Annotated in this window: 55 protein-coding genes and 2 pseudogenes; 1 reads left to right on the top strand and 56 read right to left on the bottom strand. The window is 28.6% G+C overall.

What is annotated here, in order from left to right; translation table 11 throughout:
• The first annotated feature begins 609 nt into the window (after positions 1-609).
• On the top strand, positions 610-792 hold the full coding sequence (locus PHEL85_RS17865; protein ID WP_156109276.1) for a hypothetical protein: 183 nt from the start codon (positions 610-612) through the stop codon (positions 790-792).
• Between the two features lie 105 nt (positions 793-897).
• On the opposite strand, the gene PHEL85_RS17185 is transcribed toward PHEL85_RS17865, so the two are convergent.
• The 56 genes and pseudogenes from PHEL85_RS17185 to PHEL85_RS16915 form a co-directional block, all read right to left on the bottom strand.
• Positions 898-2,250, bottom strand: coding sequence for a hypothetical protein (locus tag PHEL85_RS17185; RefSeq protein WP_036827691.1), 1,353 nt, complete (start codon positions 2,248-2,250; stop codon positions 898-900).
• 230 nt (positions 2,251-2,480) lie between these two features.
• Entirely contained in the window at positions 2,481-3,239 is a 759-nt protein-coding gene (locus PHEL85_RS17180) for an MBL fold metallo-hydrolase (protein WP_036828014.1), read from the bottom strand.
• Between the two features lie 7 nt (positions 3,240-3,246).
• Positions 3,247-3,864, bottom strand: a complete 618-nt coding sequence (locus tag PHEL85_RS17175) for a hypothetical protein (protein WP_036828013.1) — start codon at positions 3,862-3,864, stop codon at positions 3,247-3,249.
• Between the two features lie 2 nt (positions 3,865-3,866).
• Positions 3,867-4,259: a hypothetical protein gene (locus PHEL85_RS17170; protein WP_052108627.1), complete on the bottom strand. Its 393-nt coding sequence runs from the start codon at positions 4,257-4,259 to the stop codon at positions 3,867-3,869.
• Positions 4,260-4,431: 172 nt separating this feature from the next.
• On the bottom strand, positions 4,432-5,001 hold the full coding sequence (locus PHEL85_RS17165) for a Crp/Fnr family transcriptional regulator (RefSeq protein ID WP_036827688.1): 570 nt from the start codon (positions 4,999-5,001) through the stop codon (positions 4,432-4,434).
• Between the two features lie 136 nt (positions 5,002-5,137).
• Positions 5,138-5,755 (bottom strand): helix-turn-helix domain-containing protein, encoded by a 618-nt coding sequence (locus PHEL85_RS17535; protein WP_052108626.1) that lies wholly within the window; start codon positions 5,753-5,755, stop codon positions 5,138-5,140.
• Between the two features lie 251 nt (positions 5,756-6,006).
• Positions 6,007-6,621, bottom strand: a complete 615-nt coding sequence (locus PHEL85_RS17155; protein WP_036827685.1) for a hypothetical protein — start codon at positions 6,619-6,621, stop codon at positions 6,007-6,009.
• A gap of 161 nt (positions 6,622-6,782) precedes the next feature.
• Positions 6,783-7,247: a hypothetical protein gene (locus PHEL85_RS17150; RefSeq protein ID WP_036828165.1), complete on the bottom strand. Its 465-nt coding sequence runs from the start codon at positions 7,245-7,247 to the stop codon at positions 6,783-6,785.
• A gap of 310 nt (positions 7,248-7,557) precedes the next feature.
• Positions 7,558-8,214, bottom strand: a complete 657-nt coding sequence (locus PHEL85_RS17145; protein WP_036828162.1) for a tetratricopeptide repeat protein — start codon at positions 8,212-8,214, stop codon at positions 7,558-7,560.
• 211 nt (positions 8,215-8,425) lie between these two features.
• On the bottom strand, positions 8,426-9,367 hold the full coding sequence (locus PHEL85_RS17140; RefSeq protein ID WP_081965186.1) for an alpha/beta hydrolase: 942 nt from the start codon (positions 9,365-9,367) through the stop codon (positions 8,426-8,428).
• 119 nt (positions 9,368-9,486) lie between these two features.
• Positions 9,487-9,786: a hypothetical protein gene (locus tag PHEL85_RS17135; RefSeq protein ID WP_036828157.1), complete on the bottom strand. Its 300-nt coding sequence runs from the start codon at positions 9,784-9,786 to the stop codon at positions 9,487-9,489.
• 5 nt (positions 9,787-9,791) lie between these two features.
• A complete protein-coding gene (locus PHEL85_RS17130; protein ID WP_156109305.1) occupies positions 9,792-10,070 on the bottom strand; it encodes a hypothetical protein in 279 nt (92 codons plus the stop codon).
• A 139-nt stretch (positions 10,071-10,209) separates the two neighbouring features.
• Positions 10,210-11,046: pseudogene (locus tag PHEL85_RS17860) on the bottom strand (IS3 family transposase); the annotation flags it as partial.
• Entirely contained in the window at positions 11,004-11,462 is a 459-nt protein-coding gene (locus tag PHEL85_RS17120) for a helix-turn-helix domain-containing protein (RefSeq protein WP_036825498.1), read from the bottom strand. The gene PHEL85_RS17120 and the pseudogene PHEL85_RS17860, both read right to left, overlap by 43 nt.
• Before the next feature lie 693 nt (positions 11,463-12,155).
• Positions 12,156-13,010 carry a hypothetical protein gene (locus tag PHEL85_RS17115; protein ID WP_036828152.1) on the bottom strand — a complete coding sequence of 285 codons (855 nt, stop codon included), beginning with the start codon at positions 13,008-13,010 and terminating at the stop codon, positions 12,156-12,158.
• 663 nt (positions 13,011-13,673) lie between these two features.
• Positions 13,674-14,294: a hypothetical protein gene (locus PHEL85_RS17110; RefSeq protein ID WP_036828149.1), complete on the bottom strand. Its 621-nt coding sequence runs from the start codon at positions 14,292-14,294 to the stop codon at positions 13,674-13,676.
• Between the two features lie 1,919 nt (positions 14,295-16,213).
• On the bottom strand, positions 16,214-17,011 hold the full coding sequence (locus PHEL85_RS17105) for a hypothetical protein (protein WP_036828147.1): 798 nt from the start codon (positions 17,009-17,011) through the stop codon (positions 16,214-16,216).
• Positions 17,012-17,135: 124 nt separating this feature from the next.
• On the bottom strand, positions 17,136-17,681 hold the full coding sequence (locus tag PHEL85_RS17100; protein ID WP_036827700.1) for a DUF6933 domain-containing protein: 546 nt from the start codon (positions 17,679-17,681) through the stop codon (positions 17,136-17,138).
• A 254-nt stretch (positions 17,682-17,935) separates the two neighbouring features.
• Positions 17,936-18,298 (bottom strand): hypothetical protein, encoded by a 363-nt coding sequence (locus PHEL85_RS17095; RefSeq protein WP_036828145.1) that lies wholly within the window; start codon positions 18,296-18,298, stop codon positions 17,936-17,938.
• Positions 18,299-18,302: 4 nt separating this feature from the next.
• Entirely contained in the window at positions 18,303-18,557 is a 255-nt protein-coding gene (locus tag PHEL85_RS17090) for a hypothetical protein (RefSeq protein ID WP_036828143.1), read from the bottom strand.
• Between the two features lie 166 nt (positions 18,558-18,723).
• Entirely contained in the window at positions 18,724-19,176 is a 453-nt protein-coding gene (locus PHEL85_RS17085; protein ID WP_036828141.1) for a hypothetical protein, read from the bottom strand.
• Positions 19,177-19,178: 2 nt separating this feature from the next.
• Positions 19,179-19,832 carry a serine protease gene (locus PHEL85_RS17080; protein WP_036828138.1) on the bottom strand — a complete coding sequence of 218 codons (654 nt, stop codon included), beginning with the start codon at positions 19,830-19,832 and terminating at the stop codon, positions 19,179-19,181.
• A 166-nt stretch (positions 19,833-19,998) separates the two neighbouring features.
• The gene (locus tag PHEL85_RS17075; protein ID WP_036827694.1) at positions 19,999-20,817 is read right to left on the bottom strand and encodes a hypothetical protein; all 819 of its coding nucleotides are present in this window, start codon (positions 20,815-20,817) and stop codon (positions 19,999-20,001) included.
• Positions 20,818-20,926: 109 nt separating this feature from the next.
• Positions 20,927-21,763 (bottom strand): annotated as a pseudogene (locus PHEL85_RS17855) (IS3 family transposase); the annotation flags it as partial.
• Entirely contained in the window at positions 21,721-22,179 is a 459-nt protein-coding gene (locus PHEL85_RS17065; protein WP_036825498.1) for a helix-turn-helix domain-containing protein, read from the bottom strand. The pseudogene PHEL85_RS17855 and the gene PHEL85_RS17065, both read right to left, overlap by 43 nt.
• Before the next feature lie 861 nt (positions 22,180-23,040).
• The gene (locus PHEL85_RS17060) at positions 23,041-23,235 is read right to left on the bottom strand and encodes a hypothetical protein (RefSeq protein WP_156109303.1); all 195 of its coding nucleotides are present in this window, start codon (positions 23,233-23,235) and stop codon (positions 23,041-23,043) included.
• Between the two features lie 1,179 nt (positions 23,236-24,414).
• Complete coding sequence (locus PHEL85_RS17055) at positions 24,415-25,578, bottom strand: adenosylhomocysteinase (protein ID WP_036828133.1); 1,164 nt, start codon at positions 25,576-25,578, stop codon at positions 24,415-24,417.
• A 188-nt stretch (positions 25,579-25,766) separates the two neighbouring features.
• On the bottom strand, positions 25,767-26,117 hold the full coding sequence (locus tag PHEL85_RS17050) for a hypothetical protein (RefSeq protein ID WP_036828130.1): 351 nt from the start codon (positions 26,115-26,117) through the stop codon (positions 25,767-25,769).
• 8 nt (positions 26,118-26,125) lie between these two features.
• Positions 26,126-26,533 carry a DUF3997 domain-containing protein gene (locus PHEL85_RS17045; protein ID WP_156109301.1) on the bottom strand — a complete coding sequence of 136 codons (408 nt, stop codon included), beginning with the start codon at positions 26,531-26,533 and terminating at the stop codon, positions 26,126-26,128.
• A 176-nt stretch (positions 26,534-26,709) separates the two neighbouring features.
• Positions 26,710-27,783: a hypothetical protein gene (locus PHEL85_RS17040; protein ID WP_036828126.1), complete on the bottom strand. Its 1,074-nt coding sequence runs from the start codon at positions 27,781-27,783 to the stop codon at positions 26,710-26,712.
• Positions 27,784-27,931: 148 nt separating this feature from the next.
• Positions 27,932-29,053 carry a DUF4268 domain-containing protein gene (locus PHEL85_RS17035; RefSeq protein WP_036828123.1) on the bottom strand — a complete coding sequence of 374 codons (1,122 nt, stop codon included), beginning with the start codon at positions 29,051-29,053 and terminating at the stop codon, positions 27,932-27,934.
• A 157-nt stretch (positions 29,054-29,210) separates the two neighbouring features.
• Positions 29,211-30,113, bottom strand: a complete 903-nt coding sequence (locus tag PHEL85_RS17030; RefSeq protein WP_036828118.1) for a hypothetical protein — start codon at positions 30,111-30,113, stop codon at positions 29,211-29,213.
• Positions 30,114-30,325: 212 nt separating this feature from the next.
• On the bottom strand, positions 30,326-30,751 hold the full coding sequence (locus PHEL85_RS17025; protein ID WP_036828116.1) for a hypothetical protein: 426 nt from the start codon (positions 30,749-30,751) through the stop codon (positions 30,326-30,328).
• On the bottom strand, positions 30,738-31,130 hold the full coding sequence (locus tag PHEL85_RS17020) for a hypothetical protein (protein WP_036828113.1): 393 nt from the start codon (positions 31,128-31,130) through the stop codon (positions 30,738-30,740). The genes PHEL85_RS17025 and PHEL85_RS17020 overlap by 14 nt, the downstream gene beginning before the upstream one ends.
• A gap of 160 nt (positions 31,131-31,290) precedes the next feature.
• The gene (locus tag PHEL85_RS17015) at positions 31,291-32,304 is read right to left on the bottom strand and encodes a hypothetical protein (protein ID WP_036828110.1); all 1,014 of its coding nucleotides are present in this window, start codon (positions 32,302-32,304) and stop codon (positions 31,291-31,293) included.
• A gap of 133 nt (positions 32,305-32,437) precedes the next feature.
• Positions 32,438-33,550 (bottom strand): hypothetical protein, encoded by a 1,113-nt coding sequence (locus tag PHEL85_RS17010; RefSeq protein WP_036828107.1) that lies wholly within the window; start codon positions 33,548-33,550, stop codon positions 32,438-32,440.
• 153 nt (positions 33,551-33,703) lie between these two features.
• Positions 33,704-34,585, bottom strand: coding sequence for a hypothetical protein (locus PHEL85_RS17005; RefSeq protein ID WP_156109298.1), 882 nt, complete (start codon positions 34,583-34,585; stop codon positions 33,704-33,706).
• 111 nt (positions 34,586-34,696) lie between these two features.
• Positions 34,697-35,113, bottom strand: coding sequence for an integrase core domain-containing protein (locus PHEL85_RS17710; RefSeq protein WP_162179449.1), 417 nt, complete (start codon positions 35,111-35,113; stop codon positions 34,697-34,699).
• A 4-nt stretch (positions 35,114-35,117) separates the two neighbouring features.
• Complete coding sequence (locus tag PHEL85_RS17850) at positions 35,118-35,282, bottom strand: hypothetical protein (protein WP_156109296.1); 165 nt, start codon at positions 35,280-35,282, stop codon at positions 35,118-35,120.
• Between the two features lie 209 nt (positions 35,283-35,491).
• Positions 35,492-35,950, bottom strand: a complete 459-nt coding sequence (locus PHEL85_RS16995) for a helix-turn-helix domain-containing protein (RefSeq protein WP_036825498.1) — start codon at positions 35,948-35,950, stop codon at positions 35,492-35,494.
• A 195-nt stretch (positions 35,951-36,145) separates the two neighbouring features.
• Positions 36,146-37,291, bottom strand: coding sequence for a hypothetical protein (locus PHEL85_RS16990; RefSeq protein WP_036828102.1), 1,146 nt, complete (start codon positions 37,289-37,291; stop codon positions 36,146-36,148).
• Positions 37,292-37,909: 618 nt separating this feature from the next.
• Positions 37,910-38,458: a hypothetical protein gene (locus tag PHEL85_RS16985; protein ID WP_036828100.1), complete on the bottom strand. Its 549-nt coding sequence runs from the start codon at positions 38,456-38,458 to the stop codon at positions 37,910-37,912.
• A 218-nt stretch (positions 38,459-38,676) separates the two neighbouring features.
• Positions 38,677-39,186, bottom strand: a complete 510-nt coding sequence (locus tag PHEL85_RS16980) for a hypothetical protein (protein ID WP_036828099.1) — start codon at positions 39,184-39,186, stop codon at positions 38,677-38,679.
• Positions 39,187-39,364: 178 nt separating this feature from the next.
• A complete protein-coding gene (locus PHEL85_RS16975) occupies positions 39,365-40,225 on the bottom strand; it encodes a hypothetical protein (protein WP_036828097.1) in 861 nt (286 codons plus the stop codon).
• Between the two features lie 180 nt (positions 40,226-40,405).
• Complete coding sequence (locus tag PHEL85_RS16970; protein ID WP_036828094.1) at positions 40,406-41,734, bottom strand: hypothetical protein; 1,329 nt, start codon at positions 41,732-41,734, stop codon at positions 40,406-40,408.
• Positions 41,735-41,886: 152 nt separating this feature from the next.
• Positions 41,887-43,038 carry a tetratricopeptide repeat protein gene (locus tag PHEL85_RS16965; RefSeq protein WP_036828092.1) on the bottom strand — a complete coding sequence of 384 codons (1,152 nt, stop codon included), beginning with the start codon at positions 43,036-43,038 and terminating at the stop codon, positions 41,887-41,889.
• Between the two features lie 633 nt (positions 43,039-43,671).
• Positions 43,672-44,091, bottom strand: coding sequence for a hypothetical protein (locus PHEL85_RS16960; RefSeq protein WP_036828090.1), 420 nt, complete (start codon positions 44,089-44,091; stop codon positions 43,672-43,674).
• 15 nt (positions 44,092-44,106) lie between these two features.
• Positions 44,107-44,631, bottom strand: coding sequence for a hypothetical protein (locus PHEL85_RS16955; protein WP_036828088.1), 525 nt, complete (start codon positions 44,629-44,631; stop codon positions 44,107-44,109).
• Between the two features lie 187 nt (positions 44,632-44,818).
• On the bottom strand, positions 44,819-45,289 hold the full coding sequence (locus PHEL85_RS16950; RefSeq protein WP_036828086.1) for a hypothetical protein: 471 nt from the start codon (positions 45,287-45,289) through the stop codon (positions 44,819-44,821).
• Between the two features lie 20 nt (positions 45,290-45,309).
• Positions 45,310-45,603 carry a hypothetical protein gene (locus PHEL85_RS16945; protein WP_036828084.1) on the bottom strand — a complete coding sequence of 98 codons (294 nt, stop codon included), beginning with the start codon at positions 45,601-45,603 and terminating at the stop codon, positions 45,310-45,312.
• A 795-nt stretch (positions 45,604-46,398) separates the two neighbouring features.
• A complete protein-coding gene (locus tag PHEL85_RS16940) occupies positions 46,399-47,025 on the bottom strand; it encodes a hypothetical protein (protein ID WP_036828083.1) in 627 nt (208 codons plus the stop codon).
• A 1,760-nt stretch (positions 47,026-48,785) separates the two neighbouring features.
• Positions 48,786-49,019 carry a hypothetical protein gene (locus PHEL85_RS16935; protein WP_036828168.1) on the bottom strand — a complete coding sequence of 78 codons (234 nt, stop codon included), beginning with the start codon at positions 49,017-49,019 and terminating at the stop codon, positions 48,786-48,788.
• A gap of 174 nt (positions 49,020-49,193) precedes the next feature.
• Complete coding sequence (locus tag PHEL85_RS16930; RefSeq protein WP_036828080.1) at positions 49,194-49,751, bottom strand: hypothetical protein; 558 nt, start codon at positions 49,749-49,751, stop codon at positions 49,194-49,196.
• 282 nt (positions 49,752-50,033) lie between these two features.
• Positions 50,034-50,873: an RES domain-containing protein gene (locus PHEL85_RS16925; protein WP_162179448.1), complete on the bottom strand. Its 840-nt coding sequence runs from the start codon at positions 50,871-50,873 to the stop codon at positions 50,034-50,036.
• 132 nt (positions 50,874-51,005) lie between these two features.
• Positions 51,006-51,992: a hypothetical protein gene (locus PHEL85_RS16920; RefSeq protein ID WP_036828074.1), complete on the bottom strand. Its 987-nt coding sequence runs from the start codon at positions 51,990-51,992 to the stop codon at positions 51,006-51,008.
• Positions 51,993-52,149: 157 nt separating this feature from the next.
• Positions 52,150-52,794 carry a hypothetical protein gene (locus PHEL85_RS16915; RefSeq protein WP_036828073.1) on the bottom strand — a complete coding sequence of 215 codons (645 nt, stop codon included), beginning with the start codon at positions 52,792-52,794 and terminating at the stop codon, positions 52,150-52,152.
• Between the last annotated feature and the right edge of the window lie 337 nt (positions 52,795-53,131).

The raw sequence follows: 53,131 nt of genomic DNA, 5'->3' as shown, positions 1-53,131 counted from the left end.
TTTTTTTCATTCCGTAAATTAGGTGCAACGGTTTTGGCTAGGCTTTGTGCGGGAAGAAAATCGCCAAGATTTTCGAACACGGACTAAGCCGAAGCTTTTTGTTTGGTTTTGTTTCTTTTAGTTTTAACTAAGCCAAATCAACAAGATTTGGCGGACTTAGTAAATATACACAAACTTTTGAGAAAGCACTAAAACCCGTATTAAGTTTAGCCGGTGTTAACTAATGCATTTTTTTTCAACATGAAATAAATGCTTAAAATGATATTTTTTAAAATAAGAATTTCAATATAAAATTAAGTTTTCACACAGCTACAATAATTTCTAACACGTTGCTCTGGTAAATATTTATCAAAATATGTTAAAGATATTTATTTACATAGATTTATCAAAAAGTTATAATTTCTCGGAATTACGATAACATGAAATCTAGACACTATTTATCAGATTAAGAAAATCTATCAAATAATTATTATTGGAGAGTTACGATTATTCAGATACGTACAGACTTAAGATTATCGTTTCTAAGCGATTTTCAACAAAAAATCATTGTCTTAAACGACAAAATAAAAAAACGGCGAAGCCAACCGTTAAATTCACTTAAAAGACTTTTTGAAAGCTACGATAAATTCAATATCAGATTTTAGAGGAAATTCTCAAAATAGGAGAGAAGAAGCCGTTTCAGAATTAAAGAAAATTTTCAAAATGGAAAAGTTTGAAATTATAAAACGCAGCTACGATTTTGTTTTAGTTAACGTTGTTGTATATGGTTTGTTGCGTGTTTCAAGCAACTAATTTAGTAAATAATTACTGACCAAGAAAGACCGCGAGGACTTTCGTAAGTAGGCGAGAAGCCAGCAATAAATTATATACGGTGTTACCTGCAGGCTTTTATGCTATTTAAATATCTAAGTATAATTGAAAGTATCCATTTAATTTCGTTAGTATTAAAACTATATTATTATAATTCCATTTTCTACCAATCCATTTTTCTGATTTTAATTCATCTTCATTAAATTCTCCATAATTATCTATATCTATTCCATAGATTTCAATTATAGAATTAATTAAATTGGTTAACTCAAATGAATAAATTCGATTATATTTAGATGATTGTTGACTTAATACAATTGTTGGTTTTTCATTCCCTTTTTCTGTTGGAAATAGAATTAGGATTTTATTAAAAAAATCAAATATTCGATAATTAAAAGTATAAGTTCTTAATAAACCGTCCTCCACTTTATTTTCAACATAATTTTCAGTTTTAATAATTTCGATTGCAACATTCAGGTCTGAAGAATAATCATCTTTTTTCAGGTATTTATTATAATACTCTACAAATTCATTAGGTTTTAAAACTATAGTTTTTATGTCAAGCTTTTCATAAACCTTTTTACATTTATTATAAGATTTATTATCATTGATTACATAGAAGTTACAGATTGAAGCAAAAGCAGAATGAAAACTATCTTCTGTTGTATTTGAAAATGTTTCTTTTCTTCCTTTTTTTATATTTACTTTATCTTCTTGATATCCATGCATATCAAGAGAAATATATTCATTCGTAATTTCATTAAACCAATCAGGTGAATACTTGTTTTCTAGAGATTGTTGGTTATTTGGAACACCTAATTTCTTATATGCATTATCAATATCTTTATAAGGATTTTTAGAATTGAATAGGCTATCTCTATTTATTCCTATAGCTGACTGTATCTGAATTCTTAATTTTTTATAATCATCACTTTCATTAAGACCTAAATTCATTTTACTAAAAGCATTAAAATAACCTTCCATTGTGAGATTATCTTTTAAACCAGGAAACATTTTCTCCATTTCTTCTGAACTTTCTGGATTTTTAAATGCATCTATTAAAGCTTTGTCTAAAGGAATTGATTTTAGTTGGTCTATGTAAATTTTTCCTAAATCTTTAGTTAATTCATTTTCTTTGAAAATATTTTCTAATCCATTTAAACTTATATCTTTAAATAAATCTTTTTCATCAATTCTCTGTTGAAATAGTTCTTTTGGGTCGTAATAATTTAAAATAGTTTTGTCCCTATTATTATAAAAACAATAGTTTTCAGTAAGTTGTGTAATAAAGTCTAAATCTGAATTTATATAATCTAATTGCTCTTTGGTATCTTTAAAACTTGAAAGTATATCACTTATATGAGAAGTGGAAAAAGGTTTGAATAAAAACTTGTTATTATTCACAATTTTAAATAGTTCTTTGTGGTTCCCGTTTTTCATTTGTGACATAACATTCCAATCAAAATAAACTTTTATCATATGTATTCGGAGTTTGGCTTTTTTCGGAGCTTGCAGGTAACGTTGTTGTGTTATGGAAAGTTGCGATTTTTATGAACGGCTATTTTCCGCAGGAAAATTGAAGTGAGTAAAAATGCAACTGCCTTCGGTTAAGCTAAAAATAAGCAATTTTTTATACACGGTGTTGGCATTTCGTTATTTTCTTCATTAATCTAAAAGGTTAGAGTTTCGCCATCCTTAGGTATCAATAATTGATTATCTAATAAACTTTTTTCTGAAGCAAATATTCTTAAGGACTTTCTTGTTGTTTTACAAAAGTCAATACAATCTAAATGAACAGCAATTACCTTAGATTCAGGTGCTATTTTTGTTAATTCTATCGTTTGTTTTTCGTCCATTAAAACAGGATAATCTTCAAAACCTGGAATGATTCCACCACCAGCATTTATAACAATGATTTCAGGCTTAAAAACCTCTACGGCCTTCTTTACTTCATTATTTAAAATACTATCACTTACAATATAAATTGTTGGTTCGTTTTCTGATTGCAAAATAAACCCCGATACTTGTCCCATATAAGGAAGAACTGAACCACTTCCATGTTTCCCTTCTATTCTTGTGATTGTGATGTTTTTCCAAGTAGTTTTATTGTCTATTATTTCAACATTTGAAAACTTTTGTTTTAAGAAAAAATTTTTATCAACTGGTGTACTAAATAATTTCACTCCTTTTGGCAATAACTCTCCTGAAAGTTGATCGAAATGGTCGGGGTGAGAATGTGTTACCAATACAGCGTCAAGATTACTGATAACTTCATTAACTGGAATGTTTAAATCTACTATTGGATTTCTTTTTAAACCTTTAACAAAAGGTTCAAATGTTTCCTTTGAACAAAGCATTGGATCAATTAACATTGTTTTTCCTGCGTAGTTAAGTTTTAAAGTTGCGTTCCTAATAAGTTGTATTTTCATTTTGTTTTTATTTTCCAATCATTACATCATATTCTTTTGGTATTTCCACCCCATTAAATCCATTTGTCAGCCCAAATAATATAACTAAGGTTAAAATTATTCCAATAATCAAAATTCCATAGGATTGCTTAATTGGTTCAATTCCAACTATTTTACTTTTTATTTTTTTTGAATGAACTGCTGAAATGTGCCCGAAAAATGAAATTATTGCTAGTCCATAATATGGGATGAAAAACAAATTTAAAGGGAATGTATTTAGTCCAGCAACTCCAAAATAAAAGTTAGTATCTAACTCCAAAATCAACCTGCCAAATAAAACTGCACCCATATGGAATAACAAAAAAAAAGCAAGATATAGCCCTGTCCATTTTTGTAGTTTGTCATTTAAATCAGATTCTGTTTTACGTTTCTTACGGTACAGTTTTATTCCTGAAAAAATTTGAATTACAACGGAAAGAAGTAATATAGTTTCAGCAAGTACATTTCTATAAATAATTCTTAAATCATTCATTAGTTCAATATGGGCTTCTGCTCCAAAAAGGCTATAAAAATGGTTAAGTAAGTGTAGTCCTATGAAAATTGAAATGGTAATTCCAGAGAAGTAGTGTAGTTTTTTTAAGTTCATTTTCATTTATGAAACATTTCTGACATTTTCCCTATATTTATTCCTTCTGCTTTTATGAATTTTATTTCACGCACAAATTCCATATTTCCCCAAAGGTATGTGTTCCCTTTTAAGCCTTTGGTTGTTCGCATTCGTCTATTTAGTCTTGAAATTTCTATTTCTGTTGCTTTTCTTTTTTCGCCTAATTCTCCATAAAGTCTAATCGCGGGATATGCACTAAATTTCAGTTTGTAAAGTGCTTTTATCCAAAACCATTTGCTGCTATTAACTCCTAGAACGCAGACATTTTTATTTGTTTTAACATTTTCGGGGATTTTTTTCGGAAATTTTTCAAAATAAAACGCTGTTTGGTCTTTATTTAAAAACAATGTTCCTATTGGTGTTACTGTTGGCATACTATCTTGTCAACAGATGCTATTGAAACGGATAAACTTGTTTTAAAACTTACATTAAAGTGTTTTTTAATAAGTTGCCAATTTTCTTTGATGTCCATTATATCTTCATTTGGTTGTTCTCACAAAACTCTTAATAAAATAGCTCAAAACTTTTGATATAAATCAAATTCGGCTATTTCTTTGCTCTTATTCGGCTTAAAGTTTCTTGTGTTATACCAATATATGAGGCAATATCTCCTAATGGGATGTGTAACTCTATTTTAGGATATTCTTTTAGAAGGAAATGATAACGTTCGTTTGCAGTTGAGAATTGAAGATACACAACTCTTTTTTGAAGTTGAAGCATTATTTTTGTTATGATTTTTCTTGAAAACCTTTCAAAATCGTGAAATTTATTTGATAGTTCTGTCAATTTCTCACGTTCAAACTCTAATATAATGCTGTTTTCAGTTAGTTCAATACAATGCTCACTTGGTTCTTTTAAGAAATAACCTGTTATAGCACAAATAAATTCATTATTGAAAGCAAACCAATCTGTAATTATTTTTCCGTCTTTTAAGTGATATGCTTTTGCACTTCCTTTGTAAATAAAATATAATTTGTTCGTAAATTTCTCTTCTTTGACTAATTGAGTACCTTTTTTAAATTCTAAAACTTTTATATTTTCTTTCCATTTATCAATTGTTTCATTTGACAAAACAGAATACTCTTCTGTTATTTTTTTGATAATTTCATTTAACATTAAGTTCTATTTTTAATGAATGCCAACGTTGTTGTATAAGATTAGTTGCGTGTTTTAAGCACTAAAGTTAGTAAATAAATCACAGATAGAAAGTCCGCGAGGACTTTCGTAAACAGGCTAAAACCAGTAATTAATTTTATACGGTGTTAGCACCAGTTTTTTTTCCTTCTTTTCGATATGTTATTATTAACAAAACCGATGCAATAATGACAACAAATAGTGCTGGTCTTAATTGACCTCTTTCCCCATCTAATAATGCTATTAAATATAAGAACACAAAGAATATTTGTATTAAAATATATTTCATTTTGTATTTTATTAGGTTTAAAGAATGACTTAAAACGACTAATCCAATAATTATTGCACTAAGACTTAATATCCAATTTTGAAAATGATAATGTCTAAGATTTATGTGTCCATTCCAACCTGTAACTTTTCTATATATATTCTCACCAGTCTTATTGTTAAAGTATTTAAACTCATAAACCCAAGCCATAAATGAACAAATAATTATAAGTAATGTCAAAAATAATGTCCAAATCTGATATTTATCAATTTTTTTCTTTTCACTCTTAATTACTTCGACTTCTAATGCGCTAAAAATAAGTTTAAGAGTTTTTTCTCTTGGTTGTGTTTCATTATTTTCAATTCGTTGAATTGTTCTTAGGTTTACTTTAGAGGATTCAGCCAATTCTTCCTGTGATAAACCTTTTTTTATTCTTATTTCTTTTATTCTTTTTCCGATTTCAGTCATCTTTAATTTAGTTTAATTTGTCTCGTAAAAATATTCCATAAATTCTCGTTTTATAGAGACTTCTCTACGACATTTATACGGCATTTTCGGAATTTATTGTTATTCTTGATTTCAATTGGTGCTAACGGTTTTGTATAAGAATAGTTGCGTGTTTGCGTGCGAGGAATTTCCGCAGGAAATTCAGATGTAGCAAATACGCAACTACCTTTGTTTAAGCACAAAATAGCAATTATTTTTATACGTTGTTGCCATTAGTTTTTTATTTCGGTCAATAGCTTTTCCGTTTTTTCAATCGGATAATATGTATTAATTAGTTGAACAAATAAATTTAAATTTCCCATTAGGCTTAAGTCATAAAAATCAGATACCTTTTTGTTTTCATCTATGATTTTTTTCATTGTCAATTGCGTTGCAATTCCGACAATTGAGCTTAAAACTCGTGTTTCTAAATTTCTCAATTCGCTGTAATTTACAAAGTTGGAATGCAATTTCTCAAATTTATCCGAACGATACCATTTTTTTAAATTGTTCCAATTGTTTTCATTTATTAGTAAACCGTGAAATTCTTTAGTTACTGGAATTTCGTTGATTATCAAATCGGTTCTTTGTCCGATATATTTTGTCGCATATTTGCCTCTTGTTCCAGGAAAACTTACAGACCTTATCGGACCTAATGAAATTCCAGATTCCGTTATTGTTTTTAAATCGTATTCGGATTTTTCTTCTTTATCAATACGGTTGAATGCATATATAATTCTACCGTCAAATTCCGAAAAATCAGTAAAGTCATAAATTTCCGCAAATCCAAATCCGAAATTGTGGTCAAGCTTGAATCTATATATTTTCCCTGAATTTTCTTTAATCACAGTTCTTTTCTCAAATTAATGGCAACGTTGTTGTGTAAGGAAAGTTGCGTTGTTTAAGAACTAAAGTTAGTAAATAAAACACGAACCAAGAAAATCCGAGAGGATTTTCGTAAGTAGGCTTTTACCAGCAATTTTTTTTACACGGTGTTGTGTGCAGGTTTTTAATTCAATCCGTAATGTGGTAATTTTCCGTCCAATTTATTATTCCTAATTATTTTTAATATTCTCAAAATTCTAATTCCAACATCTGTAAATGAAATAAATTCTTTCTTCTCAATTTCAAAATTATGATTATGAACAGTTTTGTTTCTTAAATTCCAAAAACTTTTTAATAAGTCTGATGTTTCATTATCAATAATTCTCCCTTCATTAAGTTTCTCAATTAATTTAAAAACTGAAATTGGTATTTTTTCTTCTGAATGAAATCCAAGTTCATAAATCTCCTTTAATGTTTTCTCAATTTCAATTGACAATTTTAAAATATTAGTTGATAATTCTGTTGAAATTTCAAATTCAGTTTCTTTTGTTTCAACTTCAGGCGCATTAAGGCCTCTTTGTTCATTTTTTTCCGCTGTAGTTTTTTCCTCAATTATTTCTATTTTTTTATTAAGTTCTTGAAGTTCCAATTCAAAACTTCCTAATTTTATTTTTTAGTTTTTTCAAGTATTTTTTCAGGCTTATTTATTAGTATTGCTAATGTTGCAATTGCAAGAAGTGATAATGAAATAAGGTCAAAATTAAGGTCAGGATAAATCAATCGTAATATTATTACAATTAAACAGATTATTGCTATTATATATCTTGATGATTTTATCATAGTTTCGTTCTTAACTTGCACACAACGTTGTTGTGTATTGAAAGTTGCGTTTTAAGTGAACGGCTATTTTCCGAAGGAAAATAGGAGTTTACAAAAAAGGAGCAACTTTTACTTAAGCACTAATTTAGCAATTTTTTATACACGGTGTTACCTGCAGTTTTTATTTTTTCCAATTTTAATTTATAATATTCAGCCTTTTCAATATTTCCTAAAGTTCGATAAATATTTTCTATTTCTTCAATTATGAATTCGGATGAAATTCCATTTTTTTCTGATATTAGAAAATAATTCAATGCTTCTTTATGTCTGTTTTCATCTATTAAAATATAGCCTAAATCTTCGGCAATAACACTTTTTTCTTTACTTATTTCTAAACCTTGTTTTAATATTTCTATTGATAATTCAGGATTGTATCTTGAATAATAGACCTCGTAAGAACCAAAACATTCAGAGGCTATTGCTGGAATTACTTCTATATTCATAGTATCATATGCATAAGAATATTGAGGTTTTTCCAAGTTATATATCACAAAGTCAACTATTCGTTCAGGAGTGTTTACATTAATGTATGCAGATTTATATATTCCAGTTTTTTCTATTTTGTAAGCCTTTACAAGATAATGACCTTCTCCTTTTGGTATTATCTTTAAAGTAGTCGGTTTAATATTCCATTCAATTGGGTTTTCGCTTTCAGAATTAATTATTTCGTAAATTCCACAATCAGGATTATTTCCAATGATATTTATTAATTCAGAAGTTAATTTTTTTTTATTCAAATTATTTTTCTTTTTCACAAAATTGCACCCAATAAGACTGAATATTATTAATAGAACTAAATATTTCACTTCTTTCTTTGGTTTTTTTTAATTGCAGGTAACGTTGTTGTATAAGATTAGTTGCGTGTTTTAAGCACTAAAGTTAGCAAATAAATCACAGATAGAAAGTCCGCGAGGACTTTCGTAAATAGGCTAAAACCAGCAATTAATTTTATACGGTGTTGCCAACAGTATTTTCTTTTATAAATTTTATTATTCTTTCAAAATATTCATCTCCTCCAGTTTTCCAGACATTCAAGTGATTAGCATTTTTTATTTCTATAAATTCTTTTTTTGTACTTGAGATTTTTGAAAAATTATCTTTACCATATTGAATATTGATTCTTTTGTCTTTATTTCCGTGAACAATTAAAATAGGCTGTTCAATGTTTTCACAATATTTAATTGGTTTTGCTTCGTCTGGGTCAAATTCAGCAATTTGTCCGGCTCTATAAACCAAATAATTAGTTAAAGGTCTAATATTAAATCCAGCGTGATAGTTAAAATAATCATTTGTTATTGTTTTAAAATCGGAAAACGTACTTTCTATTATTCCAAACTTAATTCGTTTATCATTTCCAAGAGCTTGTAAACCAATAGCACCTCCTAAAGATTGTCCCCAAACTCCAATATTTTCAGTTATTCCTTCTTTTTCTGATAAAACATTAATTAATTCAGAAATATCTTTTTTCTCTTTTACTCCGAAAGTACAATGTGTTCCACCACTTTGTCCGTGAGCCCTCGAATCTAATGCTACTGAATTGAAACCAAGTTTTGATAGTTTATTACTCAATTCAATAAAACTTTCTTTATTAGACCTAATTCCGTGTAATAAAATGATTGTTCCTTTTACTGAATCTAAACTTGAGTAAGTTAAATAACTTGACAATTTTGCATTGTCAAATGAATTAAAGTTAATGTATTTTCCATTTAGTTCATTATTTTCAAAAATTGGAACTGCTGTAATTAAATAATTTCCTTTAATTAATTGTATGAGAGGATTCTTAATTTCAGTTATAAATCTTGGTACATAAAAATGCAAAAAAAGAAGTCCTGAAATTGTCAGAACAAAAAATATTCGTTTAAATATCTTCCTTTTTTGGGTTTTCTTCATATTGTTGGCAACGGTCTTGTGTATGGCTAGTTGCGTTGGCTAGGTCTAAAATACTAAAAGAAAACGAACCAGAGGAAAATCCGCAGGATTTTCCGAGTACACACAGAACCAGCAATTAGTTATACACGTTGTTGTGCTTTAGTGCTTTTTCGTTTTTTTATTTTCCAAATTATATGTGTCGCAATTCCTGCTATTGTTCCGAAAATCCAAAATCCGAGTGTTATTCCGAGTATTGGCATTCCACAATTAATTCCGTCTGTTCTTGGTTCTGGATAAAACAATTTTGGAAAAACAAAAAAGTAACAGATTAGTAAAACCAATAGAATTATAAAATTCGGAAGTTTAGTTCTGTATTTATCATTCAAATAATACAATCCAATTTGAATTAAAGAAATTCCAATGATAAAAAGTAAAATCATTTAATTCAGCTTTTGTTTATGTAATATCCTTTCTCTTTAGTTTCAATATTCTCTATTATTAATTCTTTTCCATAACAGAAAACTATTTTCGCTTTTCCTTGATTTGTTTCAATTATTCCATTGTTAATTTCAATAGAGTTTTTTGCTAACCAATCTCCAATATGAGTTCCTTCAGCGTATTTCCAGTCTTGTTTTTCAATAAAAGACGAAGAATTAGTATAGAAGCCTAAAATCAAAACAAATCCGATTATTACACTTATTATTTTAAAAATCCGTTTTTTCATTTTTCCGAAATTGTTCTTTTGAGTTCTTCTTTTGTATTATACTGATATAGGTTGACCTTTTTTTAGTTTAATTTATACCGTTCAAACAATTTTTTTTAGCCGTTTAGAAGGCAAAAAATAGTTTGAACTAGTTCTGTTGTTAAATCTTAAGTTCAGGTAAATTTACATTATTTTTTCGATAGGATTTGTATTTGATGTTAGGATTTAGATGGACTTCAGCAGGTTTTCTGAGATCTATGCTAAAATGAGTTCTCAAATTGTTATAAATATAGACGGCTTGATCTGTCATTTTTTGTGCTAATTCAGTGTTTTTAATGTTTTGTTTTAAACCATATTCATATTTCAAAGTTCTATTAATTCGTTCAGCTACAGCGTTTTCATAGGGATCGTATTGTTCAGTCATACTTATTATAATTCCATTTTCTTCAGCAAATGCTGTGTATTTAGGGTTACAGTATTGAAAACCTCTATCCGAATGATGAATAATTTTTTGATTGTGATACTTTCTGTTTTTAATAGCCATAGCAAGCGCATCACTGCAAAGCGATGTTCTCATATGGTTATCTATTTTATACCCCATAATTTGCTTAGAATAGGCATCTGTTACTAAGGCGAGGTAATTATGTCCATTCTCGGTTTTAATGTATGTAATATCGCTTACCCAAAGTTGTTCAGGTCGAGTAGGCACGTGGTCTTTAACCAGGTTTTTATATTTTTTGTACATGTGGTTTGAGTTTGTCGTTGTGATGTAATTTTTAGTTTTAGGAATCAAAAGATTATTAAGTCTGAGGAATCGATAGAATTTGTCTCTACCTATCTTAATATCAGCGTTTATAAAGTCTTTTTTAAGCTCAGCATAAAGTTTTATTCCACCAGTTTTAGAACCTACTTTTTTGCGGTATTGCTTAACTAATTTGATTAGTTTTTGATGGTCTACTTCTTGTTTTCGTTGTACTTTGAGTCTTTTGTAGAAGGCTTGTTTGCTAACCCCAAAACATCCATAAAGCCACTTTCTTTTATACGTGCCTTTTTCTTTAGCTCTATCTCTTTTGCTAATGTTTTGGGTAATGACTTTTTTGACATATCAACGCCTGTAATAAGTTCCATATCAGCGATAATGTCCTGTTGGAAGTCTTTTTGAAACTCAAGTTCTTCAATCTTTTCCTTTAGCTTTTTAATTTCATCGTTTTTACTCATACCTGTATTTTGTTGTACTAAGGTACTGTATTTTCTTAACCAATAGGTAATGGTTGTTCTAGGAACATCATATTTTTTTGAAGCTTGGTTATTGGATAGTTGTCCGTTAAGAATTTGGTCAACGACTAAAAGTTTGGTTTCTAAAGTTACTTTTTGATAGCTTTTTTTTCGCCAGTGTTCATTTTTTGTTTTCATAAGTGACTGTAATTAATTGCTTAATTTTTAGTCAACCTATTTCAGGAAAGTTCATTTTTAAAATGTTGTACAACGTGTTTGTGTAATAAAAGTTGCGATTTTTGTGAACGGCTATTTTCCGCAGGAAAATAGAAAGTGAATAAAAAAGCAGCAACTTTTGATTAAGCTAAAATTAAGCAATTTTTAGTACACGGTGTTAGCAAATGTTGTTTTTTTTCAGTTTATAATTCACAATTTTTTGTTTTTCCAACTTTTCAAAATTCAGAGTTTGAGTAAGAATTCCGCAAAGATTTTAAATTCCGCATTTGCTTAATTCCGTAATTTATGTTTTTCCAGTTTGAGTAAATTCTCACGTTTTATAATTCCGAAAACTTGCTAAAATTCACACAATAATTTTTCACGAGGAGAGACTGTTCAGCATTTTAGTTTTTCCTTTTTTTGATCTTTTCAAAACTCTATATTTTTAATTCCATTTTTGAGTTTTGGTTTAATGAAAAATCATTGTTTTAAACGACTTTTTTAAAGCGTCTGAGTGATTTCGCCCATATTTGCTAACGGTTACGTATATGAAATGTTGCGTGTTTGTGTGCGAGGATTTTCCGAAGGAAAATCAGATGCAAGCAAACAAAGCAACTCACATTGGTTAAGCACAAAATAGCAATTTTTTATATACAATGTTGTAGCACGTTTTTTTTAATATCTTCGATTATATTCGTCTTCACTTAGTTTTCTTCCATTATAGATTTCACTTTCCGATTGTAGAGTCATTTTATTAATTAATAGACCAATATTATCTTCATAATTACCAATCGGTTTAATAGGAAGTAGTTCATTAATTACAAACTTATTATCAAACTCTAACTCAATTCCATTTATCCATAGAATTTTCGCAAATCCTAAAGCAGGTTGAGAGATTAAATCTTTGTATATCCAAGAATGCTTATTCCGTTTTTTATGTTCTTTAGTAGCAAGAATATTTATTACCTCAAAAGCAGAATCTTTATCTTTATTTATTATTGATTCAAAAAATCGAAGGTCTAATTCCATCCATTGATTCTTTTTCTTTGTTAAGCATTTGCTTTTCATTATTTCAATGTCTTTAGCCACAGCATCTAAATTTTTATTCATTGCTTTTATAATTATATCACAATAAATATGGTCTTCTCCTCTTGATACTAATTCACTAAATTTTACTTTCTTTTTTCCTCTATAAGGTATTTCATAATCAATTTTTGAATAGTCTTTTATTGCCTCTTGATTATCAGATAATGCTGTTATCAAGACGTGAGTTCTGCCAAAAGAGAATAAATCTGTACCAACATTGTTCTTAAATAAATCGTAGTAATATATATCTGCTTTTGCGCAGTCGGAAAAAGCCTGTTTGGCATTAGAATAATTTTTTACAACAAGAGATTCGTACCAGCCTTTTAAATGAAATGTTTCCCAAATTGAAATTTTGCTATTTTTGAAAATGAACCATTTATTTTCATAATCTTTTAGCTTAATTTGATAACTATTATGGTTTTCTATTAGTTCATTGAAATTCATTTAGGATTCTGATTTTTAATGTGCTACAACGGTTTTGTGTTATGAAAAGTTGCGATTTTAAGATTGGCTGATTTTCCGAAGGAAAATTAAGACAAGATTAAAAAAGCAACAAACTTTGTTTTAGCTAAAAATAGCAATTTTTTATACACAGTGTTGCAAAATGTGTGTTTTTTATTTTTCCAAAACTTTGTTTTTCCAATTTTCAGTTTTTAAAAAATCCGAGTTCAATTTATAATTCCACAATGAAATTCAATTCCGAAATTGTTCAAATTTCACAAAATTAATTTTCCAGCTTGAATAAATTCCATTTTTTTCTTTTCAAACACAATAAATTCAGTTTAATTTTCCTTTTTTTCAACATTCCAAAATTCCAAAAACGAACAAAATTCATTCAGAATTTTGATTAGCGAGAGAGTGTTCCGCAAATATATTTTCCCGTTTTTTTCGCAATTTTTAGTTTTTCAAACTTTAAAAGAATAAGCTGTTTTAAAGAACTTTTGTTTGCGGATTAATTTTTCGCCCAGTTTTTTGCAACGTTGTTGTGTTATGGAAAGTTGCGTTTAAAGTGAACGGCTATTTTCCGCAGGAAAATAGAAGTTTACAAAAATGCAACTAACTTTGTTTAAGCTAAAAATAAGCAATTTTTTATACACGGTGTTGTGTTTAGTACTTTTCATATTCAGATGTTATTGTCTTTTCGCAATTTAATTTTTCAGCTATTTTAACCATACTGATTAGTTTATTTTCAATACATTCTATTGTAGCCAAATTTTCCTTTTTTGTATTAATTTCCCAAAAAACTCCATATTCATCTATTTTTATTTTTTCAGTTTTTAATTTCCCAAATTCGCTTTGAGCTTTTTTCAAGTCAGGAATTTTTCCATTAATGCTAAAAGTTACTATTTTTGGTTTTAATAAACCAATTCCAAAATAGATTTCCCAATTATTAAATTTTGAAAAATGAACATAATCAACCATTCCATTTGTGTTAATTAAAGATTTAGCACGATTATCAAATCCGATTTGTTTCAGGTTATTATATGGATTTTTAGAATAAATTCGATTATAGTTTCGTCTATTAGAAAACCATTCATAACTCCAAACAGATAATATAAAAAATGGAGCTAAAATTGAAGTTCCGAAAAAGATAATAATTATCCATTTTAAAGATAATTCGGAATAAAAAAAAGCTAAAAATAAAACGAAAATAAAATTCAAAACTCCTGTAATCCAAAAATATCCTTTTTTTAGGTTTTCAGAATTTAATTCAAAAAGTTCATTCATTTTCGGATTTTTCTTGTATTAAACGGTTTTGTGTATGGTTAGTTGCGTGGTTTAAACACTAAATTTAGCAAATAAAAACGGAATAGAAAAGCCGAAGGGCTTTTCGTAAGTAAGCGAGAACCTAGCAATTAATTATACACGTTGTTAACTACAGGTTTTTCTGTTTATTAGGTAATCAGATTTCCAAAGTTTTACCAAAACAATCTTATGTCCTCAAAAGTCAATCAACAGTTTTAGGATTTTGTTCCGTTTTCTTGTTCAGTATCAATTCCGATAAGTTCAATCGCGTACAGTTCAGCCGTAACGATACACGTTTCTTTTCAGAGTTGGTTTCTAAATCAATCTTTTTAATCTTAAATTATCTTGGTCGTTTTAGTTCAATCACGCACAGTTCAGCCGTAACGATACACGTTTCTTTTCAGAGTTGGTTTTCTAAATCAATCTTTTTAATCTAAAAAATTAATTGGTTCTTTTAAAATTCAAACAGAGTAGAGTGAGCTGTTTCTTGGTTTGCTCGATTAATCTTTTAAAATCTAAATAATAATAGGTCTATTTATTATGCACAATACTTTTCAGATTGAGTGATTCCACAGAGTGATTTTCTAATATTGGAAGTTAAAATGTATCAATCTTTGAAGGATGTTTATTGGTCTGGCAAACTTGTAGTTAACGGTTTTGTATATGATTTGTTGCGTTGTTTCAGCGAGTAAGTTAGCAAATAATTACCGAAATAGAAAAGCCGAAGGGCTTTTCGTGAGTAGGCGAGAAGCAGCAATAAATTATATACAGTGTTAGCTAACGTTTTTTCTTTTTACGTGCTACTCCTTTGTGTATTTCCGGACGATTTGTTTTTCAGACGTTGTTTCATTTTTTACTTAAATATCAAAAAAAATCTCCGAATTATTATTCCGTTCTTTTCCGCAAAGAGAATCAGTTTTGTTTTATATCTAATTTTCGTGACATCAAAATCGGTTGATTTAAACAAATAATTTCAATTTGTTTAAACTGCGAACAGTTCAGCCGTACGTTTTGCCATTGCGCTTATCAGCCAAAAGTTGAGTATTGCTATAATATTGATGTAATGATCAGAAATCGGGTAAGCCGAAATTCGTATGTAACGTTCCGCAAGAGTAAAAAATTCCAGCGTAATGTTTTTTTATATTCAGCTTTAAATTCCAACTAAGTTTTCTGAAGCAAATAAGTACAGAACTTGGTAAAAGCCTTGAAATTGTTGACACGCGCGAAATGTTTGCTAACGAGTTTGTGTATTGAAAGTTGCGATTTTTAAGAACGGCTATTTTCCGTAGGAAAATAGAAAGTGATTAAAAAAGCAACAACTTTTGATTAAGCTAAAATTAAGCAATTTTTATTACACGGTGTTGCAAGTAGTAGTTTTTTTTCAGTTTATAATTCCATTTTATTTCACTTTTCCAATTTCAAAAATTCAAATTTTGAGTGAGAATTCCAACAAGTTTATAATTTCACGTTTGAGAGATTTTCAGCAATTCTTATTTTCAGATTTTGAGTGATTTCACATTTTGTTAAATTCCACAAACTTGCTAAATTCACGTTTGAGTGAAAATTCCGCAATTTTGATTTTCAGAGTTTAAATTGATTCCTTTTTATAAAATTCTCAAACTTTCAGATTTCTACAAAATTTCACGAGCGAGAGAGTGTTCCACTTTTTAAAATTTCATTGTTCCGCTTTTAAATTTAGAGTTTTTAACCGCAAATTTTTTCAGTTTGAGTGATTTCCGCTATTACTTGCAACGTTGATGTATAAGCTTTGTTGCGTTGGTTTAGCAGTAAAGTTACTAAATAATTACTGACCAAGAAAGTCCGCGAGGACTTTCGCAAGCGAGCAAAAAGCCAGCAATAAAGTTTATACGGTGTTGGGCTTTCGTTTTTATTTTCAGTTTTCAATTATTCGGTTTTTCCTTTTTTTCATAAATAGAACTTAATTCATAATCTCCTTTATATTTAATGTAAAAAGCTTGTTCATTTTCTTTTTCAAATTCTGGACTTAATTTATAATCTCCTTTTTTCCAATTTTCAATAATTTTTTCAGTCGAGATTATAATTTCCTTTGATTCTATCATTTGGGAAGGAAATTTATTCCAAGGTAAGCTATAAGTTGCTTGTTCATATTTTATGGCAACTGAATCTCCATATATCTCTTTAAATAATTGAGGAAATCTTCTGTTTTTTAAAGGTAAAAAATAATTCGTAAATGGATTAAACAAAAGTGGATTCAAAAATTTTGAGCCTGCAATTTCTCCACTTTTCAAAGGAGCAATATATATTCCTGTTCCACAACCAAAACCTCCAAAAGGAATTGTGTCAATTTCTCCATTTTTATAAACTAAAAAATTTTTTCTAATTCTTGAGTTAGGTTTTCCCCAAGTTACATAATAGAATTTTTCATTTGTGGTATTTTTTAAACCTAAATATACTGAATCTAATTTTTCAAAATCTTTCGGATTTGTAATCCATTCAACTGGTCTTTTATTTTCTTCGGAAACGTAATTCCAACTGTTGTCCCAAAACTCTTCCCAAGGTCTTTCCTTATCTTCTTTGTGGAAAGATTTAGCTACAAATAAATCAAAAAAAGGAGTTTTCTGATACGGCTCATTTTTAAATTTATTAAACTTCGAAATTATTATTCCAATTGGAATAATAAATATTAAAAAAAATGCAATAATTATCTTCTTTTTCATTTTTTTGAGTTCGAGTGAGAAATGAAGCCCAACGTGATTGTGTATGTTTCAGTTGCGTGGTTTAAGCATTAAATTTAGCAAATAATTACTGAATAGAAAATCCGCGAGGATTTTCCCAAGTAGGCTAGAAGCTAGCAATTGAATATACACGTTGTTGTACGTAGGCTTTTATTGTTTCGCTCATTACTTCTTTCGGATATTTCCATTTCAATATTTTATTCGGCGAGCTATTCAACCCGCTATTTATTTTTCTAAACGGTAAGTTTTCAAAACTTCCGTATTCTATTTTCCAATGTTCTATGCTGAATATACAATTATTTAACGAACCATTCGCACTTCGGTCATTATTCGTTTCGCACAGTTTTATTTCGCCAATTATTCCTTTCAAAGTTTCGTAACCGATTTCAATTCCATCATTTTTAAATTGAGAATGAAGCGTTTCTGTAAAAATTCGAGTTATGTTATTCAATTCAGATGTTTTTATATCTGATAGAATTAACAAATATTTGGTCAGTTTGTTTACAATTAGCCAACATTTTTTTCTATCCACGTAAAAAATGGTCGCAACCCATTCGCCCAATATTTTATTTTCAGTTTCGTTTTTTTCCACAATCGATTTCGCAATTGTCTTTTCAAGTTTTCGAGTTGTATATATCTGGGTGAAATTCATTCAGTTTATTGGTTGTTAGCGTGATTTTGGCAGCTTACGTACAACGGTTTTGGCTAGGCTTTGTGCGGGGTTGAAAATCGACAAGATTTTCGAACACGTACTAAGCCGAAGCTTTTTGTTTGGATTTGTTTCTTTGGTTTCACAAAGCCAAATCAACAAGATTTGGCGACTTAGTAAATATACACAAACTTTTGAGAAAGCACAGAACCCGCATTAAGTTTAGCCGGTGTTGTAACAAGTTTTTTTTCGGTTTTTTATTTATCGTGTTTGATTGAATTTTCAATATTATTTCTTTGAACAGATAATTCAGAGTGTTGCTTGTTGAGTATTTCAATAATTTCAAGTATTCGCTTATTAATTTTTTCAGATTTATTTTCGTGATATATATACTCTAAACAATTGTCAACTATTCTATAGTCAATAGGTTTTAATTCCTTTTCTAGTTTTGTTAGGGATAGTTTAGTTAAACTTTCAATGTCTAAATTTGAATTGTTTTGAAGTTGTTTATTTAAGATTTCTTGACTCACTTCAACTGTTTCAGCCTTAAAAACTTTTTCAGATATATAGTCTGAAAATGCTTTAATAATAATTCCGAATGATCCTCCTGAAGCTGACATAATTTTATAAATTAAAAAAGTTTAAAAAGAAGAAAGATAAAAGAATGAAAACAACAGCGATAACTCTATTATTCATTTTGTGCCCCCATAAATCATAGTGATTTTTCGATTTCTTTATTCCGTATATATATTCTGAATATTTAAATTTTTCTTTTTTCAAAATAGTTCTCCATATACTTCCATAAATCCATCTTAAAGTTTCTCCTAAATAATTTAAGATAGCTCTTCTAGTATTGAAATTTGAAATAAATTCTTCCACTTAAAATTATTGAAATCAATTTGTTACAACGTTGCTGTGTATGATTAGTTGCGTGTTTCAAGCACTAAAGTTAGTAAATAAAGCACAGATAGAAAGTCCGCGAGGACTTTCGTAAATTGGCTAAAACCAGCAATTAATTATACACGGTGTTAGCTGTAGTACTTTCTTATGTGGCTTTCATCTCTTGTCTCATCGCGCACCAAGCATTTACAGCTATTTTACCAATGCTCATAATTAATAATGCTATAACTGGTGCAATAAAAGCTCCTGCAACTCCCATTGTTTGTCCTATGGCTGTAGACATAACTCCGATAAGATATTCTTTTGTTTTATCTGTGCTTTCTCCAATTTCCTTTCTTTCTTCTGCATAGTCCTCATTACCACATATAAATTTTTCAATTTCATCTAAAACTTTTTCTATATATATTTTAGTTTTACCTTGTTCTCCACCAAATTGAAATGTATTTGCTGTAGTAGCTGTCAACCATTTGTCTGCACTTTCTGTATAATTATTTGACGTATCAGTTAGGAACTGTTGTAAAATATCTGCTTGAAATTTGTCTAGTGAATCTAAAATTTCACTTTCTGTTGAATTTAATAATATATTGAATTCTTCCATAATTAAATCATATTTAAAATGTATTCTACGGACACAGCGTGTGTTGTTTGATGAAGAGTTTGTGGGTCAATTCCACCAATTGAAGTTCTTCCATTACTATTTGGTACATATGAACCAATAATCATAGCAACAACTCTAGAGTCTGATAATCTAAAGATTGGACTTCCGGATTGACCAGGACGAGTTTGGATGTTCAATATGAGATGTTTTGACTTAATTCCTGATGCCTCAATAAGAACTTTTGCACCTAAAACAGTATTTTGATATGTTAAAACGTTTCTTCCATTTACGCAATGAGGATATCCAATAACGCCTAAATTTTCAGAAACATTGACATCATCACTACTACCTAACACTAAATCAGATAAAACATTTTGATTAACCTTTAAAATACAAATATCACGTATTGGGTCTACTTTAAAAATGTTTACTGGAATTGTATTTCCACCATTATTAGAAGTGTCCTGATAAGTTGTCAAATCAGTGTTAGTTGAAACAAATATGACTAAATTGGTTGGGTCATTATCAGTAACGTGTGAAGCTGTAGCTAATAGGCCTGATTTGTTTATAAGAAAACAAGTTCCTAAGAGTTTTACTCCAGTCGGTGTAATTCGACCAACTGTGTAAATTTTTGAATGTAATGTTTGTATATTCATTTTTATAGTTCTTTTTTCTCGTTTTTGGTATTACAGCTAACGTGTTTGTGTATGCTTTGTTGCGTTGGTTTAGCGTAAATTTAGCAAATAAATACTGAATAGAAAATCCGCGAGGATTTTCGTAAGTTGGCTAAAAGAAAGCAATAAAATATACACGGTGTTGCACCTAGTTTTTATAGTTTATTTCTCTAAAAACTTTCTGAAGTGTTTCCTTTTCTCCATTTGGCTTTCTGAGAACCTTTATAAATTCAATCCAATTTCCATTTGAGTCATATTTATAATTCAATTCGTGAAAATATGGTTCTTTAATATCTGTTAAAATCCAATACATTTCAGTTGGATCATTCATTTTATTAGTTTTAACAATATATTTTTGATTAAAATTGCCTTTTGTTTCGTTTTCTAATTTTCCTTGATAATTAAATTCCATTAAAGTAAACTTACTATTTTTATAGTCATAATTTACCACTTGCATTCTTGTATCTTCTGTTCCAACAATCGTACTTTCAATTTTGATTGGAAAATTTAGTTTGTCATAAAAAACAATATATTTAAGATATACTTCTCCAGCATCATTTATTTTTTTCTTAATCTTTTTCTTTTTTTTGTATTCGTATTTAACTAAAGTTTCATACCATTTTCCACTATTATATTTTATGTTTCCTTTGTAATTTATAATTCTATTTTTAGAATCTAAATCGATTAGTTCTTTTGCTGATAATTCAGATTGTTTGAATTTTTCAATTTCAATTCTATTTTTAGTTTTAAAATCATAAACTATTTTTTCAGTCAAAATTTTTGATGAATATGCAAAAGTAGTGTCAAGAACTATAATAGTTTCAGGGTTTCCAAATTTAACTTTGAAATAATCTTTTGATGAAACTATTTCAGAAATTTCAGAATAAAAAGTTGGTTCAATTTCTTGACTTTGAGAAAATATCTGAATTGATAAAATAAGTAAGATAAATGGTGTAATTTTTTTCATTCTGTATTATACTGATATAGGTTGACCTTTTTTTAGTTTAATTTATACCGTTCAAACAATTTTTTTTAGCCGTTTAGAAGGCAAAAAATAGTTTGAACTAGTTCTGTTGTTAAATCTTAAGTTCAGGTAAATTTACATTATTTTTTCGATAGGATTTGTATTTGATGTTAGGATTTAGATGGACTTCAGCAGGTTTTCTGAGATCTATGCTAAAATGAGTTCTCAAATTGTTATAAATATAGACGGCTTGATCTGTCATTTTTTGTGCTAATTCAGTGTTTTTAATGTTTTGTTTTAAACCATATTCATATTTCAAAGTTCTATTAATTCGTTCAGCTACAGCGTTTTCATAGGGATCGTATTGTTCAGTCATACTTATTATAATTCCATTTTCTTCAGCAAATGCTGTGTATTTAGGGTTACAGTATTGAAAACCTCTATCCGAATGATGAATAATTTTTTGATTGTGATACTTTCTGTTTTTAATAGCCATAGCAAGCGCATCACTGCAAAGCGATGTTCTCATATGGTTATCTATTTTATACCCCATAATTTGCTTAGAATAGGCATCTGTTACTAAGGCGAGGTAATTATGTCCATTCTCGGTTTTAATGTATGTAATATCGCTTACCCAAAGTTGTTCAGGTCGAGTAGGCACGTGGTCTTTAACCAGGTTTTTATATTTTTTGTACATGTGGTTTGAGTTTGTCGTTGTGATGTAATTTTTAGTTTTAGGAATCAAAAGATTATTAAGTCTGAGGAATCGATAGAATTTGTCTCTACCTATCTTAATATCAGCGTTTATAAAGTCTTTTTTAAGCTCAGCATAAAGTTTTATTCCACCAGTTTTAGAACCTACTTTTTTGCGGTATTGCTTAACTAATTTGATTAGTTTTTGATGGTCTACTTCTTGTTTTCGTTGTACTTTGAGTCTTTTGTAGAAGGCTTGTTTGCTAACCCCAAAACATCCATAAAGCCACTTTCTTTTATACGTGCCTTTTTCTTTAGCTCTATCTCTTTTGCTAATGTTTTGGGTAATGACTTTTTTGACATATCAACGCCTGTAATAAGTTCCATATCAGCGATAATGTCCTGTTGGAAGTCTTTTTGAAACTCAAGTTCTTCAATCTTTTCCTTTAGCTTTTTAATTTCATCGTTTTTACTCATACCTGTATTTTGTTGTACTAAGGTACTGTATTTTCTTAACCAATAGGTAATGGTTGTTCTAGGAACATCATATTTTTTTGAAGCTTGGTTATTGGATAGTTGTCCGTTAAGAATTTGGTCAACGACTAAAAGTTTGGTTTCTAAAGTTACTTTTTGATAGCTTTTTTTTCGCCAGTGTTCATTTTTTGTTTTCATAAGTGACTGTAATTAATTGCTTAATTTTTAGTCAACCTATTTCAGGAAAGTTCATTCCGTAAATTAGGTGCAACGTGTTTGTGTAATAAAAGTTGCGATTTTTGTGAACGGCTATTTTCCGCAGGAAAATAGAAAGTGAATAAAAAAGCAGCAACTTTTGATTAAGCTAAAATTAAGCAATTTTTAGTACACGGTGTTAGCAAATGTTGTTTTTTTTCAGTTTATAATTCACAATTTTTTGTTTTTCCAACTTTTCAAAATTCAGAGTTTGAGTAAGAATTCCGCAAAGATTTTAAATTCCGAATTTTGCTTAATTCCGCAATTTATGTTTTTCCAGTTTGAATAAATTCTCACGTTTTATAATTCCGCAAACTTGCTAAAATTCACACAATAATTTTTCACGAGCGAAAGACTGTTCAGTATTTTAGTTTTTCCTTTTTTTGATTTTTTCAAAATTCTATATTTTTAATTCCATTTTTGAGTTTTGGTTTAATGAAAAATCATTGTTTTAAACGACTTTTTTAAAGCGTCTGAGTGATTTTGCCCATATTTGCTAACGTTGTTGTATAAGCTTTGTTGCGTTGATTAAGTAGTGAATTTACTAAATAAAACACGAACGGCGAAATTCCGAAGGAATTTCCCAAGTGAGCCAAAAACAGCAATAAAGTTTATACGGTGTTGCCATTTCGTTTTTTTTATTCCGACTTATTCTTATTCGGCTTAATTCCGTTTTTTTATTCTTTCCAGCGTTTGAGTGAATTCGGTTAGCGATTTATTCCGCAAACTTTTTCAATTCCGATTTAGTAAACAATTCCACAAGTTGCTAAATTCCGCATTCAGTTCGGTTTTATTTTTCAGTTCCTATTTCTTTTCGGCTTTTTTTAATTTGAAATAATTAGCAAAATTAGAAACTGCAATTATTAACCAAGCAAGTCTCACAATCCAAATGTTTATTGTATATCCAAACATATTATGAGGTTCTGTTTCAGAAAGGTATCCTATAAATACAAGAGCAGTTATAATTCCTGCTATTAAAAATAAAGTCTTATTGTTCATATTTTTTTTGTTTAGTTTTTTCGTTTTGAGTGCGTTCCGCAATGAATGGCAACGGTTTTGTGTTATGGAAAGTTGCGATTTTTGTGAACGAGGAATTTCCAACGGAAATTCAGAAGTTTGCAAAAATGCAACAACTTTTAATTTAAACTAAAAGTAGCAATTTTTTATACACGGTGTTGCCAAATAGCTGTTTTTTTATATTCACAATTTTTTGTTTTTAATTTTTTCAGTTTTCCAAAATCCAACATTTGAGTGGAAATTCCACAAGTTTAGAATTCAGAGTTTGAGTGAGTTTTCCGCAATTCTGATTTTCCACATTTTGCTTAATTCCGTAAACTTTCTAAATTCAAAGCTTGAGTAAGAATTCAGCATTTTATTTTTTCAGAGTTTGAGTAAATTCAACACATTGAATTTCACGAGCGAGAGAGTGTTCCGCTTTTTAAAATTCCATTTTTTTGCTTTTAAATTCAAGGATTTCAAACTGTATTTTTTTTCAGAATTTGAGTGAGCACAGTTTTTGGCAACGAGTTTGTGTATTGAAAGTTGCGATTTTTAAGAACGGCTATTTTCCGTAGGAAAATAGAAAGTGATTAAAAAAGCAACAACTTTTGATTAAGCTAAAATTAAGCAATTTTTATTACACGGTGTTGCAAGTAGTAGTTTTTTTTCAGTTTATAATTCCATTTTATTTCACTTTTCCAATTTCAAAAATTCAAATTTTGAGTGAGAATTCCAACAAGTTTATAATTTCACGTTTGAGAGATTTTCAGCAATTCTTATTTTCAGATTTTGAGTGATTTCACATTTTGTTAAATTCCACAAACTTGCTAAATTCACGTTTGAGTGAAAATTCCGCAATTTTGATTTTCAGAGTTTAAATTGATTCCTTTTTATAAAATTCTCAAACTTTCAGATTTCTACAAAATTTCACGAGCGAGAGAGTGTTCCACTTTTTAAAATTTCATTGTTCCGCTTTTAAATTTAGAGTTTTTAACCGCAAATTTTTTCAGTTTGAGTGATTTCCGCTATTACTTGCAACGTTTATGTATAAGAATAGTTGCGGGTTTGTATGCGAGGATTTTCCGAAGGAAAATCAGACGTTACAAACACGCAACGACCTTTGTTTTAGCATTAAACCGCAATTATTTTTATACGGTGTTGGCAAATCGTTTTTACTATTTATAATACGTGTTTTAACCAATCTTTGGATATTTTATGTAATTCCTCAAAAGGTGTTTCATTCACAATTCCAATTTTGGTTCTCTTTCTATTTTCATTTAGTAGAATACTTGCACAAACCAAAACTTCTGCGTGAATTAAATCTACAATTTCATCAGGACAACTTTTAATAATAAAATTAACAGCTGTTCCGTTTCTCATTAAGAAAACATCTTTATTTGTCGAAATTTTATACTTATCAATATTCTCAGAAATCTTTTCAGATTCCATTGAATTATTTTTTAAGCCTTCGACATCAAATTCATTTCCCCTTGATCCTGCACTTGCTAATATTACACCATTTTTACAATGCTCAATATCTTCGTACGATAAAGCTCGATTAGCTGTTGCAGAAAAAATGATATCTGCGTTTTTTAATAACTCATATTTAGAATTATTAATCAAGTATCCTAATGTATAGGCATTTAGTTTTGCAAACTCTTTTTTGTCATAAACACTAACATTTACGTTGTGAGATTTTAAAGCCTCTGCCACACTTCTCCCAATCATTCCAAAGCCTATAACTAAGGCTTTTCTTCCTGCTATTGAAACTCCTATTTTTCTAAATTCTTGATTTACAGCCAATACAGAAGAACGTCCAACATATCTTGCTTCAATTGATTTTATTGGACTTCTAGCAACTGAGTAAATAGGCACTTCTGTTTCGTTACAGGTTTTTAAATATTTATTATATCCAAAAGTTGTAACTTCTACAACCCCTTTTATATATTTAGAATCTTCAGAGTTTAACCTTTTTAGAGCTTCAGAGAAATAACCACCAACTTCTAAAATTAGGATTGGTAATCCATCTAATTTTGATTTTTGAATAGCAAATTGTATTAATTTGTCTAAATAATCTGTATTGTCAAATTTATCATAATCTCCAACCTCAACATCATAAAGTTTTGATAATCTAGCATAAACTGACTTGTCAAGTGAATAAGGTTTGGCTATAAGTTTAAATATATCAGCACCAGTTTGTGCTAATAAATTAACAAATTGTTCTGAATCAGGAAGAAAATGTTGAAGTAAAATTAGTCTTGTTCCACTTAATCTTTTTTTTATGTTTCCATTCTTAAGATATTGCTCACTTACTCTAAGTTGGTTTTTATTTAATATGTACATTTATTAGTTTTCTTATTTCAGGTTTGAGTGATTAAATGTTTGCCAACGTTGTTGTATAAGCTTTGTTGCGTTGTTTAAGCAGTGAATTTAGTAAATAAAACACGAACGGAGAAATTCCGGAGGAATTTCCCAAGTGAGCTAAAACCAGCAATAAAGTTTATACGATGTTGTGTACAGTTTTTTTATTTTCAACTCTTTAATAAATTCAGTTTTTTCACGAGAAATAATGGCAAAGATTGAATTCTGTATGTTGAAATTACAAGTGGTTTAAGACTTGTGGGTTTTCCATATTCAAATTCCAGTTTTAGTTCAGATTCTAAATATTCAAAAATTCGGTCATTGCATTTTATTTCTCCCTCAAACCAATTAGTCCAACCAAACAATATTTTTTTAAATCCCTTTCTTAAAATCAAAAAATCATCATCAATTCCAGCGTCAAAACCGTAATATTTAGCAGTAACAATCCAACCTCTTTTTCTTAATTCAGAGATTATTTCATTCCATTTTTCAGTTTTAATATTTATGGCTGTTCTCTTCAAATATATTTCTATTTTAATTCCTCGTAAACAATTTCAAAATCCAAATTTTTCGGAATATTCAGTTCTTTTCTTTTATTCTCAAATTGTTCTAAAGTCAAATTTGGACTTTGTTCAGTACTTTTTTTGTCAACTTCTATGATATGATAATATGTAACACTTTTATTAATTCCGCTTTTAAGATTTTTTGGATGACTTTTTGCAATAATAAAATCTCCGTTTTCTCCTAATGCAAAAACTGTTTCAGGTACAATTAGTCGATTAGAATATTTTTCAGCGTGAAACCAAATACTCATTTCGTCAAGTGAATTATTTGCAAATAAAAAATAGTCGTCCGTAATTTCCTTTTCTACTAATCCAGCTCCGAAATAGCACGATTGTAGAATCAGCAATATGATTATTCCTAATATTTTTTTCAAATTATTCAATGTATTTTCGGTCGTTTCTTAAATTGTACACAACGTTGTTTTGTATGGTTTGTTGCGGTTTTAAGGAATAAAGTTAATAAATAAAACACTAACCAAGAAAATCCGAGAGGATTTTCGCAAGTAAGCTATTTGCCAGCAATAAATTATACAAGGTGTTGGCAAAAGTTTTATTCAATAATTTTACAATTTTCCATAAATAATTTCTCTCCTTTTTTTTGTCCTAATTCTTTCAAAATATTCCAATCTAAACAAGCTTTATCATATTCTTTTAGTTTATAATAACAATATGCTCTATTATATAAAGATTCGACCAAAGTATGATTAGACTTAAAAGATTTAGTGAAAAAATCAATTGCCTTTTTAAATTCGTTTTTTTCGATACTTTTAATTCCTAAACTCAAAAATTTATTTCCATCTGTAATTTGATTATAAGAAAGTCCATACAAACCAAGTAATTGTTCAAATGAATTAGTTAAAAGACCAACTTTAATACCATAAGATTTCTCTCCTTTTCTATTCATAATTATTACAAAATTAATTATGATATTTTCATAATTCTCAAAACCTTTAATGTCCCAAAGCGTGTAAGAATTATTTAAAGCATTAACTAAAATGTTTTCTTGCATTAGTATGTTTTCACTATCTCTATATGTTATTTGGGTTTCAGCTTTTTTATTTTTTGTATTTAATATTATTTTTCCTTTCAGTTTTAGATTTAGATGTCTTTTCATCAATCTATTATTTAAATATAACTTAATATTATCTTTAAACTTTGGAGTGAAAAAAACGTTTGCAATTAAATCTTTAGAACCTTTATTTAATTTTTGATGTTTATTTATAATAATCTCCTTTTTTATTAAATAATGTCTTTTCAGTTTATCATTTTCTAACCCTTTCATTTCCTCACTAATAACCAAACTGTCTTTTGTTATTTTTTCAATTTGATAAGCAAAATGTTTTGAAGTTATTAACTTATTGTTTTTTAATTTGTAATCAAAAGTTGCATTTTTATAATATTGTGCTGGATAATAATCAGTGTAGAATTTCTTTTTTTGAAAGATCATTTCAAAGTGTTTTGTATAATCTTTATAGACAGGAATTAATTTACTCCCATCTTTCATTTCAGATTTAATTTTCACCCAATTCCCTAAAAATTCCTCCTTTTTAATTTTTTTTTGAGAAAATAGATTAGCTGAAATAAGTAAAAAAAATATTAATAAATAAACAAAAGGTGATTTCATTTCTTAATTTTTGCCAACGTGTTTGTATATGGTTTGTTGCGTGGTTTAAGCAACTAATTTAGTAAATAAATACAGACCAAGAAAGTCCGCGAGGACTTTCGTAAACTGGCAAGAACTAGCAATAAATTATATACGGTGTTACCACACGTTATTTTTCGCTTTTCGCATATTTATTCAGTTTCTTTATTGGTTCTCTAAATGCTTTTTCCATTCTTACAGAACTGTCAATCATAAACTTATACATTTTATTCCAATCTTCTTTCTCAAAATAACTAACTCCTGTTAATTCAGATTTTATTCGGCAAGTTATTTTGTCATCCATTCTTTCCCATTCTAATTCTCCGCCAAATTGATTTTCAATCGTTTCTTTCATTCGATAAATGAAATCGAATAAATCTTTGTTTATTTCTTGAACTCCACGATTTATATAAATTTCACTTCGACAATAGTTTTTACTTGCAACTAAATTTAAGTTTACACCACTCATTCCGATTCCAATTCCAATCCAATTGTCCTTTGAAGGTGATATGTTAGAAAATAGATTGTTTGCTTTGTTACTTTCTTTTATAAAACCTTCCCAAAATTCAAGTCGAATGTGATGTCTGTTTTTAAGAGTTTCTTGAACTTCTACTTCTTGTTGTGCTTTTGTTGCAATTCCAATAGCGAAATCTTCAGTACTCTTAGTTGGAAGTATTTGCTCAACGTTTAGAAATAATTGCTCATTTAAAGCAAAAGGTGTTACCTGAAAGCATTGAATTCTCATTTTAAAATTCATTAACCATAAAACAGATGATGTAACTTCTTTTCTGAAATTTGAAGCAATCATTATTAGTCTTTGAGAATTTAGACCTTGATTTAAAAATATTTCGTCAATTTCTTTTCCATCGAAAAATTCAGATATTCTTTCTTCTGCATTATCTTTTGAACCTAAATATTCTTGATAAATCTTAATAATTTCTAATTTCGTTAAACTCGAACAATACGAAGCATATTTTATAGTTTGCCAAGTAACATCTTTTCCAGAATCATCCAATTTATTTTCTATAATTACAAGATTTCCATATTTGTCTAAAGCCAATAAATCGAGCCTTTCATTGGTGTCGTTAAATCCGCTAAACTCTTTTTGGATAATCAATAATTCTTCTCCAAGTGAATTTGGATTATTCGCAATCCATTCCTGCAAATGTTCACGTTCTCTAAATTTCAATTCAGAGAATGTTTTTTGCGTTAATTTGGTAATTCGATTTTCTAATTTATTGATTAAGTACATTGGTTTGTCTTATGTGTGGTAACGTTGTTGTATAAGCTTTGTTGCGTGGTTTAAGCAGTGAATTTAGTAAATAAAACACGAACGGCGAAATTCCGAAGGAATTTCCCAAGTGAGCAATAACTAGCAATAAAGTTTATACGGTGTTAGCATACGTTATTTACAGTTTTTTTATCAGAACATAGACATTATCAAAATCCTCGACTTTTAAAATCCTCTTTGGGTTACAAGAACTTTCTCGATAAGCAATTTCTGGATTTCCATAATCAACTTTAGTTCGGTTAAAGCAACCTTGTTTTTTAAGAACGACATAAATTGTTCCGCTTTTCAAATCATCATTTGATAGTTCAACACCACAATTGAATGGAATTGTTTTTGAATGGGAAAAGTCATTTCCATAATCAGCATAATTGCCAAGATATGAACCATAATCTTTCCATCTTCTAAATTTATATCCTTGTGTGCCCAAATACTTTAATTCTCCGTTGTTCATTTGATAAACTAAAATTGGTGGTAATGAAGGATTATTGTTTTCTGAAGTCACAGAAATTCTCGCCATAATATGGCTATTTCCTCTTTCTGCATCTCTTAAAAAATATTGATTACCATAATCATCAAAAGACCAACGTTTTCCTTTCCATACTTTGTCAAAGCGTAATGATAAATCTCCGTACTTTACTCTTGTTGTTGGTTTCAAGACCTTATAACCAAGAGCTTTTTTTCTTTCTGCGTCAACTCTCTTTTTCTCAATTGTTTTCTCAATTTTATCTATTTCTTTTGAAGCTGTCGTTGCATCATTAGTTCCTTTAAAATTATCTACGATTCCTTGAAATTCTATTTTCGCTCCATTCAGGTTGTTATCGGTAAGTAGTTTTTTTGCTTTAATAAATCTGTTTTCGGCAGTATTTTTTATTTCGGTCAATTCAGCCGAACAGTTACTCAATTCAGTTTTTGTTTGTTCAAGTTCAGTTTTTAATTCAGACAACTGTTTTTTTGTTTCTCCGTCCGAGCAACTGATTAATGTTATGATTCCAATAGTAAGTGCGAGTAATATTCTTTTCATTCGTTGAATTTTTTTAATAATGGTAAATCTAATACGAATATTTCAATGATGATTATGGGTTTCCGTAATGTATGCTAACGTTGTTGTATAAGCTTTGTTGCGTTGTTTAAGCAGTGAATTTAATAAATAAAACACGAACGGCGAAATTCCGGAGGAATTTCCCAAGTGAGCCAAAACCAGCAATAAAGTTTATACGGTGTTACCTGTAGGCTTTATTTCAACTTTCTACTTGTTATTTTTTCAATTAGATATTTCGTTATTTTTACCAAAATTAAAACGAATGCTGAAAATCCTAAAAACCAAGCAGTATTATAAATTCCGTATTTAAAATCTTTGATAGGAATAAGTCCAGAAAAATGATAACCAAAAACAATAAAGACTAAAATTAATCGAATCAATTTTTTATTTAAACTCGGTTTTGTCAGCATTTCATAAATTCCGATTAGTAAGACAAATATAAAAAGCGTGTCATAATGAATAACTAAATTTATTAGTGAATCAAGTTCAGGATTTGCTTTTCTCCATTCTTGAAGTTCATAATAATCTTTCAGAGAAAAAATCAGTTGAATTATTATTATGACAATTGAAAAAAGTGGTTTATATAATTTCAAATTATATTGATTTTTATAATTTTTCAACTCTTTTGAATTTTGCTCCTTTTTTAAAGTTATTTTTTTTCCAAGGATAATAATAAGTAATACATTTTTCAGTTATCTTATATTTTCCAACTTCAAAAGTTTGATTGAAAGGTCTAAATAAATAATAATCTCCTATTTTTCGGAATTTTCCTTTTGTTTCTTCTGGTTTATAAGTTCTATATTTCTTTCTTTGAGATTTCTCATCTAATCTATAATTCAGGTGAATATATGTCGAATCAGAGCTAATTATTATTTCCTGAATTGCATATTTTTTCTCTATTTCAAAAGTTTTACTTTCAATTTTGTATGTACGAATTGAATCTTGTCCATTTATACCAAAATTAATTAGAATTAATAATATAAGAAGATTGAATTTCATTCAGTTCGAGATTTTTTTTAGCTTACAGGTAACGTGTTTATATATGGTTTGTTGCGTGTTTGAAGGACTTAGTTTAATAAATAATTACTAACCAAGAAAGTCCGAGAGGACTTTCGTAAGTAGGCAAGAAGCCAGCAATAAATTATATATGGTGTTGGCATTAGTTATTACAGTTACCGTTTGAAAAATCATTCAAATTGGGATTATAGCCATTATTATATATTTCAAAATTATTCAGCTTAAATAGGTCTGTTAAACCGCAGAAATTTTTTAAATCTAAATTATTATAAAAGCCAATCTTACCCTCAACTTTTACTAAACTTTTAAAGTCATTTAGATTTTTTATAGAAGTTCCCGCTACTAATAAATCTCCATTAATATTCACTAAATCTTCTAAACCTTCTAAGTCATTAAAGCTAAAATTATTTCCAAGTCTATGACAGTTGTATCTTTCAGCTAACTCTTGATTTATTGTATTGCCATAACCTCTTTCTAGTCCAATAATTAGATTACCATTTATAGTTTTTAATCCTTTTAGATTTTTTAAATTATTAATCTTATATGGATGAAATGATTCAGTTGTACAGTAAGAATTTAAAATCAAATCTCCATTCAGTGTATGTATTTCACTATCTTTTAACCATTCTAAATGAATATGGTCTGTTATTATTAAATTGCCCTTGTGAACACCTTTACTTAATGGAATAAAAGTTAAATAATTATTTAAAAAATAATTTTCACTAAAGTTACCAAGTTCTGAATAAAGCAAACTGTAGTCAGTAAAATCATCTTCGACTGCAAATACAAATATTGTATATTTTTGTAAACTGTTATTTAAAACTCCAATTTCATTAAGTTCAATAGTTAATGAATTAACATTAGTTTCATAGGTCGGATCTTTAGGGTAAACTTCTAAAATATAGTCATTCATATTACCCGCATCAGTCCAATTCACTATTGATACCAAATATTTTACATTATCTCCATCTGGATCTATTGATTTATCCCAATTAAATGTAATGTTTGGGTAATCAATATTATAAGTAATGTTTTTTATTATACTTGGCTGACTATTAATTTGTTCCTCTGTACTGCAATTAATCATTACTATTAAAGTAATCATTAAAAAAAGATAATTCCTTTTTTTCATTTCTTTATTTTTAATTAATGCCAACGTGTTTGTATAAGCTTTGTTGCGTTGAATTTAGTGTAAAGTTAGTAAATATTTTCTACATTTATGGTGTGCGAAATCTTTCCCAAATAAGCTATAAACAGCAATAAAGTTTATACGGTGTTGGCAGTAGTTTTTATAAATCGGGATTATATATCATTGAAATTATTGATTTATTTAGAGTTTTCATTTCAAATCCAACATTTAAATTATAATAATCATATATAGTATAGTAACCTAACAAGTTATTTTCTTCATCTAAATCTAAGGTTACATTATCTATACTCAACCCATTAAACCAATTTATATCTGCTTTTTTACAAGGTAAATCGCCAAATCGCCCTTCTATTTTAGCAAAATTATCGTTATAGTGATTTATAAATTCAGAAGAACAAGAATTTGTCCAAATAAAATAATCATCCAAAATTTGAAGAAATTGATTTAAAGAAATAGATTTATGAAAACTAAAATCAAGTTCCTCTAACAATTCTTTTTGAATTATTGTTTTATTAAGTATAATTATTTGTTGATTTTCTTTAAATTTTATGCTATTGCCTTCTTCACTTAGAGTTAAATTATCTAAATTTAATTTATTTGATGTTTTTTTAATTTCTGAATCTCTTAAATCTTTATATTCTAAACTATTATTCTCAAATAAGTAATTAACAAATTTAAGTAAGCTTTCAAACTTAAATTTATCATCATTATTGTGTATCTTTATTTTTGATTCAATAAATTTAAGTGCTTTCCATCTATGACCTAAATCTATATATGTTTGAGCGAGTAGGTAATCTTCTTCCTCTGTTCTCTTTTTCTTTTCAAGTTTATACTTAATATCGAATATACTTTCTAAATTCTTTGTAACTAATTTTAAATTATTCGTATAATCTCTTAAATCTTTGTAATTAGTATTATTAAACTGGAATAAGTCATTGATTCTGTTAAGGAGTTTTTCATACATTAATTTATTATCATCATTACTAATTCTTATTTTAGATTTTATAAATTTATATGCTTTCCATCTATGTCCTAATTCTATATAGATTTTAGCAAGTAGGTAATCTTCTTTTTCAGTTCTATTTTGTTTTTCAAGTTTATACTTAATATCGAAAATAGATTCAGAAAACTTATTAACTAATTTAGAATTGTTTTTTGAATTTATAAATTTGTTTAATATGTCATTATATTTATTTAAAACATTCGCTTTATTTAATTCCTTCTTCTTTCTATTGAATAATTTTTCGAACATTTTTTTCAAATTACTGCCAACGGTTACGTATAAGAATAGTGCGTAGTTTGAGTGCGAGGATTTTCCGAAGGAAAATCAGATGCAAGCAAACAAGCACTAACTTTTGGTTTAGGAATAAACTTACGCATTATTTTTATACAATGTTAGCAATAGTTATTTTTTGTTTTTTATATAACGTTTACTTGGTCCAAAAATTCCCATTCCACCAATTCCACCAAAAGGTGATGTATTTGTATATTCATAAACTGGTTTATCTTTATAGAGAGAAATCATTTTTTCAGTTTTTTCTTTGTTTGATTCTATAGTTTTTTTTGATAGTTCGTTTAGCTTATTGTAACTATGTGAATCGATTTCTTCTAAATTCTCTAAAACTTCAATTATATCGTTCATTATGTATTGAACATCTCTATTTAATTCAAGTTGTAAAAAAGTTGACCTTATAAAACTTGATAAAGCATTAGTTTCTACTCCTTTCAACTTCCACAAGTCTCCCTTGTTTTGTTCAACTTCTTTTTCCAGAGCTTTAATTTCCTGTTTTATGGAACTTTTTTGAACCTCTAACTTTAAATTTGAATATTCTTTGTGATTTTTAAAATTGTCTGCGTTTGATTTCTTTAAATCAATCGAAAGTCTCGTGAAATCAGTTTTCAAATCTTTGTTTAGTTTCTCTAATTTTGTATCAATGCTTTCAGTCAAATTATTCTTCAACTCGGCAATTTTTTCATCAATGTCTTTTTTTATAAAATCAATCTCTTTTTTATTAATTCGATAATTGAAAAATACTTGACTTCCAATAATAGCTAATAGGAAAGCAAAACTTATACCCAAAGTCCATTGAGTTAGAGAAATATAAGTTTCGTTGTCTTTTTGGGCTTGTTCCGCTAATAACTTATAGTAATCCAGTTCAGAAAGGTTAGATTTTGTCTTTGTGTTTGAAACAGTATCAAGCGTTTTTAATTGAACTTGAGTAGAATCTATTTGTCCAACACTCAATAATGAGAAACTTATCAAAAATATAAATAGTGTTTTCTTCATTCTGTGTATTATACTGATATAGGTTGACCTTTTTTTAGTTTAATTTATACCGTTCAAACAATTTTTTTTAGCCGTTTAGAAGGCAAAAAATAGTTTGAACTAGTTCTGTTGTTAAATCTTAAGTTCAGGTAAATTTACATTATTTTTTCGATAGGATTTGTATTTGATGTTAGGATTTAGATGGACTTCAGCAGGTTTTCTGAGATCTATGCTAAAATGAGTTCTCAAATTGTTATAAATATAGACGGCTTGATCTGTCATTTTTTGTGCTAATTCAGTGTTTTTAATGTTTTGTTTTAAACCATATTCATATTTCAAAGTTCTATTAATTCGTTCAGCTACAGCGTTTTCATAGGGATCGTATTGTTCAGTCATACTTATTATAATTCCATTTTCTTCAGCAAATGCTGTGTATTTAGGGTTACAGTATTGAAAACCTCTATCCGAATGATGAATAATTTTTTGATTGTGATACTTTCTGTTTTTAATAGCCATAGCAAGCGCATCACTGCAAAGCGATGTTCTCATATGGTTATCTATTTTTATACCCCATAATTTGCTTAGAATAGGCATCTGTTACTAAGGCGAGGTAATTATGTCCATTCTCGGTTTTAATGTATGTAATATCGCTTACCCAAAGTTGTTCAGGTCGAGTAGGCACGTGGTCTTTAACCAGGTTTTTATATTTTTTGTACATGTGGTTTGAGTTTGTCGTTGTGATGTAATTTTTAGTTTTAGGAATCAAAAGATTATTAAGTCTGAGGAATCGATAGAATTTGTCTCTACCTATCTTAATATCAGCGTTTATAAAGTCTTTTTTAAGCTCAGCATAAAGTTTTATTCCACCAGTTTTAGAACCTACTTTTTTGCGGTATTGCTTAACTAATTTGATTAGTTTTTGATGGTCTACTTCTTGTTTTCGTTGTACTTTGAGTCTTTTGTAGAAGGCTTGTTTGCTAACCCCAAAACATCCATAAAGCCACTTTCTTTTATACGTGCCTTTTTCTTTAGCTCTATCTCTTTTGCTAATGTTTTGGGTAATGACTTTTTTGACATATCAACGCCTGTAATAAGTTCCATATCAGCGATAATGTCCTGTTGGAAGTCTTTTTGAAACTCAAGTTCTTCAATCTTTTCCTTTAGCTTTTTAATTTCATCGTTTTTACTCATACCTGTATTTTGTTGTACTAAGGTACTGTATTTTCTTAACCAATAGGTAATGGTTGTTCTAGGAACATCATATTTTTTTGAAGCTTGGTTATTGGATAGTTGTCCGTTAAGAATTTGGTCAACGACTAAAAGTTTGGTTTCTAAAGTTACTTTTTGATAGCTTTTTTTTCGCCAGTGTTCATTTTTTGTTTTCATAAGTGACTGTAATTAATTGCTTAATTTTTAGTCAACCTATTTCAGGAAAGTTCACTGTCTTAATTATTGCTAACGTTGTTGTATATGGTTTGTTGCGTGTTTCAAGCAACTAATTTAGTAAATAATTACCGACCAAGAAAGTCCGAGAGGACTTTCGTAAGTAGGCGAGAAGCCAGCAATAAATTATATACGGTGTTACCTGTAGTTATTTTTTTCCATTCTGATATCTTCGATAAACATAGATGGGTTTTTTCCTTTTAATATGTTATCGAGTACATAAGTATCTAGAAGTCCTAGAGTATAACTTGCTATTCCACCAGCAATAGGTTCTGATATAGCATTTCCTAATGCTGCTCCAATTCCAAACATTGTTAAATTTTTTAAAAATTTTCCTTCACTAGAATCGAAGAATTTATTATTCCCTTTTAATTGATTTAGATATTCTTTAGTTACTTCTTGAGAATTTGAATTTTCTCCTACATTGTTTATCCATTTTCGATAATATTTTGCATTTGATAAATGACGTAGTTTAAAAATGCTATTGAAATCTAAGTTTTCTTCTAGATATAAACCTTTTAAATTTGGTAAATTTTCTAGTCTTAAGATTTCAGATGTATTATTTGCTACATTATATGCTTTCCCTATATTTTTAAGATTCTGTTCACATATTTTTATATGTTCATAGTTTTCATAACTTTTATAATTATATTGAGAAAGTACAGCTGTTTCTAATACTTTATGACTTAAATGAAGCATTAATTTTCTTTCTTCGATGTTAAGTTGTTCAGGTTCTTTTTCAAATGGTAAGCCTAATTCTGAAAGATTATTTGCTTTGTAAGCATCAATAACAATTTTTGCTGAATCAGTCGAAAAATCCATACCATTAGGTATTAAATAATTTTTTAATGCTTTTTTTTTGAAGATTCTTTTTCTGTCTTTATGGAAATTAAAATGAGATAACCCTATATCAATATTTTTTTCGGGATCTAAATCATTTTTAGTTAAAGATCCAGCTGCTATTGGTGGTTGTCCATAAATAGATGACTCATCTATAGTTCCATTATCAAGTTGTGTCCCAGTTCCGTGCATTAAAACTGGTGACCAAATCATAAATTTTATATACCCGCTTTCAATAAGTCTTTCTACACTATTTATTCCAATTTGATTTATTAAAAAAGCTAATGGAAAATTTATTCTGCTGGTTGTAATTGTTATTGAGTCAAAAATTAATAATTGTTCAAATAGACTAGCTAAAATTTGTTTATTTTCAGATTCTGTTAATTTAGGATAACTAAAGTCATTAGGTGAACCTATTTTATTATTAAAAACTCTACTTTTCATTTTTTTTTTTTAAATTACAGGTAACGGTTTTGTGTATTGAAAGTTGCGATTTTTAAGAACGGCTATTTTCCGCAGGAAAATAGAAAGTGATTAAAAAAGCAACAACTTTTGATTAAGCGAAAATTAAGCAATTTTTATTACACGGTGTTGCAAGTAGTAGTTTTTTTTCAGTTTATATTTTTTTTTTGATTTTCTCACTTTTCATAATTCAGGGTTTAAGTAAGAAATTCCACAAAGAAATTCAATTCCGAAAGTTGCTAAATTCCGCAAACTTTATAAATTCAGATTTTGAGTGAAAATTCCGCAATTTTGATTTTCAGAGTTTAAATTGATTCCTTTTTATAAAATTATCAAACTTTCAGATTTCGACAAAATTTCACGAGCGAGAGAGTGTTCCACTTTTTAAAATTTCATTTTTTCCGCTTTAAAATTTAGAGTTTTTAATCGCAAATTTTTCAGCTTGAGTGATTTCCGCTATTACTTGCAACGGATTGCGGTATGGCCAGTAAGGGATTGCGGGTGATTTTCTGTCAAGTTACACGAAAAGTTGAAGCGGGCTACAATCCCTCGTATAACACTAAAACCCTTATTGGCTATACCGCGTGTTGTGTGCTGGCTTTATTCAAATTTTATACTTGTTTGATTTTCAGTCTTTGTTACATATATAAAATCAGGATTTAGGTTTTCATCTGAATAGATAAGATTTCCATTATAATAGGCTTCATTTATACTCGCACAATAGTCTCTCCCAAAACAATCTGTCGAAAAAGAATATTTAACTAAAATTGTATCTATATCATTGTTTTCAAAATGCACAAAAGTTTTGTATTCTCTAATGTTGTCAAATCCATACACGATTGTTTCCCATATGTTTCTGCCTATTTCAGAATCGTAAAACAAGGTATTTGCGTTTCCATTAAAGTATATTTCATTATTGTAATTGGTAATATCATCATTTGATATTTCTGAATATTTGTCTTGGAAACTAATAGGATAAGTTTGAATATTACTATTAGCTATCAAATCCTCATTGTCATTATTTAAGAAAACGAATTTCACTCCTAAATTGGTGACAAATTCAGATTCTGTCCTTTCGATATTTGTACTTTCTTTTTCACAACTTGCGAATGAAACGATTGCAATTAATAAGGTAATAATTTTTCTCATAATTTCTGATATTTAAATTAATGTCTAATGTTTGATGCTTTTTACAGCATTATGGTTGCGTGAGCTTGCACACAACGTTGTTGTATAAGCTTTGTTGCGTTGTTTAAGCAGTGAATTTACTAATTAAAACACGAACGGCGAAATTCCGGAGGAATTTCCTAAGTGAGCTATAAACAGCAATAAAGTTTATACGGTGTTGTGTGTAGGCTTTTGTTCGTTTAATAGAATAATCCATATTGTCTTTTTGAACTAAATTTTATTATTCTTCTCGTTATCCAAAGTGTGAAAAATAATATCGAGAATAAAGGGTAATTAACCCAATTAAATAAAAATAAAACTGTGTCTATAATGATTCCAATTGTCAATACTATCAAAATAGGAATTAGGAAATTTTTCCCTCCATTTCCAGAAAAATCATAATATTCGCTCATAAATGAACCGATTTTATCAAAGTAACGAAAATATAAATCCGCTCCACTTTTCATATCTAATTCAGTATTGCGAATTGCTTTAAAATATTCAAGTAATTTTTTTTTCATTCGAATTTCACCTAATTCTTGTAGTTTTAAATTCCGTTTTGGGTTTGGTGTTGGATTTTCTATTAAATGAAATATTATATTATTTATGGATTTCGGATTAATATACTTTCTTTTTTCGTTATCAAATTCAGAGTACAATTCATCAAATTCTTTTTTGATTAAAGTATCTAATTCATTTCTTTTGTCCATTAAAATTTTATTAATTACTCTGTTTTTCAGCTTACACACAACGTTGTTGTGTAGGAAAAGTTGCGGGTTTAAGCACTAAAGTTAGTAAATAAAACACAAACCAAGAAAATCCGAGAGGATTTTCGCAAGTAAGCTAAAACAAGCAATTTTTTTTACACGGTGTTAGGTGCAGTTTTTATTATACGTAAATAGTTCCGTTTTCATTCGGCTGGTTTTTATTCATTAATTCGGTTAGAGCTTTATCTTGCTTTTTTGTCGTTTTTATTGGTGCTAAACTAAATTCAGCATTGTTTCCGTCATTATCACTACAATAACCTGTATATAACCAAATTTCTCTAAAACTACTTTCATTCACAAGGTCACTAATTTTGTCAAAAGCTTTGTTGAAATCAGATATTTCATAAGATAATGTTCTATTGTCAATTAAAATTACAGTTGATTTTTTTTCTTTATGTTTTTTTGATTCTTTTTTAGAAATGGAATCTCGTAAAATTTTTTCAAGATTTTTTTCGGTATAATTCGAGTTACTAAAGAAGATATTTGGATGATTTCCTTTAAATGGATTATCAACAAAATCTTTTTTGGAAGAACCATTTTCTAAATGATTTTCAATAATTTTCGTTATTCTTTCAGTTGGGAAGAATGTGTTAAGTTTTATCAGTTCGTGAATAGGTAATTCGTTTTCATTACTTTTTAAAATCAATCTTTCCTCACGTTTCATTTTCTCAAAAGAAAAACTATTATCAGCAATCGATGTGATTTCTACGTTAAATTGCTCCTTGTTACTTGTCTCAATTTTAAAATCCCAAGGATTATCTCTGGAAATAATATTAAAGGCTAATGGCTCTTTCGTAAATATTTTTACAAGTTGTTTTAAGTAATGCAAGCATATTAAATGTTCTCGAAAACTTGGGTCAGGAACATCAAGAAAAATTCGCTCAAATATAGTTCCATCTCTTTCAATTAAATTGTAAGGCTTAAAATTATGCTTATCATTTAATTCACATTTTGGATGAAAACTACTTTTTCTTATTTTCATTAAATTTCAATGTTTTCGGGATGCTCGTCAAATTGCACCTAACGTTGTTGTATAAGATTAGTTGCGTGTTTTAAGCACTAAAGTTAGTAAATAAAAACCGAATAGAAAGTCTGCGAGGACTTTCGTAAACTGGCTTTTACCAGCAATTAATTTTATACGGTGTTAGCCAAAGTTTTGCTATTATCTAAATCTTTCTAAATGTGGAAATTCAAAAATCGGTAAAATTAAATTCGAAATATATGATTTACATATTCTTTCTCTTTTGGGAGATTTAATATAAAACGGAGAAGAAATTTTCAATACATTCTCAATATAATCATCGTAATCATTAAAATTCTCATAATTCTCTGCAATAACTTGTACTAGCCTTAATTGACCGCTATTAATAGCATTTTTCACATTATCTTCCAATAAATTATCGGGAATCTCGGGAATAATAACGTCTGTTGTTTCACCATCAAATATGAATTCTATATTTAAATTTAATGCGGAATTATCTAACCTGACTCTCCCTACTTCAAAACCCTCTGTACCAGAAAAGGTAAGTTTATCATTTTCTGAAAATGTAGATGATATTGTTTTATCTGGCACCTCTATATTAGTTGGAGGGATTCCTATTCCAAATAAGGAGTAATTAGAAAAACATAAAGAATATGAGGTTTTTGGAAAGATGTTAGCATAAGAATAATAATGGTTACTTCCAAAACCAAAAGCAGGGACATTAGCACTATAAATTTTATGCCCAGCTATTTGATTAAAAAGTATATCATTTTCATAACCATATAATTCTAAAAGAGGTAACTCTGAAGGAACATTAGTTTCAAGGTGTCTAATTTCTACTTCATCAGTTCTAAAATCATTTTCATCTAATAAGTTAACCTCAGAAATATTATTTATAAAATTCCATTTATAACGATTATTATTTATATCACTAGGGTCATAATATTTTATAAAAATATTATTGAAATCTAAATTGTTATTGAAATTAGATGTATAATGTCCTGACAACTTATCACTTATTTTAACCATAGAATATCCATAACCACTAGCGTTTAAGATATGATAATCTAGACCTTCCGTTTCAAGATTAACAAACCCGGCTTCCAAAGAGAAGGGTTTTGGTTGAAAAAATATTCCTCCTTCTAACATTGATTTAGTTAAGTTTGAATAAACATAAATATTATAAAGTGAACTATTATATTTACTAACCTCAATAAAAGTTAGTGTAAATTGAATACTCTCTTCAAAATTTTCTTTCATAAATAACTTTAAATTTTCTTTATTTTTTGAATGTGTTTTTACATCTATAAGCTTACCTTTATTATCAGATAATATCACATGGAATTTTTGGTTATTAGGAATAAATTTATCAGGAAATTCTATAGAGACTATTTCTTCTCCAGGGTTTACAGGGGTTTCTTCTATTATTTGTTCTTCTACTACTAGATTGTCACTTGAACATGAGTATAACACTAGCGAAAGAAGGAGTAATAATTTTAAGTTTTTCATTGTTTTAAATTTTGGCTAACGTTGTTGTGTATGATTAGTGGCGTGTTTAAGCAACTAATTTAGCAAATAAAAACCGAATAGAAAATCCGAAAGGATTTTCGTAAATAAGCGAGAACTAGCCATTAATTATACACGGTGTTGGCAACTGGCTTTTATTTTTCGCAATGTTTTTTCAATGCTTCTAATACCATCTGATTATTATCTCCAAGTGAAACTGCTTTGTTTAAATCTTTACATATTTTCATCAATTCAGTTTCTGGTATTTTCGTTTCTTTAGTTGCCATTATTCGAATACCTTCTATTTTTTTAATAGTTCTACCGTTTCCAAGTTCATACTTTCTTAAAAGTGCAAAAGCTCGATTTGAATAAGCATTAGTAAAGTAAGGTTCAATCTCAAGAGTTTTGTTGAAATCTTTAATAGCTTCATCAAATTCAAAATTGTTCAGTTTAGCTGTTGCTCTTGCAAAATATCCTTCTGTCCAATTTTTATTCAGTTCTAAACATTTGGTATATTTCTTTATTGCTGCTTTAAAATTCCCTTGTTTATAGTAAGATTGAGCTTGATTATATAATTTAAATATTTTATCGTTTGTTTTATCTTTTTGGTAAACTCCATTTTTATAAAAATTCCTCCCTTTTTTTTCACCAGTTGAATAATAAGAAATAGATTCTCCATCCATTTTTCCATTTTCGTTAAAGGTAGTTCTTTGTTTTAATTGTCCATTAGGATGATACATTTCCCATATTCCAATTTCTTTTCCTTTTTTAAATATTCCTTTTTGGCTTAAAGTTCCATCTTTATAAAATTTTTTTTCAAGCCCATTATTAATTCCGTTATCATATTCAATTTCGTCAGATACATTTCCGTTTATATAATATCGTAAGCGTTTTCCTTTTAATTTTCCATTAAACAGAATTCCTTCTCCTTGTTTTCGTCCAGTTAGATAATAGTCAATAAACTTCCCTGAATATGTTGTCGAACTATTTTTTAAATACCAACTACCGTTTTTTTTATTCATTAGTTTGGTAGTTGGAATTGCTTTTATACTATCTGGTCTTTGCGAATATGCTTTAGTGAAAACATATATTATTCCATCTAAATCTTTGTAACCAAGAGAGTCAATTGATTTTTTGTTTTTCAAAACAACAACATTATCAATTTCGTTTTCTGTTAATGTTCCAAAGCCTTCTTTTGGTTCTTTGATAACAGGAATTGAATCGACAACGTAAAGTATCTTTTCATTTTGTCCAAAGCCAATTATTGAGGAGAAAGTTAATAGTAAAATCAGTATTTTATTTTTCATTTCTAATTTTTTCGCTTGTTGCCAACGGTTTTGTATAAAAATAGTTGCGTTTTTGCGAGCGAGGATTTTCCGAAGGAAAATCAGAAGTAAGTAAAAAAGCAACTTCCTTTGTTTAAGCACTAATCTAGCAATTTTTTTTATGCGTTGTTAGCTTTTAGTGCTTTTTTGTTCGCTTTATATATCCATGTTTAATAAGTTCCGCAAACTTGCTTAAAATTCCGATTGAGTGATTCTCCGATTTTAGATCAGAGTTTGAGTAAATAATTCCGCAATTAGCTAAATTCCGAATGAGTGAGATTCAGTTATTTCAATTCCGTTTACAATTCCGCAAACAAGCTAAAAAATCCGCAAAGTATTTTATTCAGAAAATGAGTTAGAACTCAGTAAAATTTTAAAGATTCTGGAACGGTTTTTTCGATTCTTACTTTCTTAAAACTCAAAAAAAACGGGAATTAAACTACGCTTTTTTTATTTCCGCAAACTTGCTCAAGCATTAAAGCTAACGTTGTTGTATATGGTTTGTTGCGTGGTTTATGCACCTAATTTAGCAAATAAAAACCGAATAGAAAATCCGTGAGGATTTTCGTAAGTAGGCTAGAACTAGCAATAAATTATATACGGTGTTGCCAGTAGTTATTTATTCACTTTTCTTCCATAAACCGATATTTTAATCGGAAAAATTTGAAGTTCAATTCCTTCTCCAAGGCTAAATGAAAATGTTTTAGTTTTCTTTAGTATTCCTTTTGAAGTATATGAATTTCCTGTTAAATTATTATAGGCTTGCACACCATTTGAATGAAAGGCACTTCCAGTCAAATTGTTGTAAGCTTGAATTCCGTTTGAATGAAAAGCACTTCCAGTCAGATTGTTATAAGCCTGAACTCCATTAGAATGAAAAGCACTTCCAGTCAAATTGTTGTAGGCTTGAACTCCATTAGAATGAAAAGCACTTCCAGTTAAATTGTTGTAAGCTTGAACTCCGTTTGGATGAAAAGCACTACCAGTTAAATCATTCCATTTATATACTCCGTTTGGGTGTTTTGAACTAGCCATATTTTTTACTTGAATTTAGTTATTATGTAAAAACCATTCATAAAGTAATGGTTTCATTGATTTTTCTTCTTTAGTTTCTTGTTCGTAATTTAAGACAAAATCTCTCGGAATTTCAATTCCATAATAGGTGTGTGGTAAACTATCGTTCTCCTCGTTAAAAGGGTCTTCAGCATCCTCAATTCTGGCTAGGTCAATTATATTCCCATCTACAGTATTAAAACTATGTGTAATAATCGGATAAGGGAAAGTATTGCGAGTTACAAATCCTGTGTAGTATGTAAAATTACAATCGGCAATTGTTGAAGCTTTTGCCGAATAGTGACATTGATAGTGAATATGTTCATATCCAAGGTCAGTAATTCCATTTAATATTTCATTACTTGGAACTACGTCATTATAAGATTCTATTGTATTAATTTCTTGTAAATTATCTCTAATCCATTGATTAAAAATATCCTTTTCAAGTCCATAGATTTCATTATAAAAAATTCCTCCTTCGTCAAGGCATAGTTCATAAAAATCTACTTGGTTGACATTCATTGATTTTTAGGTTTTAATAGATTATGCTGGTTTTCTTTAATTACTGGCAACGTGTTTATATATGGTTTGTTGCGTGACTTTTGCACTAAATTAATAAATAATTACTGACAAAGAAAATCCGAGAGGATTTTCGTAAGTAAGCAAAAAGCCAGCAATAAATTATATATGGTGTTGGCAAATCGTTTTTTTATAAATTGTTAAATAAAGCGTAGTATTTTGTACGCTCTATTTTTCTGTCTACAGGTTTTGTCATTTTACTTCCCTCCACAAGCAATTCGCTGTAAAAAGACTTAAGCCTTTCCAATAGTTTATCTAATTTTTTTTGTTCAAAAATTATGAAGGAAGTTTTCTTTTTCTTAAGAATAGCTTCTAAACAAATTATTTTACTGTCAATTTCAAGCTCTTCAAATGAACTATTTTTATGAAGTATACTTCTGATAGATCCAATGTTTGTGTTTGTTACATTGTTTTTATCTACACAGTCAGGATTTTGATACATAGAATTAATTTTTACTCTTAATGAACAAAAATCTACTCCAATAATTTCAGAAGTTAAGTCTGTATAATTACCACAAACAGAATTTTCAAATAAAATTTCGTCTCCTTTAAATGCCTTTAAAAAACTGATTATATTTGATAGTGTTAAGTTTTGATACATAAATATTTTTTTCAGTGAGTTTAAATTCTAAATAATTTTTTTGTAGTTTTATTTCCATCTAATTCAAAACTATCATAAATAATTTCATTATTAGAAACTGATTTTATTATTCCAAGTGCTTCAAATAGAATAGGAATGCTTAATTGTAAAGTTCCGTCTTTTTGTTCAGAAAGCAATATTTTTTGTTTTTCGGGATGTGTTATTCCATTTTGGTCAGTATATATAAAATCTTCACTCGTTACAAATTCCAACATTCTACCATCTTGATATTTCCACTTTCCAATAATTATTGACTTAAGATTTTCTAAATTCATTTTTTTCGTTTTTCAGAGCTCGAGTGAGTAATGTTTGCCAACGGATGGTTGTAAGGTTAGTAGCGATTTTCTCTCTATTAATTGTTAAACAACCATTTTAGTAAAAGTAAAAAATAAATTTCTAAAACGAGCAAAAAGCAGCTATTAACTTTACAAGTTGTTAGGTAACGTTGTGCCGCCAAAAGTTTAAGTTTCAAAAACTTGACTTTATAATCTATTCCCCTTTTTTTCTGTTAAAAATCGAGGCAGAATGCAATAAAATAGCGTTTTTAAAGATTGACTTAAAACAGAATCAATTCGCAAAAAAAATCACTTGGTATTTTAGCATTTAGATTTAAGAAAAAAAGACTCTTTAAACACAATCCCTTTTTTTGGATCAGATTGAATCAGAACGCAAACGAGTATTTTTTGAAAGGTCACAAAACCTTGATTTCTTAAAAACTCAAAAAAAAATCGAATAAAAAGTTTCGCTAAAAAAGAGCGCTAAAAAATTCAGTTTCTAGCTTCAAAAAGCAATTAAAAAAACACTAACATTTGGTGCGTTTAAATCCCAAAAAAAGACTTTTATTTCTAATAATCAGCAAGTACTTGAATTGTTGAGGTTGAGGTAATTCAGCTTTTAAAATGCATTAGACATCGTCTGGCACTATGTTTCTCTAACGTTGTTGTATAAGCTTTGTTGCGTTGTTTAAGCAGTGAATTTAGTAAATAAAACACGAACGGCGAAATTCCGGAGGAATTTCCCAAGTGAGCGAAAACAAGCAATAAAGTTTATACGGTGTTGCCAACAGTATTTTATTCGTTTATTATTTCTTCCGTTGCTTTTTTCGTCAATTCTTTAATTGAATTCAAATATTTTCTTTTCGGTTCTGTAGTTAATTTAAATTTAGAATTTACCTTTTCAAAATAATTCTCAATTTCCACATTATGTCCAGGTTCAGTAAAGTAAAATTCGTATGCTATTTGGTTAATAAATCTCTTCTGTTCGTCAAATTCAAATTTTGAATATTGTTCAATAAAATAGTCGGGATTAAATTCCATAAATTTCATAATTTCAATTCCCATAACTTCTGATAAAGCTCCGTCTGATTTTTCAACTATTATTCTGAAAACTTTGAAATAAAACTCTAAATCACTTTTATCTTTTGTGTATAGTTGTTTCATACATTCAAAAGTTTCGTCATTGTCAGAAGGATAAATTTTATTTTCGAGAATTAATTCCCCATATTTTCTTGTTTTAGGATTATCAATTCGAGTTTCGGTTTCAACAATTTCCGCTTTAGTTTTAATGATTTTAGTTTCTTCTTTAATCAGCGTTCTTTCAACGATATTTTTTTTATTTTCAGTTTTTTTTCCACTTTTCCCATTACAAGAAATAAGTGCAAATTGAACTAAAATTAAGATTCGAATCAGTTTTTTCATATTGTTGGCAACGGTTTTGTGTTATGAAAAGTTGCGATTTTAAGATTGGCTGATTTTCCGAAGGAAAATTAAGACAAGATTAAAAAAGCAACAAACTTTGTTTTAGCTAAAAATAGCAATTTTTTATACACAGTGTTGCAAAATGTGTGTTTTTTATTTTTCCAAAACTTTGTTTTTCCAATTTTCAGTTTTTAAAAAATCCGAGTTCAATTTATAATTCCACAATGAAATTCAATTCCGAAATTGTTCAAATTTCACAAAATTAATTTTCCAGCTTGAATAAATTCCATTTTTTTCTTTTCAAACACAATAAATTCAGTTTAATTTTCCTTTTTTTCAACATTCCAAAATTCCAAAAACGAACAAAATTCATTCAGAATTTTGATTAGCGAGAGAGTGTTCCGCAAATATATTTTCCCGTTTTTTTCGCAATTTTTAGTTTTTCAAACTTTAAAAGAATAAGCTGTTTTAAAGAACTTTTGTTTGCGGATTAATTTTTCGCCCAGTTTTTTGCAACGGTTTTGTATATGTAAAGTTGCGGGTTTGCATGCGAAGAATTTCCAGCGGAAATTCAGACGTAGCAAACATGCAACGACCTTTTGATTTAGCTAAAAGTAGCAATTTTTTATATACGTTGTTGCCTACAGTGCTTTTTTCTTACTGTAATTTAACGTTTCTCTTTTCAGGGTTTGAGTAAGTTCTTTCGTTTTCAATTCCTCAAACTTGCTCAAATTCCGATTTATTATTTTTTCGGTAGAGTGGAAGTCCGACGTTATTTTTAGGTTTAGTTCCGTTTCCAATTTTCCGTAATTTTGTCAAATTCCGTACAGCAATTCAGTCAGATTTTGAGTAAGCAATTCCGACGTTGCTTTTCATTCCTCATTTGAGTGAGAATTCAGCGTGATTTTCAGAATTCCGCAACATAGTTTTTTCGTTTTTACTTTCTTAAAATTCTAAAAAAAAATCGAAAATAAAACCAAGCCTTTTTAATCCGCAAACTTGCTCCAGCATTGTAGGCAACGTGTTTTTGTATGGAAAGTTGCGTTTTAAATGAACGGCTATTTTCCGCAGGAAAATAGAAGTTTATAAAAAAAACACAAACTTTTGATTAAGCCAAATTAAGCAATTTTTTATACAAGGTGTTAGCCAAAGTATTTTTTTTTCAGTTTATAATTCCTGCTTTTTTATATTTTCCTTTTCCAATATTCAGCGTTTGAGTGAAAATTCCGTAAAGATTTTAATTCCATATTTTGCTTAATTCCGCAATTTTGGTTTTCTACAGTTTGAGTAAATTCCGCAAACTTGCTAAATTCCCACAAAGAATTTTTCACGAGCGAGTGAGTGTTCAGTAATTTTCAGTTTCCTATTTTTTTCCACATTTGATTGAGATTTTTTTCACTTTTTACTGTTCAAAAATCATTGTTTTAAACGACTTTTTTTAAAGTGTCAGGATTTTTTCGCGCTATTTTGGCTAACGTTTTTGTGTATGATTAGTGGCGTGTTTAAGCACCTAATTTAGCAAATAAAAACCGAATAGAAAATCCGAGAGGATTTTCGTAAGTAGGCGAGAACCAGCCATTAATTATACACGGTGTTGCCATTTCGTTGTTTTTATTAGATTTATAATTATTCGGCTTAATTCTGTTTTTTGTTTTTCAACATTTGAGTGAATTCAGTCAGCGTATTGTTCCGCAATATTTTTCAATTCCGATTTAGTGAGCAATTCCGCAACTTGCTAAATTCCGCAAACAATTCAGATTTCATATTGTAATTACTTTTTTCATAAAAATCCATTTCAATTGGGTTTGTTTCCCAGATTGAGTTTCATATTCCTTTATTCTTGGTGAAAGCAAACCAGCAATTCCACCGCTAATTATACCTTTATACTGACTTTCTAAATTTCTAAATGTAAAGTGCAAAATTGTCCAAACGATTAAGAAAATAATCAAAAAAGACAAGTACCATAAAATTCTAACTTTTGTTTTCTTGTTCATAATTTTCAATATTTGAGTGCGTTCCGCCAATGAATGGCAACGGTTTTGTGTATGATTAGTTGTGTGTTTTAAGCACTAAAGTTAGCAAATAAATCACAGATAGAAAGTCCGCGAGGACTTTCGTAAATAAGCTAAAACTAGCAATTAATTTTACACGGTGTTGTGCAACGTTTTTTATTTCTTTTTTAAGTCAAATCCTAAATTCAGTTGTAACATAATTGGCCAAACATTCCCATTTCCGTTTGTGTCAATATAATATTGAGGACCTACGTCAAAAAGTAAATGAAAATTTTTTCCATATTTTCTTTGAATTCCCCAAGTTGGTCCAAAAGCAAAATCAAAATCAGAAGTTCGGGTTACATTTTCCGCTATTGAATTTCCACGTGTTATAAACCTTAACGAAACAAAATTTCCAGAATTATTTTTCGTATTTCTATCTTTTCTATTTCTCTTGTTTAAGTTATAAAACCATTTTTGTTGAAAATCGGCAAATGGACTAATAATATAAATAAATCCATTTCCAGCATAAGTTAAATCTGGATATCCTCCACCATAACCAATTCCAAGTCCAGCAGAAAAAGTTGAATAAGTTCCAGTTGGTAATTCCAATTCAACTCCAGGATTCAAAAAATTCACACGCCAAACTTTTTCAGTTCCAATGTCATTTTTTTCTTGTGCGTAATTTGATGTTGCAATAAGTCCAATAATTATGGTAAGTAAAAATTTTTTCATTCGTTTTTTGTTTTTTTTGAGATTCAAATATTTTGAGAAATTTAATCAAGAATTATGCCATTTTTCTGTAATGTTGCACAACGGTTTTGTATAAGATTAGTGTGGGAGGTAGATAATCGAAGGATTATCAGCCGAGCCACTAAGCTTATACTTATTTAGTGTTTTTATCTTGTCGACCTAAAAATACTCAAATAAGTAAAAGCGACCTTATAAATAAACCAAAAACTTTGGGCTTAACCATAAAAACCCACATTAATTTTATACGGTGTTGGCAACTGGCTTTTATTTCCATTCTATTTTGTCAGTTTTCTTATCGTAATTTGTGCTATCTATGGTTTGTAATTCAGTATAAGTTTTGTCAGCTACTCTTTTAAATGTCGATTTTCTGGCAGTAACAAATTCCAATTTTTCATCTACTACTTCTGGCCAAAGAACAATATTTGTTCCTTCAAATTCCGATTTAACGCTTGCATATAGTATTCCATCAACTTCTGGAAACTTTTCTTTTATATAATAAGAAAAAGCACAGGTTATTTTATAATTGGATTTATGTTTTTGTAAGTCAAGAGTAAATTCTTTAGCTAGAAATTCGTTGAATTTTTTTAGTTCTTCAAATTCTTCACTTTCCTCAAATCTATCATAGAACTTTTTCATTTCGTCAAACTCCGCATTTTTTCCTTTATTCTCTGCTGTCGGCAAAATCATAGCAAGTTTTAGAGGTTTCTTTACATCCCAAAGACCAATTGTTAATATTTCTTCCTCGCTATTTGGGTTACCTCTAAAAATAGATACAGCTTCTGAAATTCCAGTACTATGGTTTTTATTATCATTACAATAGAAAAATCCTTGTCCTGGTTCGTTCGCTCGTCCGAAGTTTTTTATGTTTAAAATATCCTTTCTGTATGTTAATTGTTCTGATTCCTCAAATAGTTTTTCTCCATTGTTGTGACGCCTAAATCGAATTAATTTATATGGCTTATAATCATAAAATGGTATTGGTATTATTTGATTTTTCAGAATGTTTTTGATGTGGGAATAACTGGAAATTGTATCCAGTTCTTTTAATTCTGTTAGTTTGTTAATTATTTGCTCGGATACTGTCATTTTCAAGCTTGTTGCCAACGTTGTTGTATATGGTTTGTTGCGTGTTTCAAGCAACTAATTTAGTAAATAATTACGGACAAAGAAAGTCCGCGAGGACTTTCGTAAGTAGGCGAGAAGCCAGCAATAAATTATATACGGTGTTACCTACAGTTATTTTTTCAGATATATACTTAATTCCTCATTAATCTCTAATAATTCGTAATCGTTTTTCAATTTATTCAATTCTTCCAAATCAGTCAAAGGGTAGAATGTTTCTAAACGATTAAACTTAATATTACCGTTATTTTTAACTTGTTTAGTTCTTTCATTTGCCCAAATTTGATAATCTACGTTGTTAAATTTAAAAGTAATTTTTCTTATTGAATCTCCAGAATATAATCCAGAATTTTCAATTTCAATAAATATATCACGTAATCTTTTATTTAAATATTTGGGCTCAAAATCTTCATTATGAAAAGATTTTGTTGGATTTGTTTTTGTGATTTGAGCATAATGTCTGTTTAGAATATGAATAATACTATACTCATCTATTTCTATTTCTTGGTTATTTAATTTTATGACAAATTCTGTACTATCAAATAGCTCAAAAATCTGAAGAGAGATACAATATATATATTTAGATTGTAATAAAGTTGCAGTTTTATTTAATAAATACTTTTTTTTATCTCTATTGAATAATAATTTTCCTTTGTTTTTTTCAATTTTTTTTAAATCTGTTCTAGTTTCTTTAGAAATCTCACGTAGTAACTTTTCGGAATGATTAGTAACAGAAATAGTCTTCTGCCATTTGTTTTTCACGCTTTCTAAAAATGCTAAATCTTTCTTTATTTCAAAACTGCTTGGATTGTAAATACCAACTCCTCTAACTTTTTCGTAAGTACTTTTTCCTGATAAATCTTTCAAGTATGATAGATAAATATCCTTAAATCTATAGTTTTCACAACTCGAATAATCTTTTAATTTTCCATCATCTAAATTTGATCCTTTTACACCAAGACAAAAAAAATCTTTTTCGTGTTCTGTTAATTTTTCGTTGTTTAATGATTTGTCTTTTAAATCTTCAAAAATTTTTCTCGTACGCTTTTGTTCCCCTTCAATATTACTTTTAAAATCTAAATCTTCTATTTTGTACGGCATTTTTTTTTAATTGTAGGTAACGTTGTTGTGTTATGGAAAGTTGCGATTTTGTGAACGAGGAATTTCCAGCGGAAATTCAGAAGTTTGCAAAAGAGCAACAAGTTTTAGTTTATGCTAAATATAGCAATTTTTTATACACGGTGTTAGCACCAGTTTTTTATTTTCCATCGTTAAATTCAATAAATTTTTCAATTCCTTTCTTATTCGGTTTATTTATAATTTTATTCAAAAATTTAATTTCCTTCGAGCTCAAATTAATAGTTTTTTCCAATTTTACAATGAATTTCATAAATCCAAATTCGTACACTATTTTTTCAGGTAAAACTCCAGTTTCATTTATAAATTCGTTAAAACAATGTTCTCCAAGTTTATTAAGATTTAAACTTTCAAGTTTCATTTTTTCAGGATTATAGTAAAAGTTATAATTTCCTGATTTTGTTTTATATGTAATTGTATTTTTAGATTCAGATTTTTTAGATTTGATTTCAGGTTTATTATAATCTCCGTCTTTTTCAGATATTATTCCAGTTCTGTCAAATAATATTAATTCGTTCTTTTCATTATTAAATATACTTGACTGAATGAAATTATTCGATTTTTCAATATATCTTAAAGCTCCTTTTTCTGTGTAATAAACTTTAAAAGATTTTGAAAATTTAAATTCAGGTTTATCTTTTATTTTTTCAGCGATTGCTTTATTTGTAATTTCAACTTCGAAGGAATATTCAATTCCAACATTATTTTCTTGACTAAATATTCCTAAAGTTATAAATATTAATATCAGTAATAATTTTCCTTTCATTTCGGATTTTTTATTGGTGCTAACGTATTTTTGTATGGAAATTTGCGATTTAAAAACGCGGCAAATTTTCCGAAGGAAAAATTGACGCTTATAAAAAAGCACAAACTTCTGATTAAGCCAAATTTAGCAATTTTTTATACAAGTTGTTAGCCAAAGTTATTTGTTTTTTTCCATTTTCCAATATTCAAAGTTTGAGTGAAAATTCCACAAAGATTTTAATTCCGCAATATGCTCAATTCCGTAAACTTTCTAAATTCAGATTTTGAGTAAGAATTCCGCAAAGATTTGAATTCCCACATTTTGCTTAATTCCGCAATTTTGGTTTTTCAGAGTTTGA

It is taken from the genome of Polaribacter sp. Hel1_85 (genome assembly GCF_000766795.1).
Taxonomy (GTDB): Bacteria; Bacteroidota; Bacteroidia; order Flavobacteriales; family Flavobacteriaceae; genus Polaribacter.
The sequence above is the reverse complement of the archived record's forward strand: the minus strand, read 5'-3'. Positions and strand labels throughout refer to the sequence as shown.

Coding starts and splice junctions, on each gene's coding strand:
- PHEL85_RS17110 (WP_036828149.1), bottom strand. CDS start 14,294: ATGAATGAACTTTTTGAATTAAATTCTGAAAACCTAAAAAAAGGATAT.
- PHEL85_RS17005 (WP_156109298.1), bottom strand. CDS start 34,585: ATGAAGAAAACACTATTTATATTTTTGATAAGTTTCTCATTATTGAGT.
- PHEL85_RS17115 (WP_036828152.1), bottom strand. CDS start 13,010: ATGAATTTCAATGAACTAATAGAAAACCATAATAGTTATCAAATTAAG.
- PHEL85_RS17035 (WP_036828123.1), bottom strand. CDS start 29,053: ATGTACTTAATCAATAAATTAGAAAATCGAATTACCAAATTAACGCAA.
- PHEL85_RS16970 (WP_036828094.1), bottom strand. CDS start 41,734: ATGAAAAACTTAAAATTATTACTCCTTCTTTCGCTAGTGTTATACTCA.
- PHEL85_RS17065 (WP_036825498.1), bottom strand. CDS start 22,179: ATGAAAACAAAAAATGAACACTGGCGAAAAAAAAGCTATCAAAAAGTA.
- PHEL85_RS17535 (WP_052108626.1), bottom strand. CDS start 5,755: ATGACTGAAATCGGAAAAAGAATAAAAGAAATAAGAATAAAAAAAGGT.
- PHEL85_RS17850 (WP_156109296.1), bottom strand. CDS start 35,282: ATGTACAAAAAATATAAAAACCTGGTTAAAGACCACGTGCCTACTCGA.
- PHEL85_RS17075 (WP_036827694.1), bottom strand. CDS start 20,817: ATGAAAAAAATTACACCATTTATCTTACTTATTTTATCAATTCAGATA.
- PHEL85_RS16915 (WP_036828073.1), bottom strand. CDS start 52,794: ATGAAAGGAAAATTATTACTGATATTAATATTTATAACTTTAGGAATA.
- PHEL85_RS16945 (WP_036828084.1), bottom strand. CDS start 45,603: ATGAATTTAGAAAATCTTAAGTCAATAATTATTGGAAAGTGGAAATAT.
- PHEL85_RS17030 (WP_036828118.1), bottom strand. CDS start 30,113: ATGAAAAGAATATTACTCGCACTTACTATTGGAATCATAACATTAATC.
- PHEL85_RS17105 (WP_036828147.1), bottom strand. CDS start 17,011: ATGAAAAAGAAGATAATTATTGCATTTTTTTTAATATTTATTATTCCA.
- PHEL85_RS17710 (WP_162179449.1), bottom strand. CDS start 35,113: ATGAGAACATCGCTTTGCAGTGATGCGCTTGCTATGGCTATTAAAAAC.
- PHEL85_RS17175 (WP_036828013.1), bottom strand. CDS start 3,864: ATGAACTTAAAAAAACTACACTACTTCTCTGGAATTACCATTTCAATT.
- PHEL85_RS17185 (WP_036827691.1), bottom strand. CDS start 2,250: ATGAAAAACGGGAACCACAAAGAACTATTTAAAATTGTGAATAATAAC.
- PHEL85_RS16950 (WP_036828086.1), bottom strand. CDS start 45,289: ATGTATCAAAACTTAACACTATCAAATATAATCAGTTTTTTAAAGGCA.
- PHEL85_RS16930 (WP_036828080.1), bottom strand. CDS start 49,751: ATGAAAAAATTTTTACTTACCATAATTATTGGACTTATTGCAACATCA.
- PHEL85_RS17010 (WP_036828107.1), bottom strand. CDS start 33,550: ATGTTCGAAAAATTATTCAATAGAAAGAAGAAGGAATTAAATAAAGCG.
- PHEL85_RS17180 (WP_036828014.1), bottom strand. CDS start 3,239: ATGAAAATACAACTTATTAGGAACGCAACTTTAAAACTTAACTACGCA.
- PHEL85_RS17170 (WP_052108627.1), bottom strand. CDS start 4,259: ATGCCAACAGTAACACCAATAGGAACATTGTTTTTAAATAAAGACCAA.
- PHEL85_RS17060 (WP_156109303.1), bottom strand. CDS start 23,235: ATGAACAATAAGACTTTATTTTTAATAGCAGGAATTATAACTGCTCTT.
- PHEL85_RS16935 (WP_036828168.1), bottom strand. CDS start 49,019: ATGAACAAGAAAACAAAAGTTAGAATTTTATGGTACTTGTCTTTTTTG.
- PHEL85_RS16960 (WP_036828090.1), bottom strand. CDS start 44,091: ATGGCTAGTTCAAAACACCCAAACGGAGTATATAAATGGAATGATTTA.
- PHEL85_RS17055 (WP_036828133.1), bottom strand. CDS start 25,578: ATGTACATATTAAATAAAAACCAACTTAGAGTAAGTGAGCAATATCTT.
- PHEL85_RS16965 (WP_036828092.1), bottom strand. CDS start 43,038: ATGAAAAATAAAATACTGATTTTACTATTAACTTTCTCCTCAATAATT.
- PHEL85_RS17095 (WP_036828145.1), bottom strand. CDS start 18,298: ATGTCAGCTTCAGGAGGATCATTCGGAATTATTATTAAAGCATTTTCA.
- PHEL85_RS17100 (WP_036827700.1), bottom strand. CDS start 17,681: ATGAATTTCACCCAGATATATACAACTCGAAAACTTGAAAAGACAATT.
- PHEL85_RS16955 (WP_036828088.1), bottom strand. CDS start 44,631: ATGAATGTCAACCAAGTAGATTTTTATGAACTATGCCTTGACGAAGGA.
- PHEL85_RS17120 (WP_036825498.1), bottom strand. CDS start 11,462: ATGAAAACAAAAAATGAACACTGGCGAAAAAAAAGCTATCAAAAAGTA.
- PHEL85_RS17080 (WP_036828138.1), bottom strand. CDS start 19,832: ATGAATATACAAACATTACATTCAAAAATTTACACAGTTGGTCGAATT.
- PHEL85_RS17140 (WP_081965186.1), bottom strand. CDS start 9,367: ATGAAGAAAACCCAAAAAAGGAAGATATTTAAACGAATATTTTTTGTT.
- PHEL85_RS17040 (WP_036828126.1), bottom strand. CDS start 27,783: ATGAAATCACCTTTTGTTTATTTATTAATATTTTTTTTACTTATTTCA.
- PHEL85_RS17165 (WP_036827688.1), bottom strand. CDS start 5,001: ATGTTAAATGAAATTATCAAAAAAATAACAGAAGAGTATTCTGTTTTG.
- PHEL85_RS16975 (WP_036828097.1), bottom strand. CDS start 40,225: ATGAAAATAAGAAAAAGTAGTTTTCATCCAAAATGTGAATTAAATGAT.
- PHEL85_RS17020 (WP_036828113.1), bottom strand. CDS start 31,130: ATGAAATTCAATCTTCTTATATTATTAATTCTAATTAATTTTGGTATA.
- PHEL85_RS16985 (WP_036828100.1), bottom strand. CDS start 38,458: ATGAGAAAAATTATTACCTTATTAATTGCAATCGTTTCATTCGCAAGT.
- PHEL85_RS16940 (WP_036828083.1), bottom strand. CDS start 47,025: ATGAAAAAACTGATTCGAATCTTAATTTTAGTTCAATTTGCACTTATT.
- PHEL85_RS17135 (WP_036828157.1), bottom strand. CDS start 9,786: ATGATTTTACTTTTTATCATTGGAATTTCTTTAATTCAAATTGGATTG.
- PHEL85_RS17130 (WP_156109305.1), bottom strand. CDS start 10,070: ATGAAAAAACGGATTTTTAAAATAATAAGTGTAATAATCGGATTTGTT.
- PHEL85_RS16990 (WP_036828102.1), bottom strand. CDS start 37,291: ATGAAAAGTAGAGTTTTTAATAATAAAATAGGTTCACCTAATGACTTT.
- PHEL85_RS16920 (WP_036828074.1), bottom strand. CDS start 51,992: ATGCCGTACAAAATAGAAGATTTAGATTTTAAAAGTAATATTGAAGGG.
- PHEL85_RS17085 (WP_036828141.1), bottom strand. CDS start 19,176: ATGGAAGAATTCAATATATTATTAAATTCAACAGAAAGTGAAATTTTA.
- PHEL85_RS16980 (WP_036828099.1), bottom strand. CDS start 39,186: ATGGACAAAAGAAATGAATTAGATACTTTAATCAAAAAAGAATTTGAT.
- PHEL85_RS16995 (WP_036825498.1), bottom strand. CDS start 35,950: ATGAAAACAAAAAATGAACACTGGCGAAAAAAAAGCTATCAAAAAGTA.